The 52,996-nt window shown below is 65.4% G+C and carries 51 protein-coding genes and 2 tRNA genes; 32 read left to right on the top strand and 21 right to left on the bottom strand.

Annotated elements, in window-relative coordinates; genetic code table 11:
* Nucleotides 1–146 precede the first annotated feature (146 nt).
* From GPL20_RS33550 to tsaD, 3 genes are read right to left on the bottom strand one after another with little or no spacing between them, the layout of a single operon-like run.
* On the bottom strand, nt 147–560 hold the full coding sequence (locus GPL20_RS33550; protein ID WP_157336008.1) for an EVE domain-containing protein: 414 nt from the start codon (nt 558–560) through the stop codon (nt 147–149).
* A gap of 2 nt (nt 561–562) precedes the next feature.
* The gene (locus GPL20_RS33555; protein WP_157336010.1) at nt 563–1,543 is read right to left on the bottom strand and encodes an NAD(P)H-dependent glycerol-3-phosphate dehydrogenase; all 981 of its coding nucleotides are present in this window, start codon (nt 1,541–1,543) and stop codon (nt 563–565) included.
* 2 nt (nt 1,544–1,545) lie between these two features.
* Nucleotides 1,546–2,619 carry a tRNA (adenosine(37)-N6)-threonylcarbamoyltransferase complex transferase subunit TsaD gene (tsaD, locus tag GPL20_RS33560; RefSeq protein WP_157336012.1) on the bottom strand — a complete coding sequence of 358 codons (1,074 nt, stop codon included), beginning with the start codon at nt 2,617–2,619 and terminating at the stop codon, nt 1,546–1,548.
* Nucleotides 2,620–2,757: 138 nt separating this feature from the next.
* On the opposite strand from tsaD, the gene GPL20_RS33565 reads away from it, so the two are divergent.
* From GPL20_RS33565 to GPL20_RS33585, 5 genes are all read left to right on the top strand, one after another.
* Nucleotides 2,758–3,504 carry a uroporphyrinogen-III synthase gene (locus GPL20_RS33565; protein WP_157336014.1) on the top strand — a complete coding sequence of 249 codons (747 nt, stop codon included), beginning with the start codon at nt 2,758–2,760 and terminating at the stop codon, nt 3,502–3,504.
* Between the two features lie 76 nt (nt 3,505–3,580).
* Entirely contained in the window at nt 3,581–4,843 is a 1,263-nt protein-coding gene (locus tag GPL20_RS33570; RefSeq protein WP_157336016.1) for a COG4223 family protein, read from the top strand.
* Between the two features lie 36 nt (nt 4,844–4,879).
* On the top strand, nt 4,880–6,688 hold the full coding sequence (locus GPL20_RS33575) for a heme biosynthesis protein HemY (RefSeq protein WP_157336017.1): 1,809 nt from the start codon (nt 4,880–4,882) through the stop codon (nt 6,686–6,688).
* 102 nt (nt 6,689–6,790) lie between these two features.
* A tRNA-Thr gene (locus GPL20_RS33580) sits at nt 6,791–6,866 on the top strand.
* Between the two features lie 152 nt (nt 6,867–7,018).
* Entirely contained in the window at nt 7,019–7,396 is a 378-nt protein-coding gene (locus tag GPL20_RS33585) for a hypothetical protein (RefSeq protein WP_157336019.1), read from the top strand.
* 78 nt (nt 7,397–7,474) lie between these two features.
* On the opposite strand, the gene GPL20_RS33590 is transcribed toward GPL20_RS33585, so the two are convergent.
* Nucleotides 7,475–8,533, bottom strand: coding sequence for a polysaccharide deacetylase family protein (locus GPL20_RS33590; RefSeq protein WP_157336021.1), 1,059 nt, complete (start codon nt 8,531–8,533; stop codon nt 7,475–7,477).
* A gap of 252 nt (nt 8,534–8,785) precedes the next feature.
* Between GPL20_RS33590 and GPL20_RS33595 the strand changes: the two genes are divergently transcribed.
* Nucleotides 8,786–9,079 carry a hypothetical protein gene (locus tag GPL20_RS33595; RefSeq protein WP_157336023.1) on the top strand — a complete coding sequence of 98 codons (294 nt, stop codon included), beginning with the start codon at nt 8,786–8,788 and terminating at the stop codon, nt 9,077–9,079.
* Nucleotides 9,080–9,242: 163 nt separating this feature from the next.
* On the top strand, nt 9,243–9,458 hold the full coding sequence (locus GPL20_RS33600) for a cysteine rich repeat-containing protein (protein ID WP_157336026.1): 216 nt from the start codon (nt 9,243–9,245) through the stop codon (nt 9,456–9,458).
* 111 nt (nt 9,459–9,569) lie between these two features.
* Here GPL20_RS33600 and GPL20_RS33605 read toward each other — a convergent pair whose 3' ends face one another.
* On the bottom strand, nt 9,570–11,258 hold the full coding sequence (locus tag GPL20_RS33605; RefSeq protein WP_157336028.1) for an MFS transporter: 1,689 nt from the start codon (nt 11,256–11,258) through the stop codon (nt 9,570–9,572).
* Nucleotides 11,259–11,394: 136 nt separating this feature from the next.
* On the opposite strand from GPL20_RS33605, the gene GPL20_RS33610 reads away from it, so the two are divergent.
* The 7 genes from GPL20_RS33610 (at nt 11,395) to GPL20_RS33645 (ending at nt 19,417) form a co-directional block, all read left to right on the top strand.
* Nucleotides 11,395–12,759: a hydrolase gene (locus tag GPL20_RS33610; RefSeq protein WP_157336030.1), complete on the top strand. Its 1,365-nt coding sequence runs from the start codon at nt 11,395–11,397 to the stop codon at nt 12,757–12,759.
* Between the two features lie 34 nt (nt 12,760–12,793).
* Nucleotides 12,794–14,161 carry a cytochrome P450 gene (locus GPL20_RS33615; protein WP_157336032.1) on the top strand — a complete coding sequence of 456 codons (1,368 nt, stop codon included), beginning with the start codon at nt 12,794–12,796 and terminating at the stop codon, nt 14,159–14,161.
* A 49-nt stretch (nt 14,162–14,210) separates the two neighbouring features.
* On the top strand, nt 14,211–15,620 hold the full coding sequence (locus GPL20_RS33620) for an adenylate/guanylate cyclase domain-containing protein (protein WP_157336034.1): 1,410 nt from the start codon (nt 14,211–14,213) through the stop codon (nt 15,618–15,620).
* A gap of 353 nt (nt 15,621–15,973) precedes the next feature.
* Entirely contained in the window at nt 15,974–16,462 is a 489-nt protein-coding gene (locus tag GPL20_RS33630) for a tellurite resistance TerB family protein (RefSeq protein WP_157336038.1), read from the top strand.
* Nucleotides 16,463–16,682: 220 nt separating this feature from the next.
* Nucleotides 16,683–17,462, top strand: coding sequence for an SDR family NAD(P)-dependent oxidoreductase (locus GPL20_RS33635; protein WP_254126023.1), 780 nt, complete (start codon nt 16,683–16,685; stop codon nt 17,460–17,462).
* A 230-nt stretch (nt 17,463–17,692) separates the two neighbouring features.
* The gene (locus GPL20_RS33640; protein WP_157336042.1) at nt 17,693–18,493 is read left to right on the top strand and encodes a glutamine amidotransferase; all 801 of its coding nucleotides are present in this window, start codon (nt 17,693–17,695) and stop codon (nt 18,491–18,493) included.
* A gap of 111 nt (nt 18,494–18,604) precedes the next feature.
* A complete protein-coding gene (locus GPL20_RS33645; protein WP_157336044.1) occupies nt 18,605–19,417 on the top strand; it encodes an enoyl-CoA hydratase in 813 nt (270 codons plus the stop codon).
* A gap of 103 nt (nt 19,418–19,520) precedes the next feature.
* On the opposite strand, the gene GPL20_RS33650 is transcribed toward GPL20_RS33645, so the two are convergent.
* A tRNA-Ala gene (locus GPL20_RS33650) sits at nt 19,521–19,596 on the bottom strand.
* A gap of 188 nt (nt 19,597–19,784) precedes the next feature.
* Between GPL20_RS33650 and GPL20_RS33655 the strand changes: the two genes are divergently transcribed.
* The 3 genes from GPL20_RS33655 to folD are packed head-to-tail and all read left to right on the top strand — an operon-like array spanning nt 19,785 to nt 21,330.
* On the top strand, nt 19,785–20,075 hold the full coding sequence (locus tag GPL20_RS33655; RefSeq protein ID WP_157336046.1) for a YggT family protein: 291 nt from the start codon (nt 19,785–19,787) through the stop codon (nt 20,073–20,075).
* 15 nt (nt 20,076–20,090) lie between these two features.
* Entirely contained in the window at nt 20,091–20,435 is a 345-nt protein-coding gene (locus GPL20_RS33660; protein ID WP_157336048.1) for a DUF167 domain-containing protein, read from the top strand.
* A gap of 10 nt (nt 20,436–20,445) precedes the next feature.
* Nucleotides 20,446–21,330, top strand: a complete 885-nt coding sequence (gene folD, locus GPL20_RS33665; RefSeq protein ID WP_157336050.1) for a bifunctional methylenetetrahydrofolate dehydrogenase/methenyltetrahydrofolate cyclohydrolase FolD — start codon at nt 20,446–20,448, stop codon at nt 21,328–21,330.
* Between the two features lie 110 nt (nt 21,331–21,440).
* Here folD and ppa read toward each other — a convergent pair whose 3' ends face one another.
* The gene (gene ppa / locus GPL20_RS33670; protein ID WP_091882840.1) at nt 21,441–21,977 is read right to left on the bottom strand and encodes an inorganic diphosphatase; all 537 of its coding nucleotides are present in this window, start codon (nt 21,975–21,977) and stop codon (nt 21,441–21,443) included.
* A gap of 177 nt (nt 21,978–22,154) precedes the next feature.
* The gene (locus GPL20_RS33675) at nt 22,155–22,664 is read right to left on the bottom strand and encodes a GNAT family N-acetyltransferase (protein WP_008136728.1); all 510 of its coding nucleotides are present in this window, start codon (nt 22,662–22,664) and stop codon (nt 22,155–22,157) included.
* 266 nt (nt 22,665–22,930) lie between these two features.
* Here GPL20_RS33675 and GPL20_RS33680 point away from each other — a divergent pair, with 266 nt between their 5' ends.
* The 4 genes from GPL20_RS33680 to GPL20_RS33695 are packed head-to-tail and all read left to right on the top strand — an operon-like array spanning nt 22,931 to nt 26,029.
* Nucleotides 22,931–23,830: a dienelactone hydrolase family protein gene (locus GPL20_RS33680; RefSeq protein WP_157336052.1), complete on the top strand. Its 900-nt coding sequence runs from the start codon at nt 22,931–22,933 to the stop codon at nt 23,828–23,830.
* Entirely contained in the window at nt 23,827–24,294 is a 468-nt protein-coding gene (locus GPL20_RS33685) for a DUF2269 family protein (RefSeq protein ID WP_157336054.1), read from the top strand. The genes GPL20_RS33680 and GPL20_RS33685 overlap by 4 nt, the downstream gene beginning before the upstream one ends.
* A gap of 8 nt (nt 24,295–24,302) precedes the next feature.
* Nucleotides 24,303–25,622 (top strand): SDR family oxidoreductase, encoded by a 1,320-nt coding sequence (locus GPL20_RS33690; RefSeq protein WP_157336056.1) that lies wholly within the window; start codon nt 24,303–24,305, stop codon nt 25,620–25,622.
* A complete protein-coding gene (locus tag GPL20_RS33695; RefSeq protein ID WP_157336058.1) occupies nt 25,622–26,029 on the top strand; it encodes a thiol-disulfide oxidoreductase DCC family protein in 408 nt (135 codons plus the stop codon). Before GPL20_RS33690 ends, GPL20_RS33695 begins: the two co-directional genes overlap by 1 nt.
* A gap of 160 nt (nt 26,030–26,189) precedes the next feature.
* Here the strand turns inward: GPL20_RS33695 and GPL20_RS33700 are convergent, their stop codons facing one another.
* From GPL20_RS33700 to GPL20_RS33725, 6 genes are all read right to left on the bottom strand, one after another.
* Nucleotides 26,190–27,434, bottom strand: a complete 1,245-nt coding sequence (locus GPL20_RS33700; protein ID WP_157336060.1) for a flavin monoamine oxidase family protein — start codon at nt 27,432–27,434, stop codon at nt 26,190–26,192.
* A gap of 99 nt (nt 27,435–27,533) precedes the next feature.
* Nucleotides 27,534–29,360: a translational GTPase TypA gene (gene typA, locus GPL20_RS33705; RefSeq protein ID WP_157336062.1), complete on the bottom strand. Its 1,827-nt coding sequence runs from the start codon at nt 29,358–29,360 to the stop codon at nt 27,534–27,536.
* Between the two features lie 238 nt (nt 29,361–29,598).
* The gene (locus GPL20_RS33710; RefSeq protein ID WP_167533331.1) at nt 29,599–29,883 is read right to left on the bottom strand and encodes a hypothetical protein; all 285 of its coding nucleotides are present in this window, start codon (nt 29,881–29,883) and stop codon (nt 29,599–29,601) included.
* Complete coding sequence (locus GPL20_RS33715) at nt 29,880–31,325, bottom strand: radical SAM protein (RefSeq protein WP_157336065.1); 1,446 nt, start codon at nt 31,323–31,325, stop codon at nt 29,880–29,882. Before GPL20_RS33715 ends, GPL20_RS33710 begins: the two co-directional genes overlap by 4 nt.
* On the bottom strand, nt 31,306–32,022 hold the full coding sequence (locus tag GPL20_RS33720) for a prolipoprotein diacylglyceryl transferase family protein (RefSeq protein WP_157336067.1): 717 nt from the start codon (nt 32,020–32,022) through the stop codon (nt 31,306–31,308). Before GPL20_RS33720 ends, GPL20_RS33715 begins: the two co-directional genes overlap by 20 nt.
* 264 nt (nt 32,023–32,286) lie before the next feature.
* On the bottom strand, nt 32,287–33,060 hold the full coding sequence (locus tag GPL20_RS33725) for a Crp/Fnr family transcriptional regulator (protein WP_157336069.1): 774 nt from the start codon (nt 33,058–33,060) through the stop codon (nt 32,287–32,289).
* A gap of 163 nt (nt 33,061–33,223) precedes the next feature.
* On the opposite strand from GPL20_RS33725, the gene GPL20_RS33730 reads away from it, so the two are divergent.
* A complete protein-coding gene (locus GPL20_RS33730; RefSeq protein WP_246251169.1) occupies nt 33,224–33,634 on the top strand; it encodes a response regulator in 411 nt (136 codons plus the stop codon).
* 3 nt (nt 33,635–33,637) lie between these two features.
* Here the strand turns inward: GPL20_RS33730 and GPL20_RS33735 are convergent, their stop codons facing one another.
* Nucleotides 33,638–35,185, bottom strand: coding sequence for an alkaline phosphatase D family protein (locus GPL20_RS33735; protein ID WP_157336071.1), 1,548 nt, complete (start codon nt 35,183–35,185; stop codon nt 33,638–33,640).
* Between the two features lie 184 nt (nt 35,186–35,369).
* Nucleotides 35,370–36,815 (bottom strand): TAXI family TRAP transporter solute-binding subunit, encoded by a 1,446-nt coding sequence (locus tag GPL20_RS33740; protein WP_157336073.1) that lies wholly within the window; start codon nt 36,813–36,815, stop codon nt 35,370–35,372.
* A gap of 153 nt (nt 36,816–36,968) precedes the next feature.
* On the opposite strand from GPL20_RS33740, the gene GPL20_RS33745 reads away from it, so the two are divergent.
* Together GPL20_RS33745 and GPL20_RS33750 are read left to right on the top strand one after the other, a co-directional pair.
* Entirely contained in the window at nt 36,969–37,259 is a 291-nt protein-coding gene (locus tag GPL20_RS33745; protein WP_157336075.1) for a 4a-hydroxytetrahydrobiopterin dehydratase, read from the top strand.
* 99 nt (nt 37,260–37,358) lie between these two features.
* Complete coding sequence (locus GPL20_RS33750) at nt 37,359–37,751, top strand: YkvA family protein (protein ID WP_157336077.1); 393 nt, start codon at nt 37,359–37,361, stop codon at nt 37,749–37,751.
* Between the two features lie 189 nt (nt 37,752–37,940).
* On the opposite strand, the gene GPL20_RS33755 is transcribed toward GPL20_RS33750, so the two are convergent.
* From GPL20_RS33755 to GPL20_RS33765, 3 genes are all read right to left on the bottom strand, one after another.
* Nucleotides 37,941–39,095, bottom strand: coding sequence for a TAXI family TRAP transporter solute-binding subunit (locus tag GPL20_RS33755; protein WP_157336079.1), 1,155 nt, complete (start codon nt 39,093–39,095; stop codon nt 37,941–37,943).
* A 17-nt stretch (nt 39,096–39,112) separates the two neighbouring features.
* Nucleotides 39,113–39,973 (bottom strand): hypothetical protein, encoded by an 861-nt coding sequence (locus tag GPL20_RS33760; protein WP_157336081.1) that lies wholly within the window; start codon nt 39,971–39,973, stop codon nt 39,113–39,115.
* A gap of 438 nt (nt 39,974–40,411) precedes the next feature.
* Nucleotides 40,412–41,386, bottom strand: coding sequence for an NADPH:quinone oxidoreductase family protein (locus tag GPL20_RS33765; RefSeq protein ID WP_157336083.1), 975 nt, complete (start codon nt 41,384–41,386; stop codon nt 40,412–40,414).
* Between the two features lie 219 nt (nt 41,387–41,605).
* Between GPL20_RS33765 and GPL20_RS33770 the strand changes: the two genes are divergently transcribed.
* From GPL20_RS33770 to argG, 6 genes are all read left to right on the top strand, one after another.
* On the top strand, nt 41,606–42,463 hold the full coding sequence (locus GPL20_RS33770) for an SDR family oxidoreductase (RefSeq protein WP_157336085.1): 858 nt from the start codon (nt 41,606–41,608) through the stop codon (nt 42,461–42,463).
* 97 nt (nt 42,464–42,560) lie between these two features.
* Nucleotides 42,561–43,208: an invasion associated locus B family protein gene (locus tag GPL20_RS33775; protein WP_157336088.1), complete on the top strand. Its 648-nt coding sequence runs from the start codon at nt 42,561–42,563 to the stop codon at nt 43,206–43,208.
* A 206-nt stretch (nt 43,209–43,414) separates the two neighbouring features.
* The gene (gene rlmN, locus GPL20_RS33785) at nt 43,415–44,617 is read left to right on the top strand and encodes a dual-specificity RNA methyltransferase RlmN (RefSeq protein ID WP_157336090.1); all 1,203 of its coding nucleotides are present in this window, start codon (nt 43,415–43,417) and stop codon (nt 44,615–44,617) included.
* 128 nt (nt 44,618–44,745) lie between these two features.
* Nucleotides 44,746–45,240, top strand: a complete 495-nt coding sequence (locus tag GPL20_RS33790) for a hypothetical protein (RefSeq protein ID WP_157336092.1) — start codon at nt 44,746–44,748, stop codon at nt 45,238–45,240.
* A 157-nt stretch (nt 45,241–45,397) separates the two neighbouring features.
* The gene (locus GPL20_RS33800; RefSeq protein WP_157336096.1) at nt 45,398–46,174 is read left to right on the top strand and encodes a phosphatase PAP2 family protein; all 777 of its coding nucleotides are present in this window, start codon (nt 45,398–45,400) and stop codon (nt 46,172–46,174) included.
* Nucleotides 46,175–46,267: 93 nt separating this feature from the next.
* Nucleotides 46,268–47,605 (top strand): argininosuccinate synthase, encoded by a 1,338-nt coding sequence (argG, locus tag GPL20_RS33805; protein WP_157336098.1) that lies wholly within the window; start codon nt 46,268–46,270, stop codon nt 47,603–47,605.
* A gap of 21 nt (nt 47,606–47,626) precedes the next feature.
* On the opposite strand, the gene GPL20_RS33810 is transcribed toward argG, so the two are convergent.
* On the bottom strand, nt 47,627–48,262 hold the full coding sequence (locus tag GPL20_RS33810; protein ID WP_157336100.1) for a TetR/AcrR family transcriptional regulator: 636 nt from the start codon (nt 48,260–48,262) through the stop codon (nt 47,627–47,629).
* 232 nt (nt 48,263–48,494) lie between these two features.
* Between GPL20_RS33810 and GPL20_RS33815 the strand changes: the two genes are divergently transcribed.
* Both GPL20_RS33815 and GPL20_RS33820 read left to right on the top strand, forming a co-directional pair.
* Nucleotides 48,495–49,451, top strand: coding sequence for a homocysteine S-methyltransferase family protein (locus GPL20_RS33815; RefSeq protein WP_157336108.1), 957 nt, complete (start codon nt 48,495–48,497; stop codon nt 49,449–49,451).
* A 220-nt stretch (nt 49,452–49,671) separates the two neighbouring features.
* Nucleotides 49,672–51,429 carry an alkaline phosphatase gene (locus tag GPL20_RS33820; RefSeq protein WP_157336102.1) on the top strand — a complete coding sequence of 586 codons (1,758 nt, stop codon included), beginning with the start codon at nt 49,672–49,674 and terminating at the stop codon, nt 51,427–51,429.
* A gap of 65 nt (nt 51,430–51,494) precedes the next feature.
* Here GPL20_RS33820 and GPL20_RS39730 read toward each other — a convergent pair.
* Nucleotides 51,495–52,996: OmpA family protein (locus GPL20_RS39730; RefSeq protein ID WP_246251170.1), on the bottom strand; the 1,502-nt coding region annotated here is incomplete at its 5' end.

Here is a 52,996-nt window from a genome sequence, read left to right on the forward strand (position 1 = left end):
CGCTACACCATCATGTGAGGGACGACCGCTTGCCTTCCAATCAAGCCGCGCGACGCGCGCTATCAAATAGTGCCGTAGCTAGCGCGGCTGGTTGGAAGGCCTCAGCGGAGCCCGTTACCCCATCTACGGCGCTACGGCAGCTAAACCTACATCCCACCCATCTTGCAGACGAGCTTCCACTCCTCGGCCGTGACCGGCTGCACCGACAGGCGCGAATATTTCACCAGCGCCATGGCTTCGAGCTTCTTCTCGGCCTTGACCGCGGCCATCGTCACCGGCGTCTTCAACGGCTTGTCGGCCTTGATGTCGACGCAGACGAACTTGCCGGTCTTGTCGGTCGGATCGGGATAGGCTTCCTTGATGATCTCCGCGATCCCGACGATCTCCTTGCCCTCGTTGGAGTGATAGAAGAACGCCTTGTCACCCTTCTTCATGTTCACGAGGTTCTGGCGCGCGGTGAAATTGCGCACGCCGGTCCAGGCCTCGCCCTTGGCGCCCTTCGCCACCTGCTGGTCCCAGGACCACACCGACGGTTCGGATTTCACCAGCCAGTACGCCATGTTCATTCCTCTGCCTTGAAGGGGCGCGTCAGAAGCCCCGAGATCGCGGCGTCGATCGTGCTCCGGCCGCTCAGGATCGAAGCGACCGCTTCTGATACCGGCATCTCGATGTTTTGCGAAGCTGCGAGTTCGATCAGCACCGGCGCGGTGAACTCGCCCTCGGCGAGCTTGCCGGCGGACGGCTGCTCGCCGCGCCCGAGCGCGAGGCCGAGCGCGAAATTGCGCGATTGCGGGCTCGAACAGGTCAGGATGAGGTCACCGAGGCCGGACAGGCCCGTGAGCGTCTCGCTGCGTGCGCCGAGCGTGCGGCCGAGGCGTGTCAGCTCGGCAAATCCGCGCGTGGTCAGCGCGGCCTGCGCCGAGGCGCCGAGCTGGCGCCCGACGGCAATGCCGACCGCAATCGCCAGCACGTTCTTGGCCGCACCGCCGATCTCGACGCCGCGGATGTCGCTGGAGTGATAGGGGCGGAACGTCGGCGAGCCCAGTGCCTGCACCAACGTTCTGGCCAGCGCCTCGTCCGTTGCCGCCAGTGTCACCGCCGTCGGCAGGCCGCGCGCGACGTCGTCGGCGAAGCTCGGGCCGGACAGGATCGCTGGCTGGGCATGCGGCGCGGCTTCTGCGATCACGTCGGTCATGAATTTGTGGGTGCCGTGCTCGATGCCCTTGGCGCAGGCGACGACCGGCACCGGCTTTGTCAGATGCGGGGCCAGCACGTTGACGGCGCCGCGCAGATGCTGCGCCGGCGTCGCGATCAGCAGCATGTCGGCGCGCGCAGCGAGCGCCAGATCGCTCGTCACGACGATCTCCGGCGCGATCCGCACGCCGGGCAGCCGGGGATTGTCGCGGGTCGATGCAATCCGCGCCGCATGCTCGACATTGCGTGCCCATAGCGTCACCGTGCGCCCGGCCCGTGCCGCCACGGTCGCCAGCGCCGTGCCCCAGGCGCCCGCGCCGATCACTGCGACGGAGTCGAACGCGGTCATCGCTAGAATCCCGCCCGGGTGTTGCCGTAGCCCGCCGGTGCCGTTGCGTTGGCGTCGAGCAGCCAGCGTGCCCGCGGCTGCGCTTCCATCGTGTCGGTCATGCCGAGCGCGAGGCGTTCGGCGCCGGCCCAGGCGATCATCGCGCCGTTGTCGGTGCAGAGCGCCGGCGGCGGCATGATCAGTTGCGTTCTGGCCTGCCGCGCGACGTCATGCAGGGCGCCGCGAATCGCCTGATTGGCGGCGACGCCGCCGGCGGCCACGAGCGCACGCGGTGCGCCGAACTGCTCGCGGAAAAGTTTCAGGCCGACGCTCAGCCGGTCCGCCGTCGAATCCAGCACCGCGGCCTGAAAGCTCGCGCAGAGGTCGCTGATGTCCTGCGGCGTGATCTCGGCCAGCCGGCTCGCTTCGTTGCGCACAGCCGTCTTCAATCCCGATAGCGAGAAATTCGCATCGGGGCGTCCCTGCATCGGCCGCGGAAACGCAAAGCGCGCGGCATCGCCGCTTGCCGCCGCGCGCTCGACCTGCGGGCCGCCCGGATAGGGCAGGCCCAGCATCTTCGCGACCTTGTCGAAGGCTTCGCCGATGGCATCGTCGACCGTGGTGCCAAGCCGTACATACTGGCCGACGCCGGTGACCGCGACGATCTGGGTGTGCCCGCCCGAGGCGAGGAAGAGGCAGTAGGGAAATTCGATTCCGTCGGTAAGGCGCGGCGTCAGCGCATGCGCCTCCAGGTGGTTCACCGCCACCAGCGGCGTGTCGTGCACCATCGCGATCGCCTTGGCGGTGGTGAGCCCGACGATGACGCCGCCGATCAGCCCCGGGCCTGCGGCGGCCGCGACGCCGGCCAGCTGTGCGAAGCCGATGCCGGCCTCGCGCATGGCGCGGTCGATGATGCCGTCGAGCAGGTCGACATGGGCGCGTGCGGCGATCTCCGGCACCACGCCGCCGAACCGGGCATGCTCCTCGACCTGCGACCGCACGATGTTCGACAGGATCTTGCCGCTGCCGTCAGGCGCGCGTTCGATGACCGCCGCAGCGGTCTCATCGCAGGTGGTTTCGATACCCAGTACCAGCATTGGCGAATTGTTATCCAATTTGCGCCTTGCGCTCATCCGTAAAGCAGAGTTCTGGTACGTCCGGTAGCATTCCGCGGTCGGCTTGCGCAATCGTCACGCGCGACTGGTCACGCGTCACGTGGTTCGGGAACACAAGCGATGTCCATTCTTGTCACACGGCCGCATCCCGACAATGAGGCGACGGCCGAAAGTCTGCGCGCGCGGGGCCATCCGGTGCTGCTCGCCCCGGTGCTCAAGTTCGAGCCGGTCGCTTTTCATGACGAGAATGATACTGGCTACAGCGCCATCATCGTCACATCGGCCAATGCGATCCGTGCCGTCGCACCGCAATTGCGGGACCTGGGCCTGTTGGCGCTGCCGCTGTTTGCGGTCGGCGAGCACACGGCGGCTGCGGCGCGCGACGCCGGCTTTGCCGAGGTGATCGTCGCCGGCGGCGATGCGGCGGCCCTGCGCGACAAGGTGATTCAGAGCGCGCGCGACAGGCTGCTGAAGAAAAAAAGCACGCTGCTTTATCTCGCGGGGGCGGATCTGTCGCGCGATCTCGGCGGCGAGCTCGGCGCGGAAGGTTTTAGCGTGGTGACGCAGACGATCTATCGCATGGCACCGGTGAAACATCTGCCGCGCGAGGTCTGCGAGGGCTTTGCCGCCCATGGGGTCGAGGCGGTGCTGCACTACTCCCGGCGCAGTGCGCGGGCGTTCCTGGACGCGGCGCGGGACGAAGGTGTCGAAATCTCGGCGCTGGCGATCCCGCAATGTTGCCTGTCCGAGGCGATCGCGAGCGTGCTGCGCGATGCCGGCGCGTCGCAGGTACTGGTCGCCGCAACGCCGGATGAAAGTGCCTTATTTGACACCTTGGAGCGTGCTTTGCACACCCGTTTGGCGTAAGAGGTCGGGCCGAGTCCGGCGTAATCGGGTCCGCCCAAGGATCTGTGCAGGTATGGAAGTGTGAGGAACCGTCACGATGGCCGACGACAAGCCTGAAGACGCAGGATTGGCCCCGGAGTCCGGTCGTGCCAAGCGCACCCCGCCCACCATCGATCTCGAGGCGACCGACGTGTCGACCCAGCCGCAGCAGGTTGCGGGCGAGCCCGGGACTCAGCCGACGCCGGAACACCCCGAGCCCGAGCAGGCCAAATCCGAGGAGACGATGTCCGAGCCGGCTGATTCCGAGCCGGAGCCTGCCGAGGCGCAGGCCGCCCCTGCGTCCGATCCGGTGTCACCGCCGATCTCGTCACCGATCTCGCCGCCGATTTCGCCATGGGTCATCGCGCCGTTCTCCGGTGCCGTCGCGGCCGCAATCGTGATCGCGGTCGGCTGGATGCTGGGCTGGCCCGCCGTGCAGGCGCCGCCGGCCGCGCCGCAAGTCACGGGCGCCACTGTCGATGCGCTGAGCCGCCGCATTGCCGCGGTCGAAGCCAGGACCGGCAAGCCCGCGGCCGATCCGGCCACGGCGGCGCGGATCGACGCGCTGGAAAAGTCCGCGAGCGCCCTGCGCGGCGACATCGCCAGCCTGCGCGCGCAGTCCGACAAGACCGCGAGCGCGCTGAACGACGCGAAATCCGCGCCGGGCGCGGCGGCGCCTGATCTTGCCGCGCTCAACGACCGCATCGCGCAGCTCGAGCGTGCCAGCCGGACCGAGCGGGCCGAACTCGCGCAGCAGGGCGAGAAGATCGCCGATGCGAAGACGATGGACGACAAGGCGCTGCGCCATGTCGTGGCAGCGGCCCTGCTCGACGTCGCCGTTCGCCATGGCGATCCTTACGCGTCGCAACTGGCCGCGGCGCGGTCGCTGGCGGCAAAGCCCGACACGCTGAAGCCGCTCGACATGTTTGCATCGTCCGGCATTCCGACGCCGGTCGCGCTGAGTCGCGAGTTGCTCAACATCGTGCCGAAGCTGTCGCCGCCCGCGGAGGCCCCGGCCGGCGGCGGCATCGTCGAGCGTCTCCAGGCGGGGGCGTCGAAACTCGTCCGCATCGAGCGCACCGACGCCGTCGGCAATGACCGCGGTGCGATCGTGGCGCGCGTCACGGCGGCGGCGCTGCGCAACGATTTCGCCGAGGCGCGGCGCGAGCTGAAGACGTTGTCAGAGGCCGACCGCGCACCTGCGCAGGCATGGCTCGACAAGACCGACGCCCGCGAAGCCGCGCTCGCCGCATCCCGCAAATTCGCCGACGATGCCATGGCGGATCTCGCCAGATCTGATCAGGTCAAGCCTGCTCAATAAAGGTTCGCGCAACAAACAGCGCGTATAGGGATCATCATGCTTCGCATCGTCCTCTTCCTTGTCTTGATCGCGCTTGCGGGCGCCGGCGCCGCCTGGATTGCCGACCAGACCGGCGATGTCATCATCAATTGGGGCAGTCTGCGCGCCAAGACGACGGTGCCGGTGCTTGCGCTCGCGTTCGGCCTCGTTGCCGTGGCCGCCGTGCTCGCCTGGAGCATCCTGACGACAATCTGGCGTATGCCGGGGCGTCTGCGCCGCCGCAACCATGAGAAGCGCCATGCGCGCGGCCGTCATGCCATCACCCACGGCCTGCTCGCGATCGGTCACGGCGACACCGCGCTCGCCCGCCGTCACGCCGCGGCGGCGCGCCGGCATGCGCCGAACGATCCGCTCGCGCTGCTGCTGCACGCGCAATCGGCGCAGCTCGAAGGCAGGCGCGACGAGGCACAGCGCGTCTTCCGCGCCATGGCTGAGCGCGAGGACACGCGCCTGCTCGGCCTGCGCGGCCTGTTCATCGAGGCGCAGCGCGCCGACGATGCGGTCGGCGCGGTGATGATCGCTGAGGAGGCGATCAAGCTGTCGCCATCCTCGACCTGGGCTTCGCATGCGGTACTCGGCTTCCGCTGCGCGCGCGGCGACTGGAGCGGTGCGCTCGCGATCCTCGATTCGAATCTGTCCGCGGGCCTGATCGACAAAGCGGCCTATCGCCGGCAGCGCGGCGTGCTGCTCACGGCGCGCGCGCTGGAACTGGAGACCATGGACCGCGACGTCGCGCGCGAGAGCGTGATGGAGGCGATCAAGCTCGCGCCGACCCTGGTGCCCGCCGCGGTGCTCGCCGCAAAGTTCGAGAGCGAGGCAAATCAGGTGCGACGCGCCATGAAGCTGGTCGAGGTGGCCTGGCTCGCCAATCCGCATCCCGATCTCGCCGAGGCCTACGCGCATGTGAAGCTCGGTGATTCCGCCCGCCAGCGCTTGCAACGGGTCGAGACGCTCGCGGCCAAGACAAGCGACAAGACGGCTGCCGGCAAGGCCGGCCACATCGAGGGCCGGCTCGCGCTCGCGCGCGCCGCGATCGATGCCTCCGAGTTCGCCCGTGCGCGCGAGGCGCTCGCGCCTTACGTCAACGATCCGACCCAGCGCGTCGCGCTGCTGATGGCCGAAATCGGGCGCACCGAGCATGGCGACGGTGGCCGTGCCCGCGCCTGGACCCTGCGTGCAGTGCGCGCCCGCCACGATCCCGCCTGGACCGCAGACGGCTATGTCAGCGATCGCTGGCGCCCGGTCTCTCCGGTCACCGGCCGTCTCGACGCCTTCCAGTGGCAGACGCCGGTCGCCAGCCTGCCCTCCGACAAGGGCACGACCATCGAGTCGTCGGCCTTCGAGGAGGCGATGCTGGCGGCCCCGCCGCCGAAGCGGGTGACAGCGAACCCGGGCGAAAGCCCGGTGGAACCGCCCGTGGCTGAGCCGGCCCCGGTGCCGGCCGCACAGGACAATGCGCCCCCGCAGGCCAAGGAAATCGTCAAGGAAATCATCAAGGAAAACGTCGAGGAAGCTGCCAAGGAGGTCGCCAAGGAAGAGCCGGTGGTTGCACCCGCCGAGCCGGTCAAGCCGGCCTCCGCGCCCGCCGAATCATCGCCGGTGGCGGCAACACCGGTGTTCCGGAGCCGTGCCGACCTCGGCAAACCCGGACCGGCCCCCATCCCTGCCGTGATCCCGATCGTCCGCGCGCCGGATGACCCCGGGATCGACGACGAGGGCCCGAGCGATGAATTTACGGAACAAATCGGCACGCCAAAGGCCCAGGCCGGCGGTTGGCGCGGATTCTGGTCCCGCTGGGGCGCGTGAGGCGCATTTCGAACGCCGCTTGTCCTTGCCAATTCGGGCCATGCCCGATATCAGGGGCGCGCGTGTATCGGGGCCGGCACCGTCCGGGCTCCGGCAGGGTTCGCCGCAATAGCTCAGTCGGTAGAGCACGTCATTCGTAATGACGGGGTCGGGGGTTCGAATCCCTCTTGCGGCACCAGCGCCCCCAACTCATCCGTGCTCACCGCAGGCCGCGTGCTGATGACGATCGGGCGGGTTCAAGATCGTGCGTCCGTCCAAGTGACAATAGTCACATAACGCCGGGCATGTTCTCCCGTAGTGTCCCGGTTACGCCACACGGGGAGATTTCACATGCGCAAGATCATTCTGGTTGCCGCCATGGTCCTGGCCTCTGCATCGGCCCAGGCAGGCGGCCCACGCAGCCTGTCGCTCGCCGCCGCCAACGAGCAGGCTTCCGCTCCGCAACCCACGACCACCACAACGACGCAGGTGAGCGAAGTCGCGCCGGAAGCTCCGAAATATGCCGATCGTCCGCCGGCGGTGTCGCTTTCCGCACCGGCTGCGGCGGCCGCTCCGACCGTGACCACGCCCACGACGACCTCCGCGCCGGTCACGGCAACCAAGCCCGCCATCAAGACCACGGCAAAGGCAGACAAGCCGAGGCACAAACGCAGCTGGACCGAACGCCGCATCATCAGCGAACTGCACCGCCACGGGATCTACTGGTAAGCCGTCGCTTCCCCCAAAAGCAAATGGCCGGGACAAGCCCGGCCATGACGCAAAGAGTTTGGACCTGATCGGGCCCGCTTACTGCGAAACCGTCTGCACCACGCTCGAGATCGGACGCGTGGTCGTGCTTGCTGTCGGCACCTTCATATCCTTCATCAGCGCCTCGTCATATTCCGGCAGCGTCTGGAAGGTGGTCTTGGCCTTCATCTGCACGATCTTGTAGCCGCCGGCCTTGAGCCGCGCGAGCAGCGCCGGCATGGCTTCGCCGGTGTGCTTCTGGAAATCGTGCATCAGGATGATGCCCTTGCCGAGCTTGTCGAGCCTGGTCATCACGGTCTCGACGATCTTCTCCGGCGTAGCGCCCTTCCTGAAGTCGAAGGAGTCGATGTCGGTCGAGAACATCGCGACGTTGCGGGTACCGAAATAGCTCACCATCGCCGGGTTGTGCTGAAGCTGCGGGAAGCGGAAGAACGGCGCCGGGTTGGTGCCGAGCGCGAACCTCACCGCGCTGAAGCCCTTCTCGACCTCGTCCTTGACTTGGCTCTCGGTCATCTTCTTGCTGTTCAGGTTGACATGCGACCAGGTGTGCGTGCCGACCGTGTGGCCCTGGGCCAGCACCTGGCGCAGGATTTCCGGATGATAGGTCGCGTGCTTGCCGACCGAGAAGAACAGGCCCTTGGTGCATTCATCCGCGAGCGCCTTCAGCACCGCGGGCGTGTTGACCGGCCACGGACCGTCGTCGAAGGTCAGCACGACCTCCTTGTCGGTCAGGAAGTCGAACTGCTTGAAGTGCTCGAAGCCGAAGCCGGGCCCGCCGGTGGTGTCGATCTCGACCACGCGGGCGACGCCCAGCGCGTTCGGATTGGCGCAGGCCTGTTTCTGCTGCACCGGCATGGCCGGGGCGGGCGCGGACGCCGAGGCGGAGGCTGCCGCCGGCTTGGCCGCGATCGCCGCGGTGGTCTCGACGTCATTCCTGGCGGCGAGCTTCGCCGGTGCCGGCAACGGATCGGCGGCACGGGCGGCCGTTGTCTTGGGAGCGCCCTGATCGGCGCGCGCGGAATAATAAAACCAACCGCCGGCGGCGATCACGACCGCCGCAACTACACTGGCCAGCATCAGGCCCAACGCATTACGCATCGTTACTCTTTCCAATTACGCAACCAAACCGGCGGAATTTCCCGCGCGACGAGCCATTAATGCGAAGGAACAGTTAACGTGACACCAACACGACAGCGGTTGCGGAGGAATTTCAGCGAGGTGCGCCAAAGTGACCGATGTCACAGTCAGGGTGTGGCTTGTGACCATCATCACGGTGGAAACTGTTTTGCTGGAGCATCGTAGTTCCCATCAACAACGGGCCCGCTTGCTGCGGTGCCATGGGAGCTTCAGATGACCAAGTCGTTTACTGTCAGGATACGTGACACCGGTCTGGCCCTGGGCTTTGCCGCCATCGTCTCGCTTGTCACGACGACCTCGAGCTTCGCCTTCTCGGCGGAGGCGCAGCAGATGTGCACCGGCGATGCCTTCCGCCTGTGCTCGTCGGAAATTCCCAACATCCCGAAGATCACCGCCTGCATGATGAAGCATCGCTCCGACCTCAGCGCCGGCTGCCGCGCGGTGATGGACAAGAATCTCGCCAAGGGCGCGTCGCGCAAGGTCGCTGACGCGAAGGACAGCCAGTAAGCGAACGCGCAACAACGATCGTTGCGTCGGTTAGCTCCCCACGCGATGTGTCCCGGCCTCGAGCCGGGGCCACGCGATTCAGCCTGCCAACAAAGCCGTTGCGGCTGAGGGGGCGTCGCACTAGCTTCGCCCGCAATTCGTTCCGGGTAAGAGGCATTACGCGATGACAAGATTTCTTTTCGTTATTTCCCTGCTCCTGTGCACGTCGGCCGCGTCCGCGCAGCAACAGCCCGGCCACGACGCCTGCGCGCGCGATGTCTCGCGCTTCTGCCGTGCCGTGATGAACAATGGCGATGGCGCCGTGCTTGCCTGCCTGAAGCAGAACCGCACCCGGCTGAGCAAAGGCTGCGACAAGGTGCTGACGGATCATGGGCAGTAACTGTCATTCCGGGGCGCGCGAAGTGCGAACCCGGAATCCATTGAGCCGCATACGCCTGAGAGGAATGGATTCCGGGTTCGCACCTGACGGCGCGCCCCGGAATGACGAGACCTACGTGCTGCTCCCCGCCGCGGTTGCGACCACCGGCAGCACCTCCTCGTTGGCGCGGTCCGGCGTCTCGTCCTTCCAGCGCACCGAGCCGAACGGGCGCTCCAGCATGCGGCGGATCCGCACCGGCTCGGGGCCGATGTGGAAGGCGATCGCCTCCTGGTGCAGCGCGCGTTCGGACTGGGTCGAGCGGTTGCGCTGGCGCAGATAGTCGAGCCAGGTCGGACAGTGATAGCGCTCGGTCCACAATTCCGGGTCGGCGATGTCGCGCGCGATCGACCAGCCATAGGCGCCGTTGCGCTGCCGCGAGAGCTGCACGTCCTGCATCACATTGTGGAAGGCGCGCGCGTTCTCTTGGGCGACGCGGTATTCGATCTCGACCACCAGCGGCCCGCTGCGTCCCGTCAGCGAGAGCCTCACTTCCGGATCGGCCAGCACGTCGGCATCCTCGTTGCGGGCGCCGACGCGCGGCATCGTGAGCCAGATGCCGAGCAGCGGCGAGATCAGCATCAGGCCGGCAGCGGTCAGCAGCGCGACCTCGACGCCGGCATAGTCGGTGAGATGGCCCCAGCCCCAGGCGCCGATCGCGATGCCGCCCGAAATCGAGGCCTGGAACGCCGCGAGCGAGCGGCCGGCGACCCAGCGCGGCGCCGAGAGCTGCACGCCGATGTTGAACAGCGCGACGGCGGCCATCCAGACGGCACCGGCGAGCACCAGCGCGGTCGCGGTCAGCACCGGCTCGGTGCTCACGGCAAGGGCGGCCATCGCGAACGCCATCGAAATGGTGCAGGCGCGGATCGCCGCCTCGCCGCTCATGCGCTTGCGCAATTCGTGGATGTTGAGCGCGCCGACGACCGCGCCCATGCCGAAGGCGCCGAGCATGATGCCATAGGTCTGTGCGCCGCCGTGCAGCATGTCGCGCGCGACCAGTGGCATCAGCGCCATCACGGCACCGCCGATCAGCCCCATCACCAGCGTGCGCAGCAGCACGATCTTGATCGGCGGCGAGTTGGTGATGTAGCGCACGCCGGAGACCATGGCGCGATTGAGCTTCTCCCGCGGCAGGCGCGACGGTTCGACACTGCGCCGCCACAGCAGCAGCACCACCAGCAGCGGCAGGTAGAGGATCGCATTGCAGGCAAACGCGGCGACCGCGCCGAGCGCGGCGACGATGACGCCGCCGACCGCAGGACCGAAGCTGCGCGCGATGTTGTAGCTGATGCCGTTCAGCGCGACGGCCGAAGGCAGTGCATCCGGCGGCACCTGCTCGCTGACCGAGGACTGCCAGGCCGGTCCGAACAGTGCGTTGCCGCTGCCGACTACGAAACAGAAAGCCAGCAGCGTTTCCGGGGTGATGAGGTTGAACCAGGCCAGAACAGTGAGCGCGGTCGCACCGGTCAGCGCGATCGCGAGCGAGACCAGGGTGACGACACGGCGGTCATACATGTCGGCGATGGCGCCGGCCGGCATCGAGATCAGCATGATCGGCAGCATCAGCGCGGTCTGCACCAGCGCCACCTTGTCGGCCGAGGCCGCCATCTGCGTCATCGCCCAGGCGGCGCCCACACCCTGGATCAGGAGGCCGAGATTGGAGAGCAGGCTGGCGAGCCAGATGCGCCGGAACACGGTGTACCGCAGCGGCGCGGCGATGCCGTCGCCGGCGAATTTCTGACGGTTCGGCTGCTCGGTCATATCCCCTTCCAGATGGGCTGGCAGAACTGGCTTCAGCGATTCCGGCCGGTCCAGTGATGCCTGCGAAAGTCCTTCGCTGTCCAGTGGTTAGGCAGGTATAAGCGGTGCAAAGATAGTGATGCCGGAGAGGAACAGAATGAAGCTGTCGCGACGGACGATCCTGCTGGGGGCGGGCAGCTTGCCTTTCGCGGTTGCGAGCTTGCGGACGGGCGCGGTGGCCCAACCTGCCGCCACGCCGAGCGAGGTGCCTCCGATTCTGTTCGTCCACGGCAATGGCGACTATGACGCGCTCTGGATGACGACCTTGTGGCGGATGGAATCCAACGGCATCGCGCGCGACCGCATGGCCGCGATCAATTTCACGGATCCGCTGGCGCGGAGCGACGACAAGGTCGAGCAGGCGAACCGCTCCTCGACCGAGGATCAACGTCGCGAGCTCGCCGCCGCCATCGCCGACTTGAAGCGACGCACCGGCGCGGCGCGCGTGGCGCTGGTCGGCAGCTCGCGCGGCGGCTATGCGATCCGCAACGTCATCAGAAGCGGCGGTGCCGGCGATGTCAGTCACGCCGTCCTGTGCGGCACGCCCAATCACGGCGTATTCGCGACCGACGAGCAGCCCAACAACGAGTTCAACGGCCGCGGCCCATTCCTGCGCGGCCTGAACGAGGGCGAGAGCGAGGTGACGCCGGGCGTGGCTTTTCTCACATTGCGCAGCGACGGCATGGACAAATACGCGCAAGCGGACGGCCGCTTCATCGGCAAGCCCGGCGCGCCCACCGGTGTCACCAATGAGGGGCCGGAGCTGAAGGGCGCTACCAATCTCGTGCTCGGTGCGCTCGACCATCGCGAGGTGGCGTTTCATCCGCGAGCCTTCCGCGAGATCTACAAGTTCATCGCCGGCCGCGAGCCGGATCGCATCGCGATCGTGCCGGAGCAGAGCGTCAGGCTGAACGGCCTGGTCACGGGCACGCCGGGCGGCGTGGCCACCAATCGCCCGGTTGCGGGCGCAACCGTCGAGATCTTCCGCGTCGATCCCGAAACCGGCGAGCGCAAGGGCAACGCCGTGCACAGCGCGAAGACCGGCGCTGACGGCCGTTGGGGGACGGCGCAGGTCGATCCCGCCTGGTCGCTTGAATTCGTCCTGGCATCGCCGGATGCGCCGACGACGCATATCTATCGCTCGCCCTTCCCGCGCTCGTCCGACGTCGTGCACCTGCGCGCCGCGCGTCCGTTCGGCCCGGCCGACAAGGAGGCGGCAGCCGTCGTGATCATGTCGCGTCCGCGCGGCTATTTCGGCCTGCCGCGGGACGTGGTGCTGTTCGACGGCAAGGAGCCCGCCGACGTCAAGCCGGGCGTGCCCACGGATGCGGCAGCGACACTGCGGCTTTCGGCCGCCGAGGCCGGGCGTAACGTCGTGGCCCAGTTCGGCGAAGAACGAATTGTGGCGCGCGCCTGGCCTGCGTCGGAGAACAGGATTGCGGTTGCCGAACTGACTTACTAGCTGTTTAGCTGCGTCACATCTGCGGGAGAGAGCCATGAATATCGCCAGCGTGCGTCGGCCCATCGTCCCTCCGACCCCACCGCGTGCGCCGGACGATATGTCGTTCCTTGCCAAGCTCGCGGTGATCCGGCGCAACATGATCGCGACCTGGGGGCAGCGTGCCTACGAGGAAGAAATCATTCCGGGCCGCTTCATCTTCCGCAACAGTTTCATCCTGAATCGTCCGGATGCGATCCGGCACATCCTGGTCAGCAATTACGAGAACTACACGCGCACGCCGGCCGCCATTCGGATGCTGCGTCCCGTGCTCGGTGACGGCTTGCTGATCGCGGAAGGTCATTCTTGGACGTTTCAGCGCCGCACACTTGCGCCGGCGTTCACGCCGCGCGCCACCGCGAACCTCGTCCCGCACATGACCGCAGTGCTCGACGAGACCATCGCAAAGCTCGATGCCCGCACGAGCGAGGCCGTCGACTTGCGCGAGATCATGCAGCGCATGACGCTCGAGATCGCCGGACGCACGATGTTCTCGTTCGGCATGGACCGGCATGGTCCGACCTTGCGCAACTTCATCATGGAGTATGCCGAGCGGCTGGGGCGGGCGTATTTCCTCGACATGGTGCTGCCGGTGTCCTGGCCGAGCCCGATGGATTTTGCCCGCGCCCGCTTCCGCACGCGCTGGACCGAATTCGTCGCGATGCTGATCGCCGAGCGGCGTGCGGCCGGGAAGAAGGACGGCGCGCCGCCGCGCGACCTGTTCGATCTCATGGACGAGGCGCGCGATCCCGAAACGGGCAAGGGCTTCTCCGACGCGCAACTCGTCGACGAGGTCGCGACCATGATTCTCGCGGGTCACGAGACCACGGCGACCGCGCTGTTCTGGGCGCTCTATCTGCTCGCGCTCGATCCGGAGACGCAGGAGCAGGTCGCCTCCGAGACCCGCGGCGAACATCTCGACAGCATCGCCGACATCGACCGGCAGAAATTCACCCGTGCCGTGGTCGATGAGACCATGCGGCTCTATCCGCCCGCCTTCCTTGTCGCGCGGGCTGCGCGCGACAAGGACAATGCGGCCGGCATCGAGATCGGCAAGGGCGACATCATCATGATCGCGCCATGGCTGCTGCATCGGCACGAGAAACTTTGGGATCAGCCCAACGCGTTCATTCCCAAGCGCTTCATGTCGAAGGAGCCGCCCGATCGCTTTGCCTATCTGCCGTTCGGCGCGGGTCCTCGCGTTTGCATCGGCGCGGCGTTTGCGCAGGCCGAATCCGTGCTGGCGCTGGCCCGGCTGATCGGAGCGTTCCGCATCGAGCTCGCCGATGCGAATCCCGTGATCCCGCTCGGCGTCGTCACGACCCAGCCGGACCATTCACCCATGTTCCGCATCACGCGTCGGTGACAGGCGTTCGTCCGGCCGAAGGCGTGATTACCCCAGCTAGAGTTCCGCCATGAGCGACATCCAGGCCCAGTTCTCCGTTCTGAAGCAGACCGCCGATGCGAAGGTGGTCGACGCGATTGCGCGTCTGATCGACAGTGGCGAGGATCACGAGCTCAATCGCGTCAACGTGCTCGACTTCTCCGGCCAGCATGGCCTCGACGAAGAGCGCGTCATCTCCGCATTTCTGCACGCGGCGCGGCTCGGGCTGTTCGATCTCGGCTGGAACGTGCTGTGCCCGGGCTGCGGCGGCGTGCTGGGCGCGCACTCGACGCTGAAGGCGCTCAAGCCCGACGATTATCATTGTGCGCTCTGCGCCTGCGGCTACAGGGCCTCCGTCGACGATCAGGTCGAGGTTTCCTTCACGGTGAATCCGCGTGTCCGGCGGATCGCCGCGCACGATCCCGACTCGCTGCCGGTGTGGGAGTATTTCAAGCAGGTGTTCTGGAGCTCCGGCGTCGACTTCAACAAGGAATCGTTCGCAACGCTCGCCAACGAGGTGACGCTGGACACGATGGAGCTGCCGGCCGGCGAGAAGGCAACGATGTCGCTGCAGCTGCCCGGCGACTTCATCATCATCTTCGAGCCGGTGACGCACGCGGCCCAGTTCATCGACGTCCAGGGCGAGCCGACCAGGGATCGCCAGCAACTCGCCATCATGTACAACAAGGTGCAGGCGCCGACGGGCACCACAGTCATGCGGCCGGGTCCGTTGCGGTTGTCGCTGGAGAACCAGGCCGGCGTGCGCGTGCTGCCGTCGGTGTTCATCGCGGCCGAGGCGCTCCATCATCTGATCGGCAAGCGCAAGCCGTTCCTCACCGCCAAGCGGATGCTGTCCAACCAGACGTTTCGCGATGTGTTCAAGGCCGACAATCTCAGCCTCGACCAGCGGCTCCAGATCACGTCGCTGACCTTCCTGTTCACCGACCTGAAGGGTTCGACTGCGCTCTACGAGCGGGTCGGCGATCTCGCCGCCTTCGATCTCGTGCGCGCGCATTTCCATGCGCTGCTGGAGATCATCTCCTCGGAGAAGGGCGCGGTGGTGAAGACGATCGGCGATGCCGTGATGGCGACGTTCGTCCGTCCCGAGCACGCGATCGTTGCCGGCCTGCGGATGCGCGCGGCGATGGATGAGCTCAACAGGAAACGCGGCACCGCCGACCTCATCGTCAAGATCGGCATCCATGAAGGTCCATGCCTTGCGGTGATGCTCAACGAGCGGCAGGATTATTTCGGTCAGACCGTCAACATCGCCGCGCGCGTGCAGAGCCTGTCGACCGCACAGGAGATCCACATCACCGGCCCGGTGCTGGATGCGCCCGCAGTCGCCGAGGTGCTCGAGCGGCGTGCGATCAAGCCGATCCAGAAGCAGGCGGCCCTGCGCGGCATCGCCGACAAGATGGTGGTGTACGAGATACCGTGAGGGACTGACGGCGCCCGCCACAGTCTCCGTCATTGCGAGGAGCACTTGCGACGAAGCAATCCAGAATCCCTCCGCGGAAAGATTCTGGATTGCTTCGCTGCGCTCGCAATGACGATGTAGAGACGAATGCGCGTCACACCATCAGCCGTCACGCCCAGGCATGACCTGGCATCCACGCCTTTTCTTTGTGGATACGCGTGGATGGCCGGGACAGGCCCATGACGGCACCCCCAGATTGCCGAAACGTAATACGCGCGCGGGACTGACGCACATTGCGCCAATTGGGTTTCCCGCTCATATAATGCTGGTGGCGGCCGCGCTCCTCGCGGCCGCATCGATTTCGGTAGGATCTCATGCTCGACGGCCTGCGCCAGTTCATTGCCGATATTGTCGCCCCTCATGCCCCGGACCGCGCGTTCGGGGACAGCGACTATCGGCTCGCGGCAACCGCACTCCTGATCCACGTGATCTCGCTGGACGGCCAGCCGACGGCGACCGAGCAGCGCAAGCTGCATAGCCTGATCGAAAGCCATTTCGGGCTCGATCGCGGCACTGCCGATCGCCTGATCGCGGATGCGACGGAGGTCGAGGGCGAGGCGGTCGACCTCTATCGTTTCACCAGCGTCATCATGCGCTCGCTCGACGAAGAGGGTCGCAAGCGCATCGTCCAGATGATGTGGGAGCTGGTCTATGCCGATGGGCAGGTCACGGAGTTCGAGGACAATGTCGTCTGGCGCGCCTCCGACCTGCTCGGGATCTCCCAGCGCGACCGGATCGACCTGAAGCGTACCGTTGCCGATCGCGCCGGCAGTCAGGTGAAGGACAGCGCGGTCGGCGGCTGATCCGTCGCGGCCTGGCTCAGCGCGGCCTGCGTCGACACATGACGAAACTTTAATTTATCCGCCGCCCGCCCCGAATTCATCAGCAAATCAGCGGTTTTCAGCTCTGCCCGTCATCTGCTCAGGCGGCCATGCCGGCAGCGCCGCTTGCCTGTCGCGCACGGCTTATGCTCTCGTTCCGCCATTGCGGGGCCAAAAAATCTCAATTCAAGAGACTTCGATCGTGACTGAGCGGGTAACGTTGATCACCGGTGCCTCGGCGGGCATCGGCCTGGAGCTGGCGCGTGTGTTTGCCGCCAATGGCCATCGGCTCGCATTGACTGCGAGACGGGCGGACCGGCTGGTGGCGCTCGCGACTGAGCTCGCCGCCAAGGGCGGCAAGAAGCCGATCGTGATCGCCTGCGATCTCCACGAGGCGGATGCCGGCGAAAAAATCGCGGCGGCGCTTGCGGCCGAAGGCGTCGAGCTCGATCATCTCGTCAACAATGCCGGCTTCGGCGTGTTCGGCGATGCAATCGAGCGCGATCGCGTCGAGCAGGTCGGCATCGTCGATGTCAACGTCCGGGCCCTGACGGATCTGTCGCTGCGCTTTGCCGATCAGCTCATCAAGAACAAGGGCGGTCTGCTCAATGTCGGATCGGTCGCCGGCTTCCTGCCCGGCCCCGGCATGGCCGTCTACTACGCGTCCAAGGCCTATGTGATCTCATTCACCGAAGCGTTGCGGGCGGAGCTCGCCCCCCGCGGCGTCCGCGTCACCGTGCTTTGCCCGGGTCCGGTGCCCACCGAATTCCAGGCCCGCGCCGGTGTTGGGGCCGGACATGATACGGCCGTCCTCAACGTCTCTGCCGCCGAAGTCGCACGGGAGGCCTATCGTGGCCTGATGGCCAACAAACGGGCAGTGCTGCCGGGTCTGGGCATCAAGATTGTGCCGTTCGCGCTGCGTTTCTTCCCGCGGGGCTTCATCCTGGCCGCCACCAGCCGGTTCCAGAGGCGCAGGCACTAACGCATGATCCGGAAAAGTGCGCGGCGGTTTTCCGAAAAGTTCATGCTCAAACAACAACCTAAAGCGCGATGACGATTCATCCTAATCTCATCGCGCTTTAGAGAAATCCTGGAGCACCCGTAGTGGCCCGGAGCTTGCTTGATAGCAGGCGCATGTGTGCGCGAACTCACACGATGTTAACCATCGCTTAGCTATGCTGCTGGACTGAACCGATAGCACTCGCAGAGGCCATGTCGTTCCGGACGAACAGGTTTGGTGGCGCAGAATTGGTGCCCTTCCCCAGAAGGACGCCGGGCGCGGCCGCCTCCGCTTCCGAAGCCCGGTTGCCGGTTCTGATCGTCCTGCACCAGGAATCCTCGACGCCGGGCCGGGTCGGCAATGCGTTGCGCGCGCTCGGCCATCGCCTCGACATTCGTCGTCCCCGCTTCGGCGACCCCCTGCCCGAGACGCTCGAGCGGCATGCCGGCGCAGTGTTCTTTGGCGGGCCGATGAGCGCCAATGATCCCGACGACTACATCCGCCGCGAGATCGACTGGATCGAAATTCCGCTCCGCGAACAGCGGCCGTTCCTCGGCATCTGTCTCGGCGCGCAGCTGCTCGCGATGCAGCTCGGCGCCCGCGTCGCGCCGCACGCGGAGGCGTTGACCCAGATCGGCTACTATCCCATCCGCCCGACTGCCGCGGGACATGCGCTCTGCCCGCACTGGCCGGCGCAGGTCTATCACTGGCACCGCGAAGGCTTCGAGCTGCCGCGAGGCGCCGAACTGCTTGCGGAAGGCGATGATTTTCCGGTGCAGGCATTCCGCGCCGGCAATGCCTTCGGCGTGCAGTTTCACCCTGATGTGACCTACGCGATGATGCATTGCTGGACGACGCGCGGCTATGACGGCTTCAGCGCGCCCGGCGCGCGGCAGCGGCATCATCATTTCGCGGACCGTGCCGTGTACGACGTTGCGGAACGCGCCTGGCTCGATCATTTCATCGACGGCTGGCTGGCGTGCCGGCCGGTGCTGGCGCAAGCCGCCGAGTGATCGCGCCTTCGCGCAGTTCCTTGGCGCAAGCCCTTGCCTCATCCCTTGATATGCTAGGCTCACTCGCAACGAGCGCGCGCGAAAGTGCGCCGGCGAACAAGGGAGAGCGCCATGGCCTACGAACACATTCTCTATGAGGTGAGCGACAGGATCGCGACCATCACGCTCAACCGCCCGGACCGCATGAATGCGTGGACGCCGGTCATGGAGCGCGACGTACGCCACGCGATGGAAGCATCGAGCACTGATGACAATGTCCGCGTCATCGTGCTCACCGGCGCGGGCCGCGCCTTCTGCGCCGGCGCCGACATGGATGCGCTCAAGGGGCTCGATCCCGATGACGTCAGACGCGCATCGAACCTGCCACCTTTCGACATGAACCGTCGTCCGGACTGGCAGACGCGCTACGGCTACTATCCTTCGATCAGGAAACCGGTCATCGCCATGCTCAACGGCGCGACTGCCGGCATCGGCCTCGTCCATGCGCTCTATTGCGACCTGCGCTTTGCCGCCGACAACACCGTGTTCACCACCGCCTTCGCGCGGCGCGGCCTGATTGCCGAGCACGGCATCAGCTGGATGCTGCCGCGCATCGTCGGTCATGCCAATGCGATGGACTTGCTGCTCTCCGCGCGGCGGGTGTCGAGCGAGGAGGCGCTGCGGATCGGGCTGGTCAACCGGCTCTGCCCGCCCGAGAAGCTGCGCGAGGATACCTATGCCTATGCGCGCGATCTCGCCGATCTCGTCTCGCCGAGCGCAATGGCCGTGATCAAGCGGCAGCTCTACGAGGTGCCGTTCCAGACGCTTGCCGAGGCCATGATCGAGGCGAATCGGGAGATGATGGTGGCGCTGAACGGTAGCGATTTCAGGGAGGGTGTGGCGAGCTTCATGGAGAAACGGCCGCCAAGGTTTACGGGGAGGTAGGAGCATTGGTGGAGAGGGTCCGCCGTCGCCCTGCGGGCTATGGCGGGACAGCCTTCGCCACGCGAGGGCTTGCCGAGCCGAAGCAGGCGTAGCCTGCGAAGGCTGGTGGAGCCAGGCGGGATCGAACCGCCGACCTCGTCATTGCGAACGACGCGCTCTCCCAGCTGAGCTATGGCCCCGTTTGCTGGCCGCTCTGGTGAATGCGGCCGACAACCGGGCGCCATTTAAGTCCCCGCCAAGGTCAAGTCAAGGACAGGTGTAACCCGGTTTTAGCCATCCGGGCGCCGACTTCCCTTGTTTGGGCCTGACGGAACCGATATCTAGCACAAGCCGTCAATCCCCACCGAAGCCAGAGATTTCAAAAGCCATGCGTGCCGTTCTCGACATCGTCATCATCGTGCTCGATCTCTACGTCTGGCTGCTGATCGCCGCCGCGATCCTGTCCTGGCTGATCGCCTTCAACGTAGTGAACACCCGCAACCAGTTCGTCTCCGCGGTGGCGGAGTTCCTGTACCGCATCACCGAGCCCCTGCTGGCACCGATTCGCAATTTCCTGCCCAGTCTCGGCGGCCTCGACATCTCGCCGATCATCCTGATCCTGCTCATCATGTTCGTCGAGCGGGTGATCCTGTATTACATCTACCCGAATGTGGTCTAGGCAGGCTGGAGCGCCTTGGTCGCTAGAGAAGCTTGCAAGGAACCTTGGCGCACCTCAACCGCGGGCGTCAGCATCGCGCTGCGGGTGACGCCGCGCGGCGGCCGCGACGACATCGACGGGATCGAGCAACTCTCCGACGGCCGCAGCGTGCTCAAGGTGCGGGTGCGCGCCATTGCCGATGGCGGCGAGGCCAACAAGGCTGTTTTGGTCCTGCTGGCGAAATCGCTTGGTGTGCCCAAGGCCAGCGTCAAGCTTTTGTCCGGGGCGACCTCGCGGCTGAAGCAGATTGCGGTGGACGGCGATCCGGTGCGGCTCGGCGAAGCCCTGCGCCAGCTCGCCTCGGCCAAATCGAAAGACTGAGGGAACTGACATGACGGCCAAGATCATCGATGGAAAAATCATTGCCGCGGAACTTCGCGGCCGCGTCGCCGACGAGGTCGCCCGCGTCAAGCGCGAGCACCAATTGGTGCCGGGGCTTGCGGTGGTCCTGGTCGGCAATGACCCCGCGAGCGAGGTCTATGTCCGCTCCAAGCACACCCAGACCCAGGCCGCCGGCATGGCCTCGTTCGAGCACAAGCTGCCGGCCGACGTCTCGCAATCAGATCTGCTGGCGCTCGTCGCCAGGCTCAACCGCGATCCCGCCGTGCACGGCATTCTGGTGCAGCTGCCGCTGCCGAAGGGCCTCAACACCGAGGCCGTCATCAATGCCATCGATCCCGCCAAGGACGTCGACGGGCTGCATCCGAACAATGCCGGCCGGCTCGCCGGCGGCTTCGAGGCGCTGTCGCCCTGCACGCCGCTCGGCTGCATCATCCTGACCAAGAGCGTGCACGCTTCGCTCGAAGGCATGAACGCCATCGTCATCGGCCGCTCCAACCTGGTCGGCCGTCCGCTGGTGCAGTTGCTGCTGAACGAGAATGCCACGGTGACGATCGCGCATTCGCGCTCGCGCGACCTGCCTGGTCTGGTGAAACGCGCCGACCTCGTCTATGCCGCGGTCGGCAAGCCAGAGATGGTGCGCGGCGACTGGCTGAAGCCGGGCGCGACCGTGATCGACGTCGGCATCAACCGGATTCCGAAAGACGACGGCAAGACCCGCCTCGTCGGCGACGTCGCCTATCAGGAAGCGCTTGCGGTTGCGGGCGCCATCACGCCGGTGCCCGGCGGCGTCGGCCAGATGACGGTCGCCTGTCTGCTGGTGAACACGCTACGCGCCGCGTGTGCGATCACGGGGCTGCCAAAGCCGGCGGTGTAGGTACGTCGGTCATTCCGGGGCGGCTCGAAGAGCCGAACCCGGAATCTCGCGCCGCAAACTTCTGGATTCCGGGTTCGCGCTTCGCGCGCCCCGGAATGACGGTTATTTCGTCACGCCTTCTTTTTCTTCTCGCGATCCATGCCCTCGAGGATCAGCTTGTGCGCTTCCTCCGGGCCGCCCCAGCGCAGGATCTTCACCCACTTGCCCTTCTCGAGATCCTTGTAGTGCTCGAAGAAGTGCTGGATCTGCTGGAGCGTGATGTCGGGCAGATCGGAATAGCTCTTCACCTTGTCGTAGCGCTGCGTCAGCTTGGACGACGGCACCGCCAGGATCTTCTCGTCGCCGCCGGCTTCGTCTTCCATGAACAGCACGCCGACGGGACGCACGCTCATGACGGCGCCGGGGATGATGGCGCGGGTGTTGATGATCAGGACGTCGCAGGGATCGCCGTCATCGGACAGCGTATGCGGGATGAAGCCGTAGTTACCGGGGTAACGCATCGGCGTGTAGAGGAAGCGGTCGACCACCAGCGTGCCGGCCTCCTTGTCCATCTCGTATTTGATCGGCTCGCCGCCCACGGGGACTTCGATGATGACATTGACGTCGTGGGGTACGTTTTTTCCGATCGAGACCGCATCGATACGCATTCAAGGCTCCGTTATTGCCGAGGTGAAATCGCGCCCGGCAGCGATTTGGCGCTGTCATACGCGGGCTTGGCCCGCTGATCCATCGTTGTTTTTGTGAAATAATGAATCCAGCGATCACCGGCTCAAAAGGCAACGGTATCGACGGATGGAAACGCTGCCGCCCAGACTTTCAGCAGCTCAATTGGTCCAAGCGAAGGCAACCTTGTCGAGCGATTTCGGCCCGAAACGCTCCGAGGAGCGCGCCACCATGCGGCCGCCCAGGGCCCGGTAGAACTCGGTGGCCGGATCGTTGTCCGAGAGCGCCCACACCACCATGCTCTTCAGCCCGCTCTGCATCAGATCGCGGCGCGCGGCTGCGAACAGGCGGCGGCCGAAGCCGAGACCTTGGAATTCCGGACGCAGGTAGAGCTCGTAAATCTCGCCGTCGAAGTGCAGGCTGCGGGCGCGGTTGCGGCCGTAATTGGCGTAGCCCGCGATCTTGTCGCCGAACACGAGCACGCTGACGCGGCTGCCTTTGCGGATTGCGCTGTCCCACCACTGCGGGCCGCGGCGGTTGATCAGCTTCTCCAGCTCAGCGCCGGGAATGATGCCCTGATAGGCCGAGCGCCAGGCTTCGTCATGGGTCGATGCCACCGCAGTTGCATCTGCAGCTTTGGCCGGCCGGACCTCGATCAGGGTTGTGCTCATGGAGACAATCAAACCAAGTCGCCGCGCCGGCGGCAAGACCTATCGTTAATTATGGGTTAACCTGTGGACTTTCTGCATCAGTATTTTACCCATGTTGTACCGAAAGAGGACAAGCCGCCGGCTCGAATGGTAACGGCCTGCCATGCGTCGGTGCAAAACTGCTTGGCGGCAACGAATGGAGGGCAATGGCAGCGCAGAAAGTCCGCCCATCATGATTCGTTCCTACTAGTCTGGCTGTCGTTCTCTGTATCGCCTTGCGGGAATTCATGCGGCTGTTCAACACCCTCGCGCTCCTGCCTGTGCTGGCCTTTCTGATTGCACGACCTCTGTGCGCGCAGGTCACGTTTGGGCCGTCGGGCACGGAGGGCGAGCCGTTTCGCCGTCAGCAATGGCGCGTGCCGTCGCCGGATCCCGAGATTGCGGCGCATGCCCTGCTGTTTCGCCCCGCAGGCACGGGTCCGTTCCGGCTTGCGGTGATCGCCCACGCCTCGACACAGAATGTTTTGCGTCGCGCGCAAATGCCGCAACCGGAATACCGCGCGCTCACCGCGCATCTCGTCGCGCGCGGTTTTGCCGTGCTGGTGCCGGAGCGGCTCGGTCACGGTGCGACCGGCGGCAGCTATGTCGAGGACCAGGGCGGCTGCGACGAGGCGGACTATGCGCGCGCCGGCCGGGCGACGGCCGAAGAAATTTCACTCGCGCTGGACCATTTGCGAAAGCAGGAATTTATTCGCAGGGATGCCGCAGTCGTGATCGGCCATTCCGCCGGCGGTTGGGGCGCGCTGGCGCTCGCCAACGCCGATCCATCGGCGATCTCCGCGATCATCGCATTTGCGCCGGGGCGCGGCGGCCATGCCAATGATGAGCCGAACCGGATCTGCGCGCCGCACGCGCTTCTTGCTACCGCGGCGGAGTTCGGCAAGGGCGCGCGCTTTCCCGTCACGTGGCTCGTTGCGGCCAACGACAGCTATTTTGCACCGAGGTTTTCGCAATCGCTGGCAGACGCGTTTCGCGGCAGCGGCGGCAAGGTCGACTTCCGCGTACTGCCGGCCGTCGGCAGTGAGGGGCACTGGATGATCGAGCTCGAGGCCGGCGTCAACGCCGCGAGCAGCGTGCTAGAACGTGCGATGAACCTGCAAAAGCCCGTGGCGACCAGAAAGCCATGACCCTGTATTTCCTGGTCAAATATCTCCATGTGCTCGGCGCCATCGTCATCCTCGGCACCGGAACCGGCATCGCCTTCTTCATGCTGATGGCGCATCGCACGAACGACGCAGAGTTCATCGCGCGCACCACATCGATCGTGGTGATCGCGGATGCGATCTTCACGCTGTCGGCCGTGATCCTTCAGCCGCTCACCGGTGGCCTCTTGATGATGCTCTCGGCAACCTCGATCACCGAACGCTGGCTGCTGGCGTCGCTCGCGCTGTATGCCGTCGCCGGCCTGTTCTGGGTCCCCGTCGTCTTCATGCAGATCGAGATGCGCGATCTCGCGCGCAAAGCCGCAGAGCAGCGGATGGCTCTCCCGGAGCGATACTTCGTCCTGTTCCGCCGCTGGTTCGCGTTCGGTTTCCCCGGATTCGGCGTGACGATGCTGATCCTCTGGCTGATGATCGCAAAACCGTTTTGAGGGATGCGATGAGCGAGCCAACCATTCTCGTGCTCGGTGCTTCCGGCCTGATCGGCCGTTTCGTGACGGGCGATCTGCGCGCACGGGGGTTTCGGGTCGTCGGCGTGGCGCGCAGCCTGTCGGCGGCGCAGACGATGAGCGCACGGGACATCGAACTGCCGGTCCTCATCCTCGATGCCGCCGCGCTCACGCGCCTGCTGCGTGAGCATGCTGTCGATGTCGTCGTGAACTGCCTCGGCGTGCTCCAGGACGGTCCCGGCAGCGACACAAATGCCGTGCATCGCGAGTTCGTCGGGCGCCTGCTACAGGCGATCGGCGACAGCGGCCGCGCGATCCGCCTGGTGCACATCTCGATTCCCGGAACAGCGGAAGCCGATCGCACAGCCTTTGCGACCACCAAGCGCGAAGCCGAGCGTCTGATCGCGGCTTCGGGCATCCCGCACGCCATCCTGCGGCCGGGATTCGTGGTTGCGCCATCGGCCTATGGCGGCAGCGCCATGCTGCGCGCGCTCGCCGCCTTTCCGCTCGATCTGCCGGCTGCGGAGATGGCGAGGCCGTTCCAGCCCGTCGCGGTCGAGGACATCGCCGCCACGATCGCCTGGCTAGCAGCGCGCGATATCAACGATTTATCCGTCAAAGCCGTGAGCTGGGACCTGATGCAGGCCGGGCCGGTGACCATGGCCGGCGTCGTCAAGCAGTTTCGCCTCGCGTTCGGGACGGCCGGCTGGCCGCATGTCGCGATGCCGTCGTTCCTGCTCGATCTCGGCGCGAAAATTGGCGATTTCGCCAGTTATCTCGGCTGGATGCCGCCGATGCGCTCCACCGCCATTGCGGAGCTGCGCCGTGGCGTGCGAGGTGATCCCTCGGCGTGGATCGCGGCCACGGGCATCGCGCCGAAAACGCTCGCCGATACGGTCGGGCGCCATCCCGCCACCATCCAGGACAAGTGGTTCGCACGGCTGTTCCTGGTCAAGGCGCTGATCTTCGCGAGCCTGGTCGCCTTCTGGGTCGTCTCCGGCTTCATCGCACTCTTCGTGTCCTATCGCGCCGCCGCAGGCATCCTGAGCGCACACAACTTTCCGCCGGCGTTGGTCGATCCCATCACCGTCGGCACCAGCCTGATGGACATGAGCATCGGTGTGCTGATCGCTTTCCGCCGCACCGCGGCGATCGGACTCGTTGCGGGCATCGTCGCGTCGCTCGGCTATATGGCCGGTGCGGCAATCCTGACGCCCGACCTCTGGATCGAGCCGTTAGGAGCACTGGTGAAGACAGGACCGGCGATCGTGCTGATGCTGGTGGCGCTGCTCATGCTGGATAACCGCTGATGAGAAAATGGCCCGACGACGACGTGATCCTGTACGACGGCGTCTGCATCTTCTGCTCGCGCTGGGTCCGCTTCGTCGCCAAGCGTGACACGGCGGGTCGGTTTCGCTTTACGCCGATCCAGTCGGATTATGGGGCTCGGCTCGCAAGGACATTCGGCATCGACCCCGGTGATCCCGACACCAATGCCGTGGTTCATGGCGGGGAGGTGCTCCTGAAGTCCGACGCTGCGCTGACGGTGCTGTCGCAACTCCCGGGATGGAGCTGGGTGCGCGTGCTGTTCGCCGTGCCAAAACCGCTGCGTGACCCCGTCTACAGTCTCATTGCGCGCAATCGTTATCGCATCTTTGGGAAGTACGACGCCTGCTTCGTGCCCGATGCCGATTTGCGGGCGCGGGTGATCGAGTGAGGCGTCATTGCGCAACTCTCTCACCACCGTCATTGCGAGGAGCTCTTGCGACGAAGCAATCCAGAATCCCTCCGCGGAGAGATTCTGGATTGCTTCGCGGAGCCTGTCATCGGGCCGCGCTTCGCGCGGACCCGGTGGCTCGCAATGACGGAGTTTGCGGTTAGCTCTTACCCAGAGCCGCCAGCACTTCCCCCGCCGCCCGCTCGCCGCTGTCGCGCGCGCCATGCGCGGTCGAGAAAAAGTGCGGCGAGGTCGCTTCGCCCGCGAAGAACAGCCGGCCGTCGACCGGCGCGGCCAGCACGGCGCGATCGCCGGCGTGACCCGGCAGCGCATGCGAATAGGAGCCGCGGGCGAAGGGATCGTGCGCCCAGCGCGATTCGCGCAGCGGACTCAGCTTGCGGCGGATGTCGTTGCCGAGAAAGCCCGCAATCTCGTCAATGCTATGGGCGGCGAAGGCACCCTCGCCGGCATCCTCCAATTGGCGCGCAAAGCTGCCGCCGAAGAAGCCGTCGATGCAGGGCTGCCCGAATGGACGGATGTGGTAGGTCCCCATGGCGGTGCGCATGGTGGCGCCGCGCAGGTTTCCCTCCTTCGGGAAGGCTTCAGCATCCGCCAGCGCCAGCGTCACCTTGTCGTCGACACCGAGCGGCAGGCCGCGCGCGGCATCGAGCTTGTTGGGAAGCGCCGGAGAAAAACGGATCGCCTCATCGGCAATCAGATTGGTGGGGACGGTGACGATCACCTTGTCCGCGGTGAGCGTGCCCCGCGAGGTTTCGAGCCGGATGCGCTGACCGGAGTGATCGATCAGCGTGACGTTGCAGCTCAGCGCGACCGGACAGGGCGCGCCATAGGCCGCGATCAGCGTCCCATATCCGGCCCGCACGCGCCAATTGAAATACGTGTCCTCGTAGGCCTCCATGTCGAGGATCGAGACCTGATCGAGCTCGCACCCGTTCACATAGGTCGAGACCGCGTCGATCATCGGATTCCAGCGGTTGCCAGGTTCCAGAAAGCGGGAGGCCGGCGCGTCCTCGCCGCTTTCCGCGGCCTCCCAGGCGCGTTCGTAGAATTCGTCGATCGCGCCTGCGAAGGCGATGCGCTCGGCTTCCGGAAAGGCGTCGCCATAAGCGCGATCGCCCCAGGGCGGCAGATCGGTGTTGAGCTCGAAGCCGAGCTGGCGGGCAATCGGAACGAAGGAATTCTTGTCCGCCGAGTGCAGCCAGCCGCAGCCGACGTCGAACGTGACCTCAGGCGAGGCCTGCACGGTCCAGGCGCGGCCGCCGAGCCGGTCGCGCGCTTCGAGCACGATCACGGAGAGACCGGAGCCGTGCAGCGCATGCGCCGCGCCGAGGCCCGCGGCACCGGCGCCGATGATCGCGACGTCGACGGAGGAGGGGAGGGACATGAAAGAGCGAATAGTGAGTGGCGAATGGCGAATAGAGTATAAGAAACGCAGCCTTTGGCCAAACGTCCTATTCGCTAATCGCCATTCCCATTCGCCCGGTTACGCCACCGCTTCCTTGGCCTTTTCCGCGCGCTTGCGCTCGTTCGGGTCGAGGTGCTTCTTGCGCAGGCGGATCGACTTCGGGGTGACCTCGACGAGCTCGTCGTCCTCGATGTAGGCGAGCGCCTTTTCCAGCGTCATGCGGATCGGCGGGGTCAGCCGCACGGCTTCGTCCTTCGAGGTCGTGCGGATGTTGGTGAGCTGCTTGCCCTTGAGCACGTTGATCTCGAGATCGTTGTCGCGGGTGTGCTCGCCGACAATCATGCCGCGATAGACCTTCCAGCCCGGCTCGATCATCATCGGGCCGCGGTCTTCCAGCTTGAACATGGCGTAGGCCACCGCGTCGCCCTGGTCATTGGAGATCAGCACGCCATTGCGACGACCCTGGATCTCGCCCTTGTACGGGGCGTAGCCGTGGAACAGGCGGTTCATGATCGCGGTGCCGCGGGTGTCGGTGAGCAGTTCGCCCTGATAGCCGATCAGGCCGCGGGTCGGCGCGTAGAACACCAGGCGCTGGCGGTTGCCGCCGGAGGGCTTCATCTCGATCAGCTCGGCCTTGCGCTCGCTCATCTTCTGCACGACGACGCCGGAATGCTCCTCGTCGACGTCGATGACGACTTCCTCGATCGGCTCCATGGTGGCGCCGGTCGCTTCGTCCTTCTGGTACACCACGCGCGGACGCGACACCGAGAGCTCGAAGCCTTCGCGACGCATGGTCTCGATCAGGATCGCGAGCTGCAATTCGCCGCGGCCCGAGACTTCCATCGCGTCCTTGTCGGCGGCTTCGACGACGCGCAGCGCGACGTTGCCTTCGGCCTCGCGCAGCAGGCGGTCGCGGATCATGCGGCTCGTCACCTTGTCGCCTTCGGTGCCGGCGAGCGGGGAATTGTTGACGATGAACGACATCGACACGGTCGGCGGGTCGATCGGCTGCGCCGGCAGCGGCACTTCGACGGTCGGGTCGCAGAAGGTGTCGGCGACGGTGCCCTTGGTGAGGCCCGCGATGGCGACGATGTCGCCGGCTTCGGCTTCATCGAGTGGCGTACGCTCGAGGCCGCGGAATGCCAGGATCTTGGTGATGCGCCCGGACTCGACCAGCTTGCCGTCGGCGTTCAGCACCTTGACCTGCTGGTTCGGCTTGAGCACGCCGGAGGAGATGCGGCCGGTGATGATGCGGCCGAGATAGGGGTTGGCCTCCAGGATAGTGCCGATCATCTTGAACGGACCTTCCTCGACCTTGGGCGGCGCGACGTGGCGCAGGATCAGGTCGAACAGCGGCTCCATGCCCTTGTCCTTCGGACCCTCCGGGCTCTCGGCCATCCAGCCCTGCTTGGCCGATCCATAGAGAATCGGGAAGTCGAGCTGCTCCTCGCTGGCGTCCAGCGCCGCGAACAGGTCGAACACCTCGTTGATGACTTCGGTCGGGCGCGCGTCCGGGCGGTCGACCTTGTTGATGACGACGATCGGCTTGAGGCCGACCTTGAGCGCCTTGGAAACTACGAACTTGGTCTGCGGCAGCGGGCCTTCGGCGGCGTCGACCAACACCAGCGCGCCGTCCACCATGTTGAGGATGCGCTCGACCTCGCCGCCGAAATCGGCGTGGCCGGGGGTGTCGACGATGTTGACGCGGGTGTCCTTCCACTGCACCGAGGCCGCCTTGGCCAGAATGGTGATGCCGCGCTCGCGCTCCAGGTCGTTCGAGTCCATGGCGCGTTCGGTCACCTTCTGGTTCTCGCGGAAGGTGCCGGACTGCTGGAGGAGGCGGTCGACCAGGGTCGTCTTGCCGTGGTCGACGTGGGCGATGATGGCGACGTTACGAAGGTTCATGAGTGAGCTTCTTTGCGGTCGAACAATGGGTTAAGCGCGATCTCGCCGGTCGGACCGGGACCTCTTCTCGAAACAACGCTGGAAGACTGGAAACGGGGCGCTTTCCGCCCAAAAAGGAAGCCCGGCCAGCTCGACCGGGCACCCTGTGCGTTGCGGCGCAATATATGCAAAAAACGCCAAAAAACAATGTGTTCTTTGGCCGTTGGTTGACTGAATTTTGTCCGGGAATTCCCGGGGCTTAGGGCTGGGTTCCGGGATGGTTGGGGGCCTTTCGCCCCACGATGGCCGCCCAGATCAGGACGGCGCCTCCGATGCCGACCACCAGTCCCAGGAAGACCAGCGGCGCGATGTCCGAATCGATCTTGCCCCCCTCGATCACCGAGGCTCCGCCAAACAGCAGCGCGCAGAGACCCGGCAGCAGCAGGATCACCCCTGCGATCGCCATCAGCGCGGTCAGGCAGCCGCTGCGTGCATGGCCGGGCGTCGGGACGGGTGGCAGAGCCGGTGGCGGCGTATCGCTCAATGTGGTGCCTCCTCGCTTTGCCTTGCCTCGCGATAGGTCCGCCCTTCGAGCTCGGCGCGAATCCGGCCGATCGCGCCGTTGCGGTAGAACAGATTGTAGGTGTCGAACGGGATGATCGCGCCGCTCTCGGTCACGAAATGGATGCAGCTGCGCTTGACGTTGCCGACGCAGAAATTGAAGCGGTCGAGAAACTGCACGATAGTGACGCGGAAGACGTTCTCGTAAGTGAGACCCTGCGGCACCTCGAAGCTCGGCAGGCAGCACAGCAATTCGCAGACGCGCTCGGAGGTGTTGAGCGGCCCCGACGACAGCGAGAACAGGTCGACGAATTTCTCCCGCAGCATCGGGTATTTTTCCGGGCTGATGGTGTTGGGCATCACCGCCACCAGCTGCTCCTGCGGAATGAGCGAGGTCAGCGGCAGCACCTTTTCGCCGTTGCGCAAGCCGTAACCGATCGAGATGCTTTCGGGATTGCAGGGCAGCGGGATCATGTCCTTGTCGCCGAACACGCCGGTCTCGATCACGCGCCTTCGGATCTCCGACAGCATGATGCGGTCGGTATTCTTGTCGAAATTCTCGTTGCGGCCGGCGTCCTGCACCGGCTGGAGCGTGACGCCGCGCACGCATTTCCATGTGAGGGCATGGCGGACGATGTCGCCGATCTCGGCGTCGTTGACGCCGCGCTTGATGGTCGCGACCAGCGTGGTCGAGACGCCGTAATGCTCGAGATTCTCCAGCGCCTGCTGCCGGATCTTGCGCAGGTCCGCGCCGCGCAGATTGAGCAGCGCGTCGCGCTGAAGCGAATCGAACTGGAGATAGACCTCCAGCCCGCGCCTGTTCTCGGCGAGCCGCGCCACGAAGTCCTTTTCGCGGGCGATGCGCAGGCCATTGGTGTTGATCATGACGTGGCGGATCGGGCGCGCGCGCACCGCCTCCAGGATCTCGAAGAAATCCGGATGCAGCGTCGGCTCGCCGCCGGATAGCTGCACGAGATCGGGCTCGCCTTCGCTTGCGACCAGGGCGTCCAGCATCTTCTCGACCTTTGCGAGCGGCGCGAACCGCGTCCTTGCCGGTGAGGATTCCGCGAAGCAGACCGGGCAGGTGAGATTGCAGTGCTCGGTGATCTCGATCAGTGCGAGGCACGAATGCTGCTCGTGGTCGGCACAGAGACCGCAATCATAGGGACAGCCGAATTCCGTGCGCTGCTGGAATTGCAGCGGCCGGTCGCCGGGCTTGATGAAATCCTTGCACAGGCGCCAATAGGCGGCATCCCTCGACACCAGCGTCGACTGGACGCCGTGCTCCCTGCAGCGCTTTTCATACCAGACCTCCTCGCCGCGGATCTGGATCTTGGCCGGCACCAGCTTCAGGCAGGTCTCGCAGAGAGATTGGGTCTGGCCCCAGAAGATGTACGGGCGCGACTTACGCAACGGCGCGTTCATGCAGGGGTCTCGCTTTCGGCGCCGTCGCCAGCATGACGGCGGCGTAGAGCAGGATGGACAGCGACAGCAGGTGAAACAGCGTGAAGGGGCCGATCAGCGTGCCATAGGGCTTGAGGAATTCCCACAGGAAGCGCTGGGCGCCATAGTAGGCGAGAGCCAGGTAAAAACCATTGGTGATCGTGAATGCGCCTTGGTTCAAGACCGCCAGCACATAGAGCAGGGCGAACGCGCCCATCGCGGCGCTCTCATAGAGCTGGACGGGATGGCGAAGAATACCATCGCCGAAATCATGGCCCCAGGGCAATGCCGTCGGCGTGCCATAGGTGAAGTCGTCGAGACCTGCGAAGTAGCAGCCGAGCCGCCCGATCGCGATGCCGACGGCGAGCGGCAGCGCAAACCGCGCGCCGGTGCGCAGGGCGATGCCGGCGTTCCATTTGTAGAGCTCGATCGCTACGATCCCCCCGGCGAGCGCACCCTCGACCGAACGCGCGATGCCGCTCTGCCCCGACAGCCACAGATTGGCGGACCCGAACAGATAGGCGCCTATGCCGGTGCCGAACACGAGCGCGGCGACATAGGGCAGCTCGAAGGACTGCGCCGGAAACCGCAAGCCTCGTCGCGACAGCCAGTAGACGGCGACGGCCGCCGCCAGCCACGCCGCGATGTCGAAGACAGTGTGAAGGAAGGCCCCACTCATGCGGGGAAGAATATAGCACGATCACGCTCAAAAGAGCGCGCCGCGCATTTCTCTGCGGCCCATCCTTCGAGACGCCCGCCTTTGGCGGGCCCTCAGGATGAGGACAGAGTGCGCTGCAGCAGTTTCGACCGGCGAGATCCCGCTTAGCCTCATCCTGAGGAGACCGCAAAGCGGTCGTCTCGAAGGACGAGGCGCTCGCTCAGGTCCCGTCAAAAAGTCGTTTACGATAGCGCTGCCTTATCAGGGGAGAAGGAAGAGACGAGCCTAGCCCGCTACCCCGGCCTCCCGCTCCTCCGTCGGATAGACGCCGCTCAGCACCTCCTCGAAATGCATCTTCACGGCGTCGTTGCACAGGCAGCCGCGCAGGCGCAGGCCTTCGCGGCTGCGGACCAGGATTGATCCGCGTCTCGTGTCCAGCACGCCCTCGGCCCTGAACGACTGAAGCACGCGGCTCGCATAGCTGCGCCCGACGCCGAGCAATGTCGCGAGCTGCTCGTGCGTCAGCGGCACGCTGCTCTCGTCGCCGGTCCGCTCCATTGCCGCCAGGATCCATTTCGCCGTGCGCTGCTCGATCGAATGGATGGCGTTGCAGGCGGTGGACTGGAAGATCTGCGCCAGCATGCAGTCGGCGTAGCGGGCGAAGATGTTGCGCAGCGACGGCGAGCGCGCCTTGGCCGCTTCGAGCTTGCCGACATGAATGCGCGCAAACGGCCCGCCGAACTTCACGCAGATGCGGGTGTAGGCCGGCAAGAATCCTTCGCTGACGATGCCGCCCACGGCGCCTTCGCGTCCGACCAGGATGGTCTCGACGTCGCGGCCGTCTTCGTTGGGAACGAGAAAGGTCGCAAGCGCTGGTCCGCAGGGGAAGTGGACGACCTGAACGTCATCGCCGGGATTGTAGAGCAGATTGCCTGCCGCAGAGACTTCGACAGTGACGTGCGGCGCGAGCAGCGCGTAGTCCGCCGGGCTCAGACGCCGCAGCAGGTTGTTCGCCGGCCGGCTGTCGATTTCGGTCGTCTTGCCGATACGCGCATCCATCGTAAATCCCCCTGCTCTCCTTTCGACACTAGCGAGGTCCGATCATTGGCTGTGTGCACAAGTGGACAGACGTGAAAACTGTTCTGTGGTGAGTTTCGTTCCTGGAACCCACCGATGCGCCGGATGCGGGCGTCGGATGCGGCTGTCCTTAGTGGATACGAACATGCAGCCCTCGATAGCCAGCATCATGATACCTGCTACTCCAGACGGCTCGGCCGGCATGCCCGCGGATGTTCTGATCGTCGAAGACGATCCGATCATTGCAATCGATTTCGAGGACCGTCTCGTCGGATTCGGTGTGACGAGCGTGCGTACCGTCGGTTCGGTGGCGCAGGCGCTGGACGCCATCGCGAAGCAGACGCCCGACTTCGCGCTGCTCGATGTCGAGCTGGTCCGCGAGACGAGCTTCGCGGTCGCCGAGCGGCTGGTGGCGCTGAAGATTCCGTTCGTCTTCGTCACCGGCTACGGCGCCGAGGCGCGCATACCACCTGAATTCGTCAGCCAGCCGCGTTTGCAGAAGCCGTGTTCGAGCGACGCGCTGGAGGCGGCACTCGGACTGCAAGCCCTCGATTAGCGATTATGCCTGCTTCGGATCGAGCGTGGTCGACCACAGCGCGACGTCGGCGCGATCGCGCAAGGTCACCGTCATCTGGCCGGAAGCGCCGTCGATCTTGACGTGACCGAAGAACTGCATGCCGGCGGAGGGCGGCAGGTTCTGGTTGCCGGGACCGGGCGCCTTGACGAAGCGCACCTCGGGGCCAAACGTGTTGTCCATCTCGCCGGGTCCGAATGTCCCCGCGTGCAAGGGACCTGAGACGAACTCCCAGAACGGATCGAATTCCTGGAATTGCGCCTTGTCCGGGTTGTAGTAGTGCGCGGCGGCGTAATGCACGTCGGCCGTCAACCACACCGTATTCCTGATCGGTGCCGTCTTGATGAAGCGCAGGAGGTCGGCGATCTCGAACTCGCGGCCGCGCACCGGGCCATCGCCTTGCGCGAACGCCTCCGAGCCCTTCTTGTTGGTAGCATCGTCATAGACCAGGATGCTGAGCGGCATGTCGGACGCGATCACCTTCCAGGTCGCACGCGAGTTGAGCAGGCCGCGTTTCAGCCACGCCATCTGATCCGGACCGAGGAAGTAGGCGGCGGGGCCGTAAGCCGTCTCCTGGTTCGCGCCGTTCGGACCGCGATAGCTGCGCTCGTCGAGCACGAAGACGTCGAGATGCGGGCCGTAGGAGATCTGGCGGTAGACCCGGCCCGGCTCGTTGATGCTCTCGCGCATCGGATACATCTCGTGGAAGGCGCGCCCGGCGCGCGCCGCAAGCAGGGCGATGTTGCGCTCCTTGTAGGACGCCGGCAGCTCCTTCGACAGCGACCAGTTATTGGTCACCTCGTGGTCGTCCCACTGCACGAAGATCGGGACTTCGGCATTGAAGGCGCGGACATTGTCGTCGGTGAAATTGTATTTGTGCGCGGCGCGGTACTCGTCCAGCGTCTCGGCGACCTTGGCCTTCTCGGGGATGGTCACGTTCTTCCAGAGCTTGCCGTCGGCAAGCTTCACCTCGGAATGTATCGGGCCGTCGGCATAGATGGTGTCGCCGGAATGCAGGAAGAAGTCCGGACGATGCTTGCGCATCGCCGCGAAGGTGAACATGCCGCCGTCGTCGGGATTGATGCCCCAGCCCTGTCCGGCGACGTCGCCGCCCCAGACGAAGCTGACGTCGCGGCGGTCGGCCGGCGCGGTGCGGAAGCGGCCGACCACGGCCTCGCCTTCGATCGCGCTGTGCGAGAGATCGCGGAAGCGGACGCGATAGAAAATCTCCTGCCCGCCCGGCAGGTTGTCCAGCAGCATCTTCGCGGTGAAATCGCTCTCCGGCAGGGCCGCAATCGGCGGCAGCGCGCGGGCATCCCTGAAAGACTCCGTCGTCGCCACCTCGACCAGCATCTGCGCCGGCCGGTCGGCGCGCGCCCAGACCACGCCGCCATCGACGGTGACGTCGCCGGACTGCACGCCATGGGTCACCGCCGGCCGATCGGCCGCACGCGACAGATGGGGCATCGCGACCGCGCCAAGTGCGCCGGCGCTGGTTGTGAGGAAACGGCGGCGGGAGAATTTGATGTTCATGAGTGGATTCGTTTCGAGGTCACAAGGAGCATCGTCATTCCGGGGCGCGCCTCAAGGCGCGAGCCCGGAATCCATTTATCGAAGCGTACGCGGCTCGATGGATTCCGGGCTCGCGCGTTGCGCGCCCCGGAATGACGCCGAAACTATATTGTGACAATGTGACGCAGCAATAACGCGCGCGCGTTTACGCGTTGCCCGCGGCCCGGAATTGCGCGCCCGCGCGTGGCGGGGTCTGCGGCAGGCTGATCAGCAGCGCCTTGCGGTCGGCGACGGCGGCGTGGAACTGGTCGAGTGCGATGTTGAAGGCGGTGAGCGCGCCTTCCTCGATCGCGCCATGATCGAAGCAGCGCAGCGTGTCGCGCAGGATGTCGTCGGCTTCGGCCTGCATCTGGTCGAGCTCTTCGGACGTGTCGCTCTTGCGTGCCGCCGCGATCATGTCGAGCAGACGCTCGCGCAGATGGCTGTTGTTGTCGCGCTCATCCTTCTTCAGGTAGCCCGCAAACCAGGCGCCGATCGAGCCCATGGCCGAGAGCGCCATCAGGCTCCACCAGATGTAATCGCTGTATTTGTCGAGGAAGGTCTTTTCCTCGCCGTCGACGAAGGCGGCGGCGCCGGGATGCACGGGAATCACGGCATCCTTGTCGGTGTCGGGCGTCTCGATCTTCGCCGCCAGCGGGAATTCGGTCACGAGCTGCTGCCGTACGGCGAAGAGCTGGCGCGTGAATGCCGCGATTGTGGTTTCGGACACACCTTTGCGCGCCACGACGTGGTGCGAGAAGCTGATGGTCTTGACCTCGTCGTCGGGCCGATCGGGCGAGCCGCCGTAAGTGCCCGCGGGTATCTCGGACGCTTCATAGACCGGATGGTTCTGCGCGATCGCATCGGCGGAATCGATCGCGAGGAAGGTCGGCGTACCGCCCTCCCTGACCGATGCCGAGATCGCGTCCGCCGTGATCTTGCTGTTGACCGGGCCGGCCGCGAGATAGACGTCGGCCTTCTGTGCCTTGATCGCTTCGGCAACTTCATTGGCCGGGAACTGGACGATCTCGACCTTGGCGGGATCGACGCCGTATTGCTGGAGGATCACCTTGAGCAAATTGACGTTGGCCTGGGTGCGGCCGACCACGCCGACGCGATGGCCGGCGAGCTGCGCGATCTTGGTGATCTTCGCGCCCTTCTTCTTGCCCTTGCCGGACACCGACCACAGCACCACGACGTTCTTGCGCAGCGTCGCGACCGCCTGCGCATTCTTCGGAACGTCGAGATCGCCGCGCACGATGGCGAGATCGACCTTGCCTTCCGCAAGCAGATTGGCGCTGGCGGTGGCGCCGTCGGTCGGGATCGGACGCAGCCGCACATAGCTCTTGTTCTGCGCGAACGCCTGCGTCAGCGTCTGCACGACCTTGACGTCATCGCTGTTGACGGGACCGACCGCGATCCTCAGCATCACCGGCCGCATCGCGAAATAATAGCCGCCGGCGAGCGCGCCGACGATCGCAAGCACGAGCGCAAGAGACACGAGCGCCGTCCTCCGCGCCGCGGATCGCGGCGAAGGCGGAGAGGGCGTTTCGGCCAGGTCCGGTCCCCCGGTCATCGATCTCCCAAACAGGCGCTTCAGGCTCAGTTTCATCTTGGCCGGCGACTTACGCCGGCAATTGTAGCAAATTTCTTGTCCGGCGGGGTTACATCTCCGTCATGGTTAGCGGATGGGACAAATCCCGGCATGAACCCGGACCGTCAGCACGGTGTTAGGGTAAAGTTCCCCTGAAGGACGGAGGCGATCATGGCAGAGCGGCTATCGGCGGAGGCGCGCAAGCAGGCGCTTGGCGGAATACCGGACTGGGGCGAGATTTCCGGCCGCGACGCCATCGGGAAGACCTTTGTCTTCAAGGATTTCAACGAGGCCTTCGGCTTCATGACCCGCGCCGCGCTGGTCGCCGAGAAGCTGGATCACCACCCCGAATGGCGCAATGTCTACAAGACCGTGGAGGTGGTGTTGTCGACCCATGACGCCGGCGGCGTCACCGCGCTCGACATCGAGCTCGCCCGGGCGATGAACGCCATCGCAGCCTGACACCAGGCTGACATCTTGCAGCGACCGGCCGCATCCCCATCTTGTGATCAGCAGGAGATGCGGCGATCCGCCGCCCCTGGCGGACGGGGAGTCTCGAACATGGCTGCCGAACACAGTGTCGGCTTCGAGCCGGCCGATCGGCTCGCGGAAGATCGTGAGAGCGTGCGCCGCCGCTTCTGGCGCAAGCTGAAGCGCGTCGCCGCGCAATTGCCGTTCGCGGAAGATCTGCTCGCCGCCTACTATTGCGCGTTCGACCGGCAGACGCCGCGCCACGTCCAGGCCTCGCTGCTCGGGGCGATCGCCTATTTCATCCTGCCGTTCGACTTCGTCACTGATGTGATGCCGATCCTCGGTTTCGCCGATGACGCCGCCGTGCTCGCCACCGCGATCCGCATGGTCGCCGGCCATATCACGACGGAGCACCGCGAAGCTGCGCGCGCTGTGCTGAAGCGCGGCGTGGACGAGGCGGAAGCGAACGTGAAAGCAGCTTAGCCGACACGGATTCAACCACACCCACCGCTGTCATGCCCCGGCTCGATGTTTAGCCCCTCGATGTTTAGCCCGGAGACATAGCTGACACCTGTTCGGACACATCACTGACAGGTTGGCGATTGGTCAAGCCGGGCGACGACATCTCGCGTGTGGACGGTGCTTGCGCTGCGTCGTTGCTCGCGACAACCTTTACTTCTTCTGCGCCCGCGCCTTCTCCGTGTCCCACGCCTGGAATTGCCTGAACAGTTTCTCCCTGTCCGCGTCGGACACTTGTGCGGCCGCAGGACTCTGCTTCAAGAACGCCTCGAAGCGCTGGCGCGTCACCGGCTCGATGCCGTGCTTGTCGAGCCATTGCTGCGCCACCGGCAATCTGTTCCAGCCGGACAGAGGCGCCGCAAGCGAGACCTCTTTCCACTTGGGATGGAACGGCGGGTTCTGAAGCGCTGTGAATTTCGTGAAGAATGCGTCCACGAACAGCGCGAGCTTGCGATAGCGCTCGGTGTTCTGCGCCCAGTTATAGGCCGCCAGCACCGCGGGCACCGCGATGGTGTCCACGCTCTCGCCGTCCTTGATCAGGTTCGGATAGTCCTTGGCGGTCAGCGTCGCCGGCAGATAGTCGCTCTGGAGCGGCTTGGCATAGTCGACCTTGGCAAGATGGAAGCGGCCGTCATTGCCGAAGGTCGAGACCGATTTGTACGGCTTGCCGCCGACCACGATGACGGCGTCGATCTCGCCGGCTTTCAGCTTCTCCATCGCGATGCGCTGCTCGACGTAGACGAACTTCGCCTTGATTCCGAGCCGCTCGAACACGGTGAGCGCGGTGACGAAGGTGCCGCCGTTGGGCAGGTCGACGCTGACCGTCTTGCCTTCGAGGTCCTTCAGCGTCGCGACCGATTTCGGCGCGATCACCTGCATCTCCTCGTTGTAGAGCTTGGTCACATAGGTGAACTGCTTCTTGATGTCCTTGGCAAAACCCTTGCGCTCGAGATAGTCGAGCGTGTCGGCCCGCACGATGCCGAGATCGACGCCTTGCAGGAACAGAATGTCGGCGACGCTCTGCACCGATCCGCGGCCGACGATCGGCAGCACGCGGATCTTGTTGCCGTCGTCGAGCACCGAGGCGAGATCGGCGCCGAACTGCACATAGGTGCCGCCGATCGTGCCGGTGATCAGTGTGACGGTGTTGGCGTTCAGCGCCTGCTTGGTGGAGTTCGAGCCGAACTGGAAGATGGCTTTCAGACTGTCCGAGACCTTGGCCGGATCGTATTCGGTCTGGTCGGCGCGCGCCGTGACGGCACAAATCGTCATGATGGCGGCAAGCGCCATTTTCAAAGCGTTACGCATGATGTCCCCTGAGAGTTCTAGTTCGAGAGCCGGGCGAGGCGCTGTCGTGCCTCCGCCGATCCAAGTGTCGCGGCCCGCTGATACCAGTCACGTGCAAGCGCAGCATCGGGTACGACGCTTCGCGCATCGCTGGTGCCGAGCACCGCCGGATCGTAGGTCTGTGCCAGCAGAAGCGCGGCCGTCGCATCCTTCGCATTGGCTGCGTGTTCGAGCAGCAGGCGCGCCGCGGCGATATCGCCGAGGCTCATCAGGCTCCTCGCGCGCTTCATCAGCCCCGCCAGCGTGTCGGCGTCGAGCGTCCTGACAGGCTCAGGCGGTGCAGGCTCTGCCGCGGCGGGTGTCGGCGCGGGTGCTTGTATCGGCGCCTGGGCTTGCAGCGCGGTCTGATAGGCGCTTGCGATCGCTTCGCGGCTTGGCGTTGGCGGCGCAGCAGAGTCCTGCGTGTCGGCGCTCGCCAGCTTCGTGTTGGTGACGCGGACCGCATCCTTCAGCGGAGTCTGCCGGGCGGCCGGCGGACCGGCCGGTGTCGCAAGCTGCGGCGCAGCCGCGTCGGTCGCACCTCCGGCATCGGCGGCAAGCAGCCGGCGAAGGTCGGGCTGAAACAGTGTGGCCGGAATCGCGAGGGCGGACGCCGCCAGAATGGCGGCCAGAACGCGCGGGGCGATCCTGGTTCTGGGGCGCAGCTCCAGCGGCGCGTATTCCTGTGGGTCCTGTGCCCCGAGCGGGTCGGACAGGAACAGTGGATTTGGATCGTCCTCTGGAAAATCGGCTCGTGCGGCGCGCGCACGGATGTAGGACTTGGCCGGCGGATGTGATGCAGATCGATCGGAGTCGAGCGCGCGCGACTCCCTCGACGGACGGTATGCCGTCGTCTCCATGGTGATGCTCCCCATTACTGACGCAACGCAGGGGCCGTCCCGGCTTCAGTCTTCTTGTTGTTGTCCAGAAGCGCCCCGCAAACTGGAACCGGTAAATCGCCGTCCGATTCAGCCCAAAAAACGACGGCGGTTTGCGCGAATCTGGAGATATTTGGGTTTGATTACGGCAAGGCGGGGGAATGCACTGCCATTTTAGCGGTTATGGTTGAGGGCGCTCTACCAGGCGCGCGGGTGGCACAACTTTGCGATGCCGCGGTCGTCGACGCTTGCCAGCCACGCCCTCCGCTGCCATGCCCCGGCTTGACCGGGCATCCAGTACGTCGCGGCGTCTCGCTGAGTCTCTCGCGTCTCTGGAATACTGGGTCGCCCGGTCAGGCCGTGCGACGACAGCTGAGTGTGTGGCTGGCAGGTCGGCCAAAGCCGCCGCCGCCCAGATCCTCACGGATGCAGAATCACCTTCCCCATCGCCTGGCGCCCCGCGAGCACTTTCAGTGCATCCGCGGTCTGCGCCAGCGGGAAGGTGCGGTCGACATGCGATGAGATCTTGCCTTCAGCCGTCCACTTCACGAGCTTCTCGAGATTGGCGCGGTTCTTGGCCGGGTTGAGCCGCGTCCATGCGCCCCAGAACACGCCGCGGATGTCGCAGCCCTTCAGCAGTGCGAGGTTCAGCGGCATCTTCGGAATGTCGCCGGCGGCGAAGCCGATCACGAGGAAGCGGCCTTCCCAGGCGATCGAGCGCAGCGCCTGCTCGGCATACGCACCACCAACCGGATCGAAGATGATGTCGACGCCCTTGCCGCCGGTGAGCTTTCGCAAGCCTTCCTTCAGGTCTTCCTTGGCGTAGTTGAGCGTCAGCTCGGCACCATGCGCCTTGGCAAATTCGAGCTTCTCATCCGACGAGGCGCAGGCGATCACCTTCAGGCCCATCAGCTTGCCGAGCTCGCAGGCGGCAAGGCCCGTGCCGCCGGCGGCGCCGAGCACCGCGAGCGTCTCGCCCGGCTTCGGGCTCGCGCGGTCTTCCAATGCATGCAGCGCGGTGCCGTAGATGATGATGATGCCGGCCGCGCGGTCGTAGTCGAGATTGTCGGGGATCTTCACGATCGATGCCGCGGGCAGCGCGATCTTTTCGCGTGCGCCGTTGTGGCCGCAGGACGCGACGACGCGATCGCCGACCTTCAGGTCGGTGACGCCGGGGCCGATACTCTCGATCACGCCGGCGACTTCGGCGGCGGGCGAGAACGGGAACGGCGGCTTGATCTGGTATTTGCCCTGGATCATCAGGATGTCGAAGAAGTTCAGCGCCGCCGCCTTGATCGCGATCACGGCTTCGCCGGGACCTGCCACCGGATCCGGCACCTCGGCGAGCACGAGATCGTCGGGCTGGCAATATTGCGAGCAGAGGATGGCTTTCATCGCGGCACCTTGGGCGTTTCGAGTGGAATTATAATTGGCCCGGTTTTGCCGGATTTGAAGCGGCCCGACAATCCGGATTCTTTGCCCAAAGCGATGCGCAGACCTATCCTCACGTCATTGCGAGCGCAGCGAAGCAATCCAGACTATTTCCGCAGGACGGACTCTGGATTGCTTCGCTGCGCTCGCAATGACGAGACAAGAGACGAGAGGATTCAAACGATGTTTGAAACAGGTCTGCTCAAGGACAAGCGTATCCTCGTCACCGGCGGAGGATCGGGCCTCGGCGCCGCGATGGGGCGCCGTTTCCTCGCGCTCGGCGCCGAGCTCGTCATCTGCGGCCGCAAGCTCGACCGGCTTGAAGCGACGGCGAGCGAGATGCGCGCGCAGACGGGCGGCAAGGTCACAACCATCGCCTGCGACATCCGCGACGGTGCCGCCGTCGAGGGCATGATGGATGCGATCTGGCGCGAGGCGCCGCTCGACATCCTCGTCAACAATGCCGCCGCGACCTTCATCGCACAGAGCGAGCATCTCTCATTCCGCGCCGCGGACGCGATCCTCGCGCCGACGCTGCATGGCGCGATGTATTGCACGCTCGCCGCCGGAAGGCGCTGGATCGAAGGCAAGCACGGCGGCGTCGTGCTCTCGATCCTCTCGACCTCGACCATCACCGGTCGCGCTTTCACCGTTCCGTCGGCGATGGCGAAGTCCGCGCTGCTGGCGATGACCAGGAGCCTCGCGGTGGAGTGGGGTCCGAAGGGCATCCGCACCGTCGCGATCGCTCCGGGCCCGTTCCCGACCGCCGGCGCCTCAGGACAGCTCCGCCCGGAGGGCCGCGATGAAGGCTGGGCCGCGCGCAATCCGCTCGGCCGCACCGGCGAGCACGGCGAGCTCGCCGATCTCGCCAGCTTCCTGGTCTCGGACCGTGCCGGTTACATCAATGGCGAGATGGTGGTGATCGACGGTGGCGCGCATTTGCGCAGTTCCGGCGCCGAGGACCTGCTGCGCTGGACCGAGGCGCAATGGGCCGAGCAGCGCGCGGCGCGATCCCGAGCCTCGTCGCCGGCAACGGGCTAACTGCCTTCCCAAACTGGACTTTCCCGGCTATCCCTGCCCGGGGACAAAACGCGGCCGGGCCATCTTCCAGTCACAATATTGAGGGAACCACTCCAGCATGTGGCGGGTGCTATCGTTCGTTTTGATGATCGGCATGATGACGTGCGGGATCGCCGATCTCGCGCGGGCGCAGACGGCCCAGCCGGCGCCGAAGGCGGCACCGAAGCCGGCCGCGCCGGCGGCCAATACGACGGCAAAAACCGCTGCAAAGCCAGAGAGCAAACCGGCGGGCCCGCCCGCAGCGGTTGCGGGCGGCGCGGAGCCGACGCTGATCGGCCAGTTCGGAACCTGGGGTGCCTATTCGGCGACGCCCAACGGCAAGAAGGTCTGCTTCGCGCTGGCCAAGCCCTCGTCGTCGAAGACCAACCCGCCGAATCGGCCGCGTGATCCCGCCTATGCCTTCGTCTCGACCCGGCCGGCCGAGAAGGTGAACAACGAGGTCTCGGTCATGATCGGCTATGCGCTGAAGCCGGGCTCGGAATCGACCGTCGAGGTCGGCGGCGCCGCCTACACCATGTACACGCAGGGCGACGGCCTCTGGATCAAGAACGCGGCCGAGGAGGAGCGGATGGTCGAAGCCATGCGCAAATCCGCCGATCTCGTGGTCAAGGGCGTCTCGGCCAAGGGGACGGAGACGACCGACACCTTCTCGCTGAAGGGCCTCGCCCAGGCGCTCGACAGGATCGCGCAGGATTGCAGGCGGTAAGTCCGCCCGCGTTAAGCCTGCGGTCGGTATCACGGTCGCAATCGGCAATTCCGATTGCTATATAAGGCCGGTTCCAAGTTTTTCCGTCATTCCGGGGTGATGCGCAGCATCGAACCCGGAATCTCGAGGTTCCGGGTCTGGTCCTCAGGGTCGCTTCGCGATCCCTTCGGACCATCCCGGAACGACCAAGCCATCAGGTTCATTCAATGCAGACCTCGACCGAGCCGCACAACGCAATCCTGGTGGAAAAAACTCCGCTCGAAACCTACGTGCCGCCGGCAAAACCGTCGCTGATCGGCCTGTCGCGCAGCGAGCTTGCCGATCGCCTCGGCGAGATCGGCGTCGCGCCTGCGCAGCGCAAGATGCGCGTGCAGCAGCTGTGGCACTGGATGTATTTCCGCGGCGCCCAGAGCTTCGACGAGATGAGCTCGATCTCGAAGGGCATTCGCGCCGAGCTCGCGCAGCATTTCACCGTCGACCGCCCCGAGGTCGTGGCCGAGCAGATCTCCAACGACGGCACCCGCAAATGGCTGCTGCGGCTGCCGAGCGGCGACAATGTCGAGAAGGCGCATGAGGTCGAGTGCGTCTACATTCCCGAGACCGATCGCGGCACGCTCTGCGTCTCCTCGCAGGTCGGCTGCACGCTGAACTGTTCCTTCTGCCACACCGGGACCCAGCGCCTGGTGCGCAACCTCACCGCCGGCGAGATCGTCGGCCAGATCATGGTCGCGCGGGATCGCCTCAACGACTGGGCCGATCGCGAGGACGGCACGCGTCGCGTCACCAACATCGTGATGATGGGCATGGGCGAGCCGCTCTACAATTTCGACGCGGTGCGCGATGCGCTGCTCATCGTCGGCGACAATGAAGGTATCGGCATCTCCCGCCGCCGCATCACGCTGTCGACCTCGGGCGTGGTGCCGAACATCGTGCGCGCCGGCGAGGAGATCGGCGTCATGCTCGCGATCTCGCTGCATGCGGTGCGCGACGAGTTGCGCAACGAGCTGGTGCCGCTCAACCGCAAATATCCGATCAAGGAGCTGCTGCAGGCCTGCCGCGACTATCCCGGCGCCTCGAACGCCCGCCGCATCACCTTCGAATATGTGATGCTCAAGGGCGTCAACGATTCGCTCGACGATGCAAAATTGCTGGTGAAGATGCTCAAGGGCATTCCGGCCAAGATCAATCTGATCCCGTTCAATCCCTGGCCCGGCACGGCCTATGAATGCTCGGACTGGGACCAGATCGAGAAATTCTCCGAGTACATCTTCAACGCCGGTTATTCCTCGCCGGTGCGCACCCCGCGCGGTCGCGACATCCTCGCCGCCTGCGGCCAGCTCAAATCGGAGACCGAAAAGCTCTCCGCCCGCGAACGCCAGGCGCTGCGCGCCATGGCGATGACGGATTAGCTTGCCATGCGCGGGCTGTCGCAACCTCGTCATTGCGAGGAGCGCAGCGACGAAGCAATCCAGGCTGTCTCTGTAGACGCATTTCTGGCTTGCTTCGCTTCGCTCGCAATGACGGTAAGAGTGGCGCCATGTCCCTGATCGGCCGCCTCGTCGTCATCTTCATCGGCTTCCTCGCCGCCTGCTTCGTCGGCGGGATGATCGTCGTCGTCGCGCTGCTGTTTCCGGAATTCGCCGATCTCGGCGCGGGTCCGGTCGATCAGGGCGCGATCGACATCCTGCTCGGCTTTGGCTTCATCTTCGTCTCCGGCTTTGCGCTGGTGCCGGCGGCGGTGATCGTCGCGATCACCGAAGCGCTCTACATCCGCAGTGCGCTGGCCTATGCCGTCGGCGGCGGCCTCGTCGGGCTCGCCTGCTATCTCGGCCTCGTTCCGTTTCACTCCGACACGTTGCAGTTCGAGGGCATCGTGCGGCGTCATCTGGAGATCATGACCGGTGCCGGCATCGTCGCCGGCGTGGTCTATTGGCTGATCGCCGGTCGCAACGCCGGCGCCTGGCGCAATCCGCCACCCCCGCGCAAGCCGCCCCCGCCGCTGCCGTCGAATTCGAGGCCGGATGCGCGATGATTTGCACCGTCATTCCGGGATGGTCCGAAGGACCAGGCCTCAGGTGCGCAATTGCGCACCGGGGAATCTCGAGATTCCGGGTTCGGCTCTGCGAGCCGCCCCGGAATGACCGTTGCAAGGGTTTCCATCTCCGCCTCACTCCGCTAAACCGCGCGCCATGAACCGGACTGGACTCTTCATCGCCCTGGCGCTGTGGCTCGTGATCGGTGTCGTTTTCGGCCTCTATCCCGAACTCGATCTCAAGCTCGCCTCACTGTTCTTCGATCCCCGGTCGAAGACGTTTCCACTCAAGCTGAACGACTGGGCCGGCTTCGCGCGCGATGCCGCGATGTGGGTCGCCTGGGCCTTCGTGCTGCCGTCGCTCGTCGCATTCGTGGTCAAGATGATCCGGCCCGACCGGCCGCTGATGGTGTCGGGACGCGCGATGGTGTTCCTGCTGGTCACGATCATCATGTCGGCCGGCATCCTCACCAATCTCACCTTCAAGACCTATTGGGGCCGGCCGCGTCCGGTGGTGGTGACGCAGTTCGCCGGCGATCAGCAGTTCGTGCCGTGGTGGGATCCGCGCGGCGACTGCGCGCGCAACTGCTCGTTCTTCTCGGGCGAGGGCGCGACCGCGTTCTGGACGCTGGCGCCGGCCGCGCTGGCGCCACCGGCGTGGCGGCCGCTGGCCTATGCCGGCGCCGTGGTGTTCGGCCTCTTGACCAGCGGGCTGCGGATGGCCTTCGGCGGCCATTTCTTCACCGATGTCTCCATCGCCGGCCTCGTGACCTTCGTCGTGATCTGGTTCGCCTACGCGCTGATTTACCGCTGGCCGCGGACGCGGTTCTCGGATGAGGCGGTCAACGCCGCCCTGACCCGGCTGGCCATGCCCGGCTACCGGCTGCGTCAGCGCCTGTTCGGCGGCAAGACCGGTCCCGCGCCGTCCGTTTGAGCCATTAAATGGGTGCCGAGGCGTGCGAAATTTGATATTCGCGCGGTCAAGTTCGCCCCTCGCATCAGCTCTTGAGACCCGATTGGAAGCCCCATGACCACGATCCTGAAAAGCCTGCCCAAGGGTGAGAAAGTCGGCATCGCTTTTTCCGGCGGTCTCGACACCAGCGCGGCGCTGCTCTGGATGAAGCAGAAGGGCGCGCGCTGCTACGCCTACACCGCCAATCTCGGCCAGCCGGACGAGGCCGACTACAACGAGATTCCGCGCAAGGCGATGGAGTTCGGCGCCGAGAAGGCGCGGCTGGTCGATTGCCGCACGCAACTGGTCCACGAAGGCATCGCCGCGATCCAGTCGGGCGCCTTCCACATCTCGACCGGCGGCATCACCTATTTCAACACCACGCCGCTCGGCCGCGCCGTCACCGGCACGATGCTGGTCGCGGCGATGAAGGAGGACGGCGTCAACATCTGGGGCGACGGCTCGACCTTCAAGGGCAACGACATCGAGCGCTTCTATCGCTACGGCCTGCTCACCAATCCCGGCCTGAAGATTTACAAGCCCTGGCTCGACCAGCAGTTCATCGACGAGCTCGGCGGCCGCGCCGAGATGTCGGCGTTCATGACCGCCCAGGGCTTTGCCTACAAGATGAGCGCCGAGAAGGCCTATTCGACCGACAGCAATCTGCTCGGTGCCACCCACGAGGCCAAGGATCTCGAGAGCCTCGACAGCGGCATCAAGATCGTCAATCCGATCATGGGCGTGCCGTTCTGGCGCGACGACTGCGCCGTCAAGGCCGAGAAGGTCGTGGTGCGGTTCGAGGAAGGCCAGCCCACCGCGCTGAACGGCCAGACCTTCCCTGATCCGGTCGCGCTGTTCCTGGAAGCCAACGTCATCGGCGGCCGCCACGGCCTCGGCATGAGCGACCAGATCGAGAACCGCATCATCGAGGCCAAGAGCCGCGGCATCTACGAGGCGCCCGGCATGGCGCTCCTGCACGTCGCCTATGAGCGCCTCGTTACCGGCATCCACAACGAGGACACCATCGAGCAGTACCGCATCAGCGGCATGCGCCTCGGCCGCCTGCTCTATCAGGGCCGCTGGTTCGATTCGCAGGCATTGATGCTGCGCGAGACCGCGCAGCGCTGGGTCGCACGCGCCGTCACCGGCGAGGTCACGCTCGAATTGCGGCGCGGCAACGACTATTCGATCTTGAACACGGAAAGTCCCAACCTCACCTACGCGCCCGAGCGGCTCAGCATGGAGAAGGTGGAAGACGCCGCCTTCACCCCGGCCGACCGCATCGGCCAGCTCACCATGCGCAATCTCGACATCGCCGACACACGCACCAAGCTGAAGCTCTACAGCGACACCGGCCTGCTCTCGGGCAGCGAAGGCTCGCAGATTTTCAGGCTGGAGAGTGACAAGGGTTGATTGCTTGTCAGCCCGATCGGGCTACGAACCCATCGACGGCTTTGCCGGCCCTACGGCGAATACCAGCTTGACACAGCTGCGGAACAGCAGGATTTGTCGTTCCAGCCGCTTGGGGTCGTTGAGCGTCTTCGACATGATGATCGCGCCGTCCACCACGCACGAGATCATCTCCGCGAGATCGTCGAGATCGATAGCCTCGCGCGGCGGATAGACAGCGGCGATGCCGTCGAGGATCGCTCGGAAATGCGCATTCCAGCTCCTGACTGATTGCGTGGTCAGCTCGCGAACCTCGCGGTCGAACAAGCGCTCCTGATAGCAGATGCTGGCAATTAGGCAGCCGGGGTGACCGCTGGGCAGATCGGCCATGATCTCGGCGAGCAATTTCAGCGAGATCAGGAACGACTGGAGCGGATCGTCCGAAAGCTCGCGTCCCCGCCTGAAGATTTCGTCAAACAGCCGATCGTTTGTTTCCACGTACCGGCGCAGCATCTCCCGCGCGAGGGCATTCTTGTCCCTGAAGTGATAGAAGAAGCCGCTCTTGGTCAGTCCGGCCTCGGCGATGACCTCGTCGATCGAGGTCGCCGCGAAACCTTTTGCGAGCACCGCCGCTTCGGCGATCTCGAGAATGCGTTCGCGCGTCGCTTCGCCCTTTCCCATCGACTCCTCCAAAACAACACCAACGGTGCGGAATCCGCCGCGTGCGGAAAACGCCCGATCCGAGGGTCTCGCGCAAGTCTCTGATTTGTCATCTGTTTGCGCGTGTAAGTTCAGCCGCACCATCAGGCTTCTAGAGCGGCGCGACATTATGCGGCACCACTGGCCTGAGACCGAGGGCCGGCATGACGTGACCGAACGAGGAGAGCGGCCCATGCAAAAGATGGAGCGATCAATGGCCAGATACGGACATGGCCTGCCGCAGCACCGCGGCGGCATTTTCCTGACCGACGGCGGCATGGAAACCACCCTGATCTTTCACGAGGGGCTGGAGCTGCCTTATTTCGCGGCATTCGTGCTGCTCGACAGCGCCGATGGTCGCGCGCATTTGAAACGCTACTACGAAGCTTATCTCCGCATCGCGCGGCAGCATGGGCTCGGCTTCGTGCTCGACAGCCCGACCTGGCGCGCCAACCCCGATTGGGCTGCCAAGCTCGGCTACGATGCGGCCGCGCTCAAGGCCGTCAACATGCGCTCCATCCGATTTCTGGAGGAATTGCGCGGCGAATGGGGGTCCTCCGCTGCACCTTGCGTAATCAGCGGCGCGATCGGCCCGCGAGGCGACGGCTACAAGGCCGGCAACATGGATGCGGCGGAGGCGGAAGCCTACCACTCGGCTCAGATCGCGGCATTCACCGCGGCGGGCGCCGACATGGTAACCGCGTTCACGCTGAACAGCATCAACGAGGCCGTTGGCGTGGTGCGTACGGCCAAGCGGCAGGACATTCCGGTCGCGATCTCTTTCACGGTCGAGACCGACGGCCGCCTCGTCAGGGGAGAGTCCCTGCGCGAAGCGATTGAAGCGGTCGACGACGCGACGGCACGTGCTTGCGAATATTTCCTGATCAACTGCGCGCATCCGACTCATTTCGAGGGTGCACTCGCGGACGGCGAGGCGTGGGTCCAGCGCATTCATGGTGTCAGAGCCAATGCGTCGACCAAAAGCCATGCCGAGCTCGACGAGTCGGAGACGCTCGACAGCGGCGATCCCGGCGATCTCGGCCGCCGTTACCTTTCGCTCAGGCGCGCGTTCCCGGGCATGCGGATTCTCGGCGGCTGTTGCGGCACCGATCACCGGCATGTTGCCGCCGTTTGCGCGGCCTGCCTGCCGTCAGAAGCGTTGACTGCGTGATGCAGGTGAGAAGGCCGGAATCGCCCCCGGCGTTCTGCGCTTGCAGGTCTCGTCTCGGCCTTGGCATTGCGGTGGCGGGCGAGGACGGCCAAGGGCGACAAGCGTTGTGGGCTTTTGGGTGAGGCCCTTTGCGACCCGGTCGGGCGATATGTGATGACGGTGTCATTCTCGATCGCTACGCTTCGTGTTCCTGTCGGAACTGGATTGCGGAGCATCGCGCATGGTCAAGGGATCGGCACTCGCCTCTTTCATCGTCCTCTGTTGGACATCGTCATTGTCGGCGCAGACGATCTATCCGATCGATCGTGCCGAGATGCTCGCCGGCGCCCAATTCGACTTCAAGGTCGAACTTCCCGGACTGGTTGATCCGGCCAAGCTGAAGATCACGGTGAACGGCGCGGACTATGCGACCGCGTTCGGCCGTTCCGGGACCTTCATCGATCGCGAAGACGGCAAGGACCAGTCGGCGCTGACGTTGCGTGACGTCACGTTAACCAAGCCGGGCAGTGTCACTGTGGAGGTGAGCGACGGCACGCAGCAGCGCAGTGTCACATGGACCGTCTACGAAACCGGTCCGCGCAAGGCGAAGAACGTCATCCTGTTCATCGGTGATGGGATGTCCCCGGCGCATCGGGTCGCAGCCCGGATCCTGTCCAAAGGCATTTCGGAGGGCAAGAGCCGCGGCAAGCTCGCGATCGACGACATGCCGCATATGGCGCTGGTGGCGACCGCAGGCTCGGATTCGATCATCACCGATTCCGCGAACTCGGCCAGCGCCTATGCGACCGGACACAAGAGCGCCGTCAACGCCTTGGGCGTTTATGCGGATCGCAGCGCAAGCCCGTTCGACGATCCCCGGGTCGAAACCATCACGAGTCTCGCCAGGAGGCGACACGGCATGGCGATCGGCGTCGTCACCAACACCGAGATCGAAGACGCGACGCCGGCGGCAATGGTCGCGCACACGCGCCGGCGCGCCGCCTATGACGAGATCGTCGAGCAGTTCTTCGCGGCGAAGCCGGATGTGCTGATGGGCGGCGGCAGCGCGAATTTTCTGCCGAAGTCTGCCGCCGGCTCGAAACGCAAGGACGAGACCGACTACATCGCCAAGTTCCGCGATGCGGGCTATCAGGTGGCGACCACCGCGGGCGAGCTCGGTGCTCTCTCGGCAAAGCCGGAGACGGGCAAGCTGCTCGGCCTCTTCGCCACGGGAAACATGGATGGCGCGCTGGATCGCAAATTCCTGAAGGGCGGCGGCGTCAAGAAATTCCCCGAGCAGCCCGACCTGACCGAGCAGGTGCAGGCAGCGCTGAAACTCTTGTCGCGGAATGAGGCCGGCTTCTTCCTGATGGTCGAATCCGGACTGATCGACAAATACGCGCATGTCCTCGACATGGAGCGGGCGGTCTACGACACCATCATGCTCGACAACGCGGTGCGCCAGACGCGTGAGTGGGCCCGGGCGCGCGGCGACGACACCCTCATCCTGGTGCTCGCGGACCACAATCATCCCAACAGCCTTGTCGGGACGGTGAATGACGACATGGCCACCACGCCCAACGTGCCGCTGCGTGAGCGCGTCGGTGTTTACGAGCAGGCCGGATTTCCCAACTATCCGGCCCCCGATGCGGAAGGCTATCCGGCACGCGTCGACGTGAGCCGGCGGCTCGCCATCTTCTCGGCCAGCCTGCCGGACCATTACGAAACCTTTCGCCCGAAGCTCGACAATCCCAATGAGCCGACCGTCAAGGCCGGCGACGGCGGGACCTTCAAGGCCAACGACAAATACAAGGACGTCCCGGGCGCGGTGCTGCGTCCCGGCAATCTGTCGGCACTGATCGGCGCCAGCGTGCATTCGGGCGAGGATGTTATCGTCACTGCGACCGGCCCGGGCAGCGAGCGCGTGCACGGGTCGATGGACAACACCGAGGTGTTTCGCGTCATGGCCGAGGCGCTTGGGCTGGCCGCTCCGCAGTAGGACCGTTGCGCGCCAAGTAAAAATGGCCGGGATCGCTCCCGGCCATTTTCCTTTTTGCGAAGGTCTTACTGGCGCGGCGGAGGCGGTGCCGCGTTGGCCTGGCCACCATTGAGCAGCGGCGTGATGCGGCGGACGGTGACGCGCCGGTTGATCAGGCTCGGCCCTTGGGTCTGCTCCTTCAGATACTGCTCGCCATAGCCCTGCGACGTCAGGTTCTCCGCGGGCACATTGAACTGCTGCGTCAGCAATTCGGCCGCGGACTGCGCACGGCGGTCCGACAGCGACAGATTGTCGACCTCGTTGCCGACCGCGTCGGTGTGTCCCTCGATCAGGAACACCTCCTGCGGGTTGGCCTGGATCGCCTGATTGATGCCGTCGGCGATCACTTGAAGTCGTGCCGCCTGGTCCGGCGGAATGGTCCACGATCCCGTTTCGAAGTTGATCGTGTTGACGTCGATGCTCGGCATCTGCATGCGAACATTGGGGCTGTAGCGGATCTCGTCGAGCGAGTAGCGCCGATCGATCCGCTGCACCGGCGGGGCCCGCATGGTCTGGTAGATCACGTCCGGCGACGCTTCCTCGGCGTCGACGATGTAGCGATCGTACGGGATGTTGACCACCGGCGGGGGCACGTCGACATAGAAGCCACCGACCGCCCGCGGATCGCGGTAGCTGTTGTCGATGATCACAATCTCGCGTCCGCGCGGGTCCCTGCGGATTCGCCGCAGCAGCGAACCGTCCGCGCCGACCACGGTGATCACCTCGCTGCCGTCAGGACGCACCACGACCGTCCGCGTTTCTCCGCCGACCGTGTCGGTGCGGATGTCGCGGGCGCCGTAGCGGAAGCGATAGAGATCGTTGCCGCGGACATAGGCCTGCCCGCCCGGATCGCGGATGATGATGCGGTCCGGCTCGGTGTAGACGGTGCGGCCGCCCTCGACGACCTCGCGCCGCTGGTTGTGCAGGTCGGCGATGGTCGCACCGACCACGGCACCGGCCACCACGCCTGCACCGATCGCGAGCGGCGTCAGGTCACGCTGCGGCGGGCGCGGCGGTGGCGGTAGCGGTGCTGCGACCGTCGGCGCGGCCCGGAACGCCGGCGCAACCGTCGGCGGGGCATATTGCGCCCGGTTCGGGGGTGGCGCTGCGGCCGGCGTGCCAGGGACGACGGTTGGCGCTGCGACGCCGGCGGGAGGCGCCGGCGGTCGGGGCGGGAGGCCGCCTGCCTGGGGCGGCGCGGCCGGAGTTCCGGCCGCAGGCGCGCCGGCAGGAGGCGTACCACCCCGAGGACCAGGTGTTGGAGCCACGGCGCCAGGGGTCGGCGTCGCCGCCGGGGCCGGAGTTGCACCGGGAGCAGGCGTGGGTGCCGCACCGGGACGTCCGGGCGGCGGCGTCTGTGCACCCGGAGCCGGTGTGGCTGTCGGAGCGGGTGCAGCACCGGGCGCCGGCGACGGTGATGGTGATCCTGCAGCCGGAGGCGTGCCGGGACGTCCGCCGGGCGGAGGAGGCGCGCCCGGACGGCCCGGTGGCGTGCTGCCGGGGGCCGGGGTCGCAGTCGGTGCGGGTG

Source organism: Bradyrhizobium cajani (assembly GCF_009759665.1).
GTDB classification, from domain to species: Bacteria; Pseudomonadota; Alphaproteobacteria; order Rhizobiales; family Xanthobacteraceae; genus Bradyrhizobium; species Bradyrhizobium cajani.

Coding starts and splice junctions, on each gene's coding strand:
- GPL20_RS33550 (WP_157336008.1), bottom strand. CDS start 560: ATGGCGTACTGGCTGGTGAAATCCGAACCGTCGGTGTGGTCCTGGGAC.
- GPL20_RS33555 (WP_157336010.1), bottom strand. CDS start 1,543: ATGACCGCGTTCGACTCCGTCGCAGTGATCGGCGCGGGCGCCTGGGGC.
- tsaD (WP_157336012.1), bottom strand. CDS start 2,619: ATGCTGGTACTGGGTATCGAAACCACCTGCGATGAGACCGCTGCGGCG.
- GPL20_RS33565 (WP_157336014.1), top strand. CDS start 2,758: ATGTCCATTCTTGTCACACGGCCGCATCCCGACAATGAGGCGACGGCC.
- GPL20_RS33570 (WP_157336016.1), top strand. CDS start 3,581: ATGGCCGACGACAAGCCTGAAGACGCAGGATTGGCCCCGGAGTCCGGT.
- GPL20_RS33575 (WP_157336017.1), top strand. CDS start 4,880: ATGCTTCGCATCGTCCTCTTCCTTGTCTTGATCGCGCTTGCGGGCGCC.
- GPL20_RS33585 (WP_157336019.1), top strand. CDS start 7,019: ATGCGCAAGATCATTCTGGTTGCCGCCATGGTCCTGGCCTCTGCATCG.
- GPL20_RS33590 (WP_157336021.1), bottom strand. CDS start 8,533: ATGCGTAATGCGTTGGGCCTGATGCTGGCCAGTGTAGTTGCGGCGGTC.
- GPL20_RS33595 (WP_157336023.1), top strand. CDS start 8,786: ATGACCAAGTCGTTTACTGTCAGGATACGTGACACCGGTCTGGCCCTG.
- GPL20_RS33600 (WP_157336026.1), top strand. CDS start 9,243: ATGACAAGATTTCTTTTCGTTATTTCCCTGCTCCTGTGCACGTCGGCC.
- GPL20_RS33605 (WP_157336028.1), bottom strand. CDS start 11,258: ATGACCGAGCAGCCGAACCGTCAGAAATTCGCCGGCGACGGCATCGCC.
- GPL20_RS33610 (WP_157336030.1), top strand. CDS start 11,395: ATGAAGCTGTCGCGACGGACGATCCTGCTGGGGGCGGGCAGCTTGCCT.
- GPL20_RS33615 (WP_157336032.1), top strand. CDS start 12,794: ATGAATATCGCCAGCGTGCGTCGGCCCATCGTCCCTCCGACCCCACCG.
- GPL20_RS33620 (WP_157336034.1), top strand. CDS start 14,211: ATGAGCGACATCCAGGCCCAGTTCTCCGTTCTGAAGCAGACCGCCGAT.
- GPL20_RS33630 (WP_157336038.1), top strand. CDS start 15,974: ATGCTCGACGGCCTGCGCCAGTTCATTGCCGATATTGTCGCCCCTCAT.
- GPL20_RS33640 (WP_157336042.1), top strand. CDS start 17,693: ATGTCGTTCCGGACGAACAGGTTTGGTGGCGCAGAATTGGTGCCCTTC.
- GPL20_RS33645 (WP_157336044.1), top strand. CDS start 18,605: ATGGCCTACGAACACATTCTCTATGAGGTGAGCGACAGGATCGCGACC.
- GPL20_RS33655 (WP_157336046.1), top strand. CDS start 19,785: ATGCGTGCCGTTCTCGACATCGTCATCATCGTGCTCGATCTCTACGTC.
- folD (WP_157336050.1), top strand. CDS start 20,446: ATGACGGCCAAGATCATCGATGGAAAAATCATTGCCGCGGAACTTCGC.
- ppa (WP_091882840.1), bottom strand. CDS start 21,977: ATGCGTATCGATGCGGTCTCGATCGGAAAAAACGTACCCCACGACGTC.
- GPL20_RS33675 (WP_008136728.1), bottom strand. CDS start 22,664: ATGAGCACAACCCTGATCGAGGTCCGGCCGGCCAAAGCTGCAGATGCA.
- GPL20_RS33680 (WP_157336052.1), top strand. CDS start 22,931: ATGCGGCTGTTCAACACCCTCGCGCTCCTGCCTGTGCTGGCCTTTCTG.
- GPL20_RS33685 (WP_157336054.1), top strand. CDS start 23,827: ATGACCCTGTATTTCCTGGTCAAATATCTCCATGTGCTCGGCGCCATC.
- GPL20_RS33690 (WP_157336056.1), top strand. CDS start 24,303: ATGAGCGAGCCAACCATTCTCGTGCTCGGTGCTTCCGGCCTGATCGGC.
- GPL20_RS33695 (WP_157336058.1), top strand. CDS start 25,622: ATGAGAAAATGGCCCGACGACGACGTGATCCTGTACGACGGCGTCTGC.
- GPL20_RS33700 (WP_157336060.1), bottom strand. CDS start 27,434: ATGTCCCTCCCCTCCTCCGTCGACGTCGCGATCATCGGCGCCGGTGCC.
- typA (WP_157336062.1), bottom strand. CDS start 29,360: ATGAACCTTCGTAACGTCGCCATCATCGCCCACGTCGACCACGGCAAG.
- GPL20_RS33715 (WP_157336065.1), bottom strand. CDS start 31,325: ATGAACGCGCCGTTGCGTAAGTCGCGCCCGTACATCTTCTGGGGCCAG.
- GPL20_RS33720 (WP_157336067.1), bottom strand. CDS start 32,022: ATGAGTGGGGCCTTCCTTCACACTGTCTTCGACATCGCGGCGTGGCTG.
- GPL20_RS33725 (WP_157336069.1), bottom strand. CDS start 33,060: ATGGATGCGCGTATCGGCAAGACGACCGAAATCGACAGCCGGCCGGCG.
- GPL20_RS33730 (WP_246251169.1), top strand. CDS start 33,224: ATGCAGCCCTCGATAGCCAGCATCATGATACCTGCTACTCCAGACGGC.
- GPL20_RS33735 (WP_157336071.1), bottom strand. CDS start 35,185: ATGAACATCAAATTCTCCCGCCGCCGTTTCCTCACAACCAGCGCCGGC.
- GPL20_RS33740 (WP_157336073.1), bottom strand. CDS start 36,815: ATGAAACTGAGCCTGAAGCGCCTGTTTGGGAGATCGATGACCGGGGGA.
- GPL20_RS33745 (WP_157336075.1), top strand. CDS start 36,969: ATGGCAGAGCGGCTATCGGCGGAGGCGCGCAAGCAGGCGCTTGGCGGA.
- GPL20_RS33750 (WP_157336077.1), top strand. CDS start 37,359: ATGGCTGCCGAACACAGTGTCGGCTTCGAGCCGGCCGATCGGCTCGCG.
- GPL20_RS33755 (WP_157336079.1), bottom strand. CDS start 39,095: ATGCGTAACGCTTTGAAAATGGCGCTTGCCGCCATCATGACGATTTGT.
- GPL20_RS33760 (WP_157336081.1), bottom strand. CDS start 39,973: ATGGAGACGACGGCATACCGTCCGTCGAGGGAGTCGCGCGCGCTCGAC.
- GPL20_RS33765 (WP_157336083.1), bottom strand. CDS start 41,386: ATGAAAGCCATCCTCTGCTCGCAATATTGCCAGCCCGACGATCTCGTG.
- GPL20_RS33770 (WP_157336085.1), top strand. CDS start 41,606: ATGTTTGAAACAGGTCTGCTCAAGGACAAGCGTATCCTCGTCACCGGC.
- GPL20_RS33775 (WP_157336088.1), top strand. CDS start 42,561: ATGTGGCGGGTGCTATCGTTCGTTTTGATGATCGGCATGATGACGTGC.
- rlmN (WP_157336090.1), top strand. CDS start 43,415: ATGCAGACCTCGACCGAGCCGCACAACGCAATCCTGGTGGAAAAAACT.
- GPL20_RS33790 (WP_157336092.1), top strand. CDS start 44,746: ATGTCCCTGATCGGCCGCCTCGTCGTCATCTTCATCGGCTTCCTCGCC.
- GPL20_RS33800 (WP_157336096.1), top strand. CDS start 45,398: ATGAACCGGACTGGACTCTTCATCGCCCTGGCGCTGTGGCTCGTGATC.
- argG (WP_157336098.1), top strand. CDS start 46,268: ATGACCACGATCCTGAAAAGCCTGCCCAAGGGTGAGAAAGTCGGCATC.
- GPL20_RS33810 (WP_157336100.1), bottom strand. CDS start 48,262: ATGGGAAAGGGCGAAGCGACGCGCGAACGCATTCTCGAGATCGCCGAA.
- GPL20_RS33815 (WP_157336108.1), top strand. CDS start 48,495: ATGGCCAGATACGGACATGGCCTGCCGCAGCACCGCGGCGGCATTTTC.
- GPL20_RS33820 (WP_157336102.1), top strand. CDS start 49,672: ATGGTCAAGGGATCGGCACTCGCCTCTTTCATCGTCCTCTGTTGGACA.